Source organism: Burkholderia sp. WSM2230 (assembly GCF_000472445.1).
Lineage (GTDB): Bacteria > Pseudomonadota > Gammaproteobacteria > Burkholderiales > Burkholderiaceae > Paraburkholderia.
In genome coordinates this window covers 171,979-229,057 of sequence record NZ_AXAJ01000009.1, presented here as the reverse complement: position 1 = coordinate 229,057, position 57,079 = coordinate 171,979, and the positions used below count along the sequence as shown (strand labels likewise).

General features: G+C 63.6%; 48 protein-coding genes and 2 pseudogenes (2 of these 50 running past the window's edge). 20 read left to right on the top strand and 30 right to left on the bottom strand.

Annotated features, from left to right (window positions below; translation table 11 throughout):
• On the bottom strand, positions 1-533 hold the 5' portion of the coding sequence (locus tag A3AC_RS0119110; protein WP_025600852.1) for an alpha/beta fold hydrolase. The gene continues 2,878 nt to the left of window position 1, outside the view; 533 of the gene's 3,411 nt are visible here — the first part of the coding sequence; it begins with the start codon at positions 531-533; the stop codon falls past the left edge of the window.
• Positions 534-721: 188 nt separating this feature from the next.
• Complete coding sequence (locus A3AC_RS0119105; protein ID WP_025600851.1) at positions 722-1,513, bottom strand: hypothetical protein; 792 nt, start codon at positions 1,511-1,513, stop codon at positions 722-724.
• Between the two features lie 367 nt (positions 1,514-1,880).
• On the opposite strand from A3AC_RS0119105, the gene A3AC_RS0119100 reads away from it, so the two are divergent.
• Positions 1,881-3,671: an ATP-binding response regulator gene (locus A3AC_RS0119100; RefSeq protein ID WP_025600850.1), complete on the top strand. Its 1,791-nt coding sequence runs from the start codon at positions 1,881-1,883 to the stop codon at positions 3,669-3,671.
• A 4-nt stretch (positions 3,672-3,675) separates the two neighbouring features.
• Here the strand turns inward: A3AC_RS0119100 and A3AC_RS0119095 are convergent, their stop codons facing one another.
• The 4 genes from A3AC_RS0119095 to A3AC_RS0119080 form a co-directional block, all read right to left on the bottom strand.
• Positions 3,676-4,437, bottom strand: a complete 762-nt coding sequence (locus A3AC_RS0119095) for a response regulator transcription factor (RefSeq protein ID WP_025600849.1) — start codon at positions 4,435-4,437, stop codon at positions 3,676-3,678.
• Between the two features lie 341 nt (positions 4,438-4,778).
• On the bottom strand, positions 4,779-4,931 hold the full coding sequence (locus A3AC_RS30730; RefSeq protein WP_013343120.1) for a hypothetical protein: 153 nt from the start codon (positions 4,929-4,931) through the stop codon (positions 4,779-4,781).
• Positions 4,906-5,910, bottom strand: a complete 1,005-nt coding sequence (cydB, locus tag A3AC_RS0119085; protein WP_025600848.1) for a cytochrome d ubiquinol oxidase subunit II — start codon at positions 5,908-5,910, stop codon at positions 4,906-4,908. The genes A3AC_RS30730 and cydB overlap by 26 nt, the downstream gene beginning before the upstream one ends.
• Before the next feature lie 24 nt (positions 5,911-5,934).
• Entirely contained in the window at positions 5,935-7,347 is a 1,413-nt protein-coding gene (locus A3AC_RS0119080) for a cytochrome ubiquinol oxidase subunit I (RefSeq protein WP_025600847.1), read from the bottom strand.
• 605 nt (positions 7,348-7,952) lie between these two features.
• On the opposite strand from A3AC_RS0119080, the gene A3AC_RS0119075 reads away from it, so the two are divergent.
• The 3 genes from A3AC_RS0119075 (at position 7,953) to ilvD (ending at position 12,270) form a co-directional block, all read left to right on the top strand.
• Positions 7,953-8,765, top strand: coding sequence for an NAD-dependent epimerase/dehydratase family protein (locus A3AC_RS0119075; RefSeq protein ID WP_025600846.1), 813 nt, complete (start codon positions 7,953-7,955; stop codon positions 8,763-8,765).
• A gap of 50 nt (positions 8,766-8,815) precedes the next feature.
• The gene (locus tag A3AC_RS0119070; protein ID WP_025600845.1) at positions 8,816-10,114 is read left to right on the top strand and encodes an MFS transporter; all 1,299 of its coding nucleotides are present in this window, start codon (positions 8,816-8,818) and stop codon (positions 10,112-10,114) included.
• Between the two features lie 296 nt (positions 10,115-10,410).
• Complete coding sequence (gene ilvD, locus A3AC_RS0119060) at positions 10,411-12,270, top strand: dihydroxy-acid dehydratase (RefSeq protein ID WP_025600844.1); 1,860 nt, start codon at positions 10,411-10,413, stop codon at positions 12,268-12,270.
• Between the two features lie 105 nt (positions 12,271-12,375).
• Here ilvD and A3AC_RS0119055 read toward each other — a convergent pair whose 3' ends face one another.
• The 3 genes from A3AC_RS0119055 to garL all read right to left on the bottom strand — a co-directional run bounded on the left by A3AC_RS0119055 (position 12,376) and on the right by garL (position 16,361).
• A complete protein-coding gene (locus tag A3AC_RS0119055; protein WP_025600843.1) occupies positions 12,376-14,379 on the bottom strand; it encodes a glycoside hydrolase family 28 protein in 2,004 nt (667 codons plus the stop codon).
• Between the two features lie 227 nt (positions 14,380-14,606).
• The gene (locus tag A3AC_RS0119050; RefSeq protein WP_084515507.1) at positions 14,607-15,521 is read right to left on the bottom strand and encodes a 2-hydroxy-3-oxopropionate reductase; all 915 of its coding nucleotides are present in this window, start codon (positions 15,519-15,521) and stop codon (positions 14,607-14,609) included.
• Between the two features lie 33 nt (positions 15,522-15,554).
• Positions 15,555-16,361: a 2-dehydro-3-deoxyglucarate aldolase gene (gene garL / locus A3AC_RS0119045; protein ID WP_025600841.1), complete on the bottom strand. Its 807-nt coding sequence runs from the start codon at positions 16,359-16,361 to the stop codon at positions 15,555-15,557.
• 225 nt (positions 16,362-16,586) lie between these two features.
• On the opposite strand from garL, the gene A3AC_RS0119040 reads away from it, so the two are divergent.
• Positions 16,587-18,194 carry an aldehyde dehydrogenase (NADP(+)) gene (locus A3AC_RS0119040; RefSeq protein ID WP_025600840.1) on the top strand — a complete coding sequence of 536 codons (1,608 nt, stop codon included), beginning with the start codon at positions 16,587-16,589 and terminating at the stop codon, positions 18,192-18,194.
• Between the two features lie 141 nt (positions 18,195-18,335).
• On the opposite strand, the gene A3AC_RS0119035 is transcribed toward A3AC_RS0119040, so the two are convergent.
• The 3 genes from A3AC_RS0119035 to kdgD all read right to left on the bottom strand — a co-directional run bounded on the left by A3AC_RS0119035 (position 18,336) and on the right by kdgD (position 21,791).
• The gene (locus tag A3AC_RS0119035; RefSeq protein ID WP_025600839.1) at positions 18,336-19,079 is read right to left on the bottom strand and encodes a FadR/GntR family transcriptional regulator; all 744 of its coding nucleotides are present in this window, start codon (positions 19,077-19,079) and stop codon (positions 18,336-18,338) included.
• 244 nt (positions 19,080-19,323) lie between these two features.
• A complete protein-coding gene (locus A3AC_RS0119030; RefSeq protein ID WP_025600838.1) occupies positions 19,324-20,673 on the bottom strand; it encodes an MFS transporter in 1,350 nt (449 codons plus the stop codon).
• 200 nt (positions 20,674-20,873) lie between these two features.
• Positions 20,874-21,791 carry a 5-dehydro-4-deoxyglucarate dehydratase gene (gene kdgD / locus A3AC_RS0119025; protein ID WP_025600837.1) on the bottom strand — a complete coding sequence of 306 codons (918 nt, stop codon included), beginning with the start codon at positions 21,789-21,791 and terminating at the stop codon, positions 20,874-20,876.
• A gap of 214 nt (positions 21,792-22,005) precedes the next feature.
• Here kdgD and garD point away from each other — a divergent pair, with 214 nt between their 5' ends.
• The 7 genes from garD (at position 22,006) to A3AC_RS0118990 (ending at position 30,584) form a co-directional block, all read left to right on the top strand.
• Positions 22,006-23,595 carry a galactarate dehydratase gene (gene garD, locus A3AC_RS0119020; RefSeq protein WP_025600836.1) on the top strand — a complete coding sequence of 530 codons (1,590 nt, stop codon included), beginning with the start codon at positions 22,006-22,008 and terminating at the stop codon, positions 23,593-23,595.
• A 119-nt stretch (positions 23,596-23,714) separates the two neighbouring features.
• Positions 23,715-24,557: an NAD-dependent epimerase/dehydratase family protein gene (locus A3AC_RS0119015; protein ID WP_025600835.1), complete on the top strand. Its 843-nt coding sequence runs from the start codon at positions 23,715-23,717 to the stop codon at positions 24,555-24,557.
• Positions 24,554-25,507 carry an SMP-30/gluconolactonase/LRE family protein gene (locus tag A3AC_RS0119010; RefSeq protein WP_025600834.1) on the top strand — a complete coding sequence of 318 codons (954 nt, stop codon included), beginning with the start codon at positions 24,554-24,556 and terminating at the stop codon, positions 25,505-25,507. The genes A3AC_RS0119015 and A3AC_RS0119010 overlap by 4 nt, the downstream gene beginning before the upstream one ends.
• 786 nt (positions 25,508-26,293) lie before the next feature.
• Positions 26,294-27,286, top strand: coding sequence for a TRAP transporter substrate-binding protein (locus tag A3AC_RS0119005; protein WP_025600833.1), 993 nt, complete (start codon positions 26,294-26,296; stop codon positions 27,284-27,286).
• Between the two features lie 189 nt (positions 27,287-27,475).
• Positions 27,476-27,946, top strand: coding sequence for a TRAP transporter small permease (locus tag A3AC_RS0119000; RefSeq protein ID WP_025600832.1), 471 nt, complete (start codon positions 27,476-27,478; stop codon positions 27,944-27,946).
• A gap of 7 nt (positions 27,947-27,953) precedes the next feature.
• Positions 27,954-29,306: a TRAP transporter large permease gene (locus A3AC_RS0118995; RefSeq protein ID WP_025600831.1), complete on the top strand. Its 1,353-nt coding sequence runs from the start codon at positions 27,954-27,956 to the stop codon at positions 29,304-29,306.
• A 78-nt stretch (positions 29,307-29,384) separates the two neighbouring features.
• Positions 29,385-30,584 (top strand): porin, encoded by a 1,200-nt coding sequence (locus A3AC_RS0118990; protein ID WP_025600830.1) that lies wholly within the window; start codon positions 29,385-29,387, stop codon positions 30,582-30,584.
• Positions 30,585-30,717: 133 nt separating this feature from the next.
• On the opposite strand, the pseudogene A3AC_RS0118985 reads toward A3AC_RS0118990, so the two are convergent.
• From A3AC_RS0118985 to A3AC_RS0118975, 3 genes and pseudogenes are all read right to left on the bottom strand, one after another.
• Positions 30,718-30,918: pseudogene (locus A3AC_RS0118985) on the bottom strand (4-oxalocrotonate tautomerase); the annotation flags it as partial.
• A 45-nt stretch (positions 30,919-30,963) separates the two neighbouring features.
• Complete coding sequence (locus A3AC_RS0118980; protein ID WP_025600828.1) at positions 30,964-31,740, bottom strand: class II aldolase/adducin family protein; 777 nt, start codon at positions 31,738-31,740, stop codon at positions 30,964-30,966.
• Positions 31,741-31,774: 34 nt separating this feature from the next.
• Positions 31,775-32,647, bottom strand: a complete 873-nt coding sequence (locus A3AC_RS0118975; protein ID WP_025600827.1) for an urea transporter — start codon at positions 32,645-32,647, stop codon at positions 31,775-31,777.
• Positions 32,648-32,910: 263 nt separating this feature from the next.
• Here A3AC_RS0118975 and A3AC_RS0118970 point away from each other — a divergent pair, with 263 nt between their 5' ends.
• Positions 32,911-33,465, top strand: a complete 555-nt coding sequence (locus tag A3AC_RS0118970) for a putative glycolipid-binding domain-containing protein (RefSeq protein WP_025600826.1) — start codon at positions 32,911-32,913, stop codon at positions 33,463-33,465.
• On the opposite strand, the gene A3AC_RS0118965 is transcribed toward A3AC_RS0118970, so the two are convergent.
• From A3AC_RS0118965 to A3AC_RS0118935, 7 genes are all read right to left on the bottom strand, one after another.
• A complete protein-coding gene (locus A3AC_RS0118965) occupies positions 33,440-34,387 on the bottom strand; it encodes an alpha/beta fold hydrolase (protein WP_025600825.1) in 948 nt (315 codons plus the stop codon). The genes A3AC_RS0118970 and A3AC_RS0118965 overlap by 26 nt on opposite strands.
• Positions 34,384-35,265 (bottom strand): metal-dependent hydrolase, encoded by an 882-nt coding sequence (locus tag A3AC_RS0118960; protein WP_025600824.1) that lies wholly within the window; start codon positions 35,263-35,265, stop codon positions 34,384-34,386. Before A3AC_RS0118960 ends, A3AC_RS0118965 begins: the two co-directional genes overlap by 4 nt.
• 76 nt (positions 35,266-35,341) lie before the next feature.
• On the bottom strand, positions 35,342-36,250 hold the full coding sequence (locus tag A3AC_RS0118955; protein WP_025600823.1) for an SDR family NAD(P)-dependent oxidoreductase: 909 nt from the start codon (positions 36,248-36,250) through the stop codon (positions 35,342-35,344).
• A gap of 46 nt (positions 36,251-36,296) precedes the next feature.
• Positions 36,297-37,889 (bottom strand): flavin-containing monooxygenase, encoded by a 1,593-nt coding sequence (locus A3AC_RS0118950; RefSeq protein WP_025600822.1) that lies wholly within the window; start codon positions 37,887-37,889, stop codon positions 36,297-36,299.
• 153 nt (positions 37,890-38,042) lie between these two features.
• A complete protein-coding gene (locus A3AC_RS0118945; protein WP_025600821.1) occupies positions 38,043-38,933 on the bottom strand; it encodes a MerR family transcriptional regulator in 891 nt (296 codons plus the stop codon).
• Positions 38,934-38,994: 61 nt separating this feature from the next.
• A complete protein-coding gene (locus A3AC_RS29335) occupies positions 38,995-39,669 on the bottom strand; it encodes a GNAT family N-acetyltransferase (RefSeq protein WP_025600820.1) in 675 nt (224 codons plus the stop codon).
• A gap of 137 nt (positions 39,670-39,806) precedes the next feature.
• Complete coding sequence (locus tag A3AC_RS0118935) at positions 39,807-40,694, bottom strand: DMT family transporter (protein ID WP_025600819.1); 888 nt, start codon at positions 40,692-40,694, stop codon at positions 39,807-39,809.
• A gap of 116 nt (positions 40,695-40,810) precedes the next feature.
• Between A3AC_RS0118935 and A3AC_RS0118930 the strand changes: the two genes are divergently transcribed.
• Positions 40,811-42,247: an aminotransferase-like domain-containing protein gene (locus tag A3AC_RS0118930; RefSeq protein ID WP_025600818.1), complete on the top strand. Its 1,437-nt coding sequence runs from the start codon at positions 40,811-40,813 to the stop codon at positions 42,245-42,247.
• 93 nt (positions 42,248-42,340) lie between these two features.
• On the opposite strand, the gene A3AC_RS0118925 is transcribed toward A3AC_RS0118930, so the two are convergent.
• The 3 genes from A3AC_RS0118925 to A3AC_RS0118910 all read right to left on the bottom strand — a co-directional run bounded on the left by A3AC_RS0118925 (position 42,341) and on the right by A3AC_RS0118910 (position 46,463).
• Positions 42,341-43,411, bottom strand: coding sequence for a TAXI family TRAP transporter solute-binding subunit (locus A3AC_RS0118925; protein ID WP_025600817.1), 1,071 nt, complete (start codon positions 43,409-43,411; stop codon positions 42,341-42,343).
• A gap of 67 nt (positions 43,412-43,478) precedes the next feature.
• Positions 43,479-44,528: a hypothetical protein gene (locus tag A3AC_RS0118920; protein ID WP_025600816.1), complete on the bottom strand. Its 1,050-nt coding sequence runs from the start codon at positions 44,526-44,528 to the stop codon at positions 43,479-43,481.
• Between the two features lie 354 nt (positions 44,529-44,882).
• Positions 44,883-46,463: an MDR family MFS transporter gene (locus A3AC_RS0118910; RefSeq protein WP_025600815.1), complete on the bottom strand. Its 1,581-nt coding sequence runs from the start codon at positions 46,461-46,463 to the stop codon at positions 44,883-44,885.
• Between the two features lie 74 nt (positions 46,464-46,537).
• Here A3AC_RS0118910 and A3AC_RS0118905 point away from each other — a divergent pair, with 74 nt between their 5' ends.
• Together A3AC_RS0118905 and A3AC_RS0118900 are read left to right on the top strand one after the other, a co-directional pair.
• On the top strand, positions 46,538-47,341 hold the full coding sequence (locus A3AC_RS0118905) for a TetR/AcrR family transcriptional regulator (protein ID WP_025600814.1): 804 nt from the start codon (positions 46,538-46,540) through the stop codon (positions 47,339-47,341).
• A 358-nt stretch (positions 47,342-47,699) separates the two neighbouring features.
• Positions 47,700-48,230, top strand: coding sequence for a response regulator (locus A3AC_RS0118900; RefSeq protein ID WP_025600813.1), 531 nt, complete (start codon positions 47,700-47,702; stop codon positions 48,228-48,230).
• A gap of 206 nt (positions 48,231-48,436) precedes the next feature.
• Here the strand turns inward: A3AC_RS0118900 and A3AC_RS0118895 are convergent, their stop codons facing one another.
• Positions 48,437-49,063 carry a Fur family transcriptional regulator gene (locus A3AC_RS0118895; protein ID WP_025600811.1) on the bottom strand — a complete coding sequence of 209 codons (627 nt, stop codon included), beginning with the start codon at positions 49,061-49,063 and terminating at the stop codon, positions 48,437-48,439.
• Between the two features lie 91 nt (positions 49,064-49,154).
• Positions 49,155-49,781: a glutathione S-transferase family protein gene (locus tag A3AC_RS0118890; RefSeq protein WP_025600810.1), complete on the bottom strand. Its 627-nt coding sequence runs from the start codon at positions 49,779-49,781 to the stop codon at positions 49,155-49,157.
• Between the two features lie 143 nt (positions 49,782-49,924).
• Here A3AC_RS0118890 and A3AC_RS0118885 point away from each other — a divergent pair, with 143 nt between their 5' ends.
• Entirely contained in the window at positions 49,925-51,619 is a 1,695-nt protein-coding gene (locus A3AC_RS0118885) for an ATP-binding domain-containing protein (protein WP_025600808.1), read from the top strand.
• 89 nt (positions 51,620-51,708) lie between these two features.
• Here A3AC_RS0118885 and A3AC_RS0118880 read toward each other — a convergent pair whose 3' ends face one another.
• Complete coding sequence (locus tag A3AC_RS0118880) at positions 51,709-52,656, bottom strand: phosphoribosyltransferase (RefSeq protein WP_025600807.1); 948 nt, start codon at positions 52,654-52,656, stop codon at positions 51,709-51,711.
• Positions 52,657-52,874: 218 nt separating this feature from the next.
• On the opposite strand from A3AC_RS0118880, the gene A3AC_RS0118875 reads away from it, so the two are divergent.
• Both A3AC_RS0118875 and A3AC_RS0118870 read left to right on the top strand, forming a co-directional pair.
• Positions 52,875-53,417 carry a molybdopterin-dependent oxidoreductase gene (locus A3AC_RS0118875; protein ID WP_025600805.1) on the top strand — a complete coding sequence of 181 codons (543 nt, stop codon included), beginning with the start codon at positions 52,875-52,877 and terminating at the stop codon, positions 53,415-53,417.
• A complete protein-coding gene (locus A3AC_RS0118870) occupies positions 53,387-55,249 on the top strand; it encodes an ATP-binding protein (RefSeq protein ID WP_025600803.1) in 1,863 nt (620 codons plus the stop codon). The genes A3AC_RS0118875 and A3AC_RS0118870 overlap by 31 nt, the downstream gene beginning before the upstream one ends.
• Before the next feature lie 47 nt (positions 55,250-55,296).
• On the opposite strand, the gene A3AC_RS0118865 is transcribed toward A3AC_RS0118870, so the two are convergent.
• On the bottom strand, positions 55,297-56,151 hold the full coding sequence (locus A3AC_RS0118865) for a helix-turn-helix domain-containing protein (protein WP_025600802.1): 855 nt from the start codon (positions 56,149-56,151) through the stop codon (positions 55,297-55,299).
• Between the two features lie 365 nt (positions 56,152-56,516).
• Positions 56,517-56,921, bottom strand: a pseudogene (locus A3AC_RS0118860) (HipA domain-containing protein); the annotation flags it as partial.
• A 61-nt stretch (positions 56,922-56,982) separates the two neighbouring features.
• On the opposite strand from A3AC_RS0118860, the gene A3AC_RS0118855 reads away from it, so the two are divergent.
• Positions 56,983-57,079: the 5' portion of an NAD(P)/FAD-dependent oxidoreductase gene (locus tag A3AC_RS0118855; RefSeq protein ID WP_025600799.1), read on the top strand. The gene runs 1,244 nt beyond the window's last position; only the first 97 of its 1,341 coding nucleotides appear in the window; it begins with the start codon at positions 56,983-56,985; its stop codon lies beyond the right edge, outside the window.

Here is a 57,079-nt window from a genome sequence, read left to right as displayed (position 1 = left end):
GGCGGCGTGCTGAAGCGATCGCCCATGCCGAGTGCCTCGGCGGATTTCGCAAGCGCGAGCAGCTTCGGCAGTTCGCGGAAACGGCTCGGAACCGGCGATGGTTGCAACATGTCCCACGCGCGCTGATAGCCCTTGTCGCGGCCTGCCTGATCGCCGCGCAACGCAGCGGGCCAGCGCGTGTCGTCCCATAGGCGCGGATCGATCTTCAACGCGACGTTCGCGTTGATCAGCGAAGTGCCGCCGAGGCCGCAGCCGACCACTGCGTTCACGTCGTCGTTCACGTGCACTTCGAGCAGCGCGAGCGGCGAGCCGATCTGCGCGGCGGGCGTGTTGTACTGGATCTGGGCGGCGCCCTGAAACGGCGTGCGCGGATATTCGCCGGCCATGAATTCGCGCCCGCGTTCCAGCACGCACACGCTGCGGCCCGCGCGTGCCATGCGGCTCGCCGCAATGGCGCCGCCATAACCGGAACCGACTACCACCACTTCATAGTGCGATTTCATCGCCGTCACGGCGCTCGATAAGCGGTTCATACGCGACCACCTCGTCAGGAATCGATGCAGGGAAGGGACCGGGCGTCGGAAGGAAGACGGCGCGCTGCCGCGGCTTTTTTATCGTAGGCGGTGCGCGAGCACAAAAAAAGGCGCATCGTTGCAATGCGCCGCGCGGCGTTTATCGTGTTGTCGCGTTTATGCCTGTCCCGAGGCCTTTTTATGCAGTGTTACGCGGCCGCTTCATTCATTTCGCTATCGTTCGACTCGGCAGCGAGCAGATTCAGCGCGAGCAGAATCGCACTGCGATTGTCGATGTCGATCTCGATGCCGAGAACGTCTGTGAGCCAGCGGCCGATCTTCGTATTGGAAAAATCGTCGGCAGTGGCCGTCTTTTTCATGGTGACGCCGAGTTTGACGGCGCGATAGTGATAAGAGGGCACCCGATGCTGAGCCGCAACCGCCGACAGTCCGCCTTTGCCTTCGGAACACCAGCCGAGACTGCCGGCCAGCACGATCCGTTCGGGCTCGTCGAGACTTTCGATAAAAGCGCGCGCCGAGAGCCGCACCCGTTGTTCGTCGAGCCCGTATTGCAGCAGCACGCTTTGCACCGGGTCTTCCAATGCCTGGGCGTGCAGATCGATTTCCTGCGCCATGCCGTCGATTTCCATCGACACGTTGCGTTGATGGCCTGCGCTACGCAGGCAGTCGATCAGATAGCGGCGAAAGTACGCGCACAGTGCATAGCCGTTGGATGGCGCGCTGTCGGCGCACGCATGCGTTCCGGTGTGTCCGGGCGCAAGACGCAGCACCTTGGAATAAATGAACTGGGCGACCAGTTCTTCCTTATCTTCGCCGAGCGCCTGCAATTCCAGCGGATGGTAGGTGCGCAGTGCCCGCTTGACGAGTTCGACCATCGACACCATTTCGTCGGCGGACAACTGCGTGCGGCGGCGCCACAGATCAGGCAGGATCGCGTCGTCGAGATTGCGGACGAACTCGTGGCTCGGAACTGCGCCCATGAAGGCCTCCATTAGGGTAAGGCGACGGTAAGGCGAAAAGCGCGGCGAGCCCTGAGTGCCGGCGAAAAGTGAATGACGAAAACGTTGCGGCCGCGCTGTGTTTGTGAGGGCAGTATGGTCGTGCGCAACGGCCTCGCCTATATGGATTAAGTGTTAGCTGATGGGTAAACTGCCGGGTAAACCATTCGGCAGGACGCCCGTCATTCGTCTGATGAGAAAGCGCTCGCAGCGTGCCGCTGCATTGCCGCCGCTGCGTTGCAGTAAAGCTGTGCAAGCTCTTGCGCACTATGCCGGGCCCCGCTTCGCGCGAGCGCCAGGCTTTGGCGCCCATCACCGAATTCGCCCTGCCCGACAAGGAGACCGCGCGATGCGGGCTGTCCCGATCCAGCATGCAATCGACGAAGACCTGGTGCGCGTGCTGTACGCACAGGACCCGATCGCTTTCTTCTCGCACTGGTTTTCGATTGCGGTGCTGGTGGCTCTCTACTGGCCGGCGATACCGTCGCCGCCGCTCTTCATTGCCTGCTTCGGCTTCTATGCGGCGGCCAATTGCGCGGGGCTCGCGCTATGGATCTGCAACCGGCGCTATCCGCATCTGCTGTCGCCGCGCGGCTGGATCAACCTGCATGCAGTGCGCGGCGTGCTGCTCTACAGCGCGCCCGGCCTTGCGATCTGGTTCGCGTTCCAGAGTCCGCAAAGCGACTTGCCGCTGCTGCATACGGTGATGCTCGTCACGCTCGCAGCGGGCGTGTTCATGTCCAACGGCTTCGACCTGCTGAACTTCGCCACCGCGATTCCGTTTCTGCTGTTTCCGTCGATCGTGCTGCATTTCGGCATGCATACGTTCGACCGCACGATTCTTGCCATCGTGCTCGCGTTCTTCTTCTGCGCGATAAACGTCTATGCGCTCAGCTACCGCAAACTGTTCCAGCAGGTGGTGCAGGCGCGAGTCGATCAGCAGTACCTCGCGGAATCACTCGCGGTGCAAAAGCAAGTCGCGGAAGAAGCGAGTCTCGCGAAAACTCGCTTTTTCGCGGCGGCGAGCCACGATTTACGCCAGCCGTTGCATGCGATCGGACTGCTCGCGGCGTCGCTCAACGATCCCGCCGCGACGCCCGCGCAGCATGAGAAAACCGCCGAGCACATCGTCTACAACGTCGAGGCGCTGAACCAGCTGTTCGACCAGGTGCTCGATCTTGCGCGGCTCGAAAGCGGCGTCACGCAGGTAATCCGTTTGCATTTCCGGCTCTCCGAGCTGTTCGAGCGCGTGGGCAGTCAGTATCGTCCGCAGGCGGCGGCGAAGGGGCTCGCGCTGCGCATCGCGCCGACCTCCATGGTGGTTCACGACGATCCCGTGCTGCTTGAGCGCGTGCTGAGCAATCTGCTCTCGAACGCCGTGCGCTATACCGAGGAAGGTGCCATCTGGCTCGGCTTCCGGCGCGCGGGCCGAGCCATGGGCGGCTATATCGAAGTGCGCGATTCCGGCATCGGCATTGCGCCGGAAGAGCACGAGCGCATTTTCGAAGAGTTCTATCAGGTCGCGAACCCGCAGCGCGATGCGCGCCAGGGGCACGGTCTCGGCCTGCCGACGGTGAAGCGCCTCGTCGGCATGCTCGGCGGCGAGTTGCAGTTGCGCTCGGCACCGGGACGCGGCTCGGTGTTCCGATTTCCGGTGCAGGCGGGCGATGCGAGCGGCGTCGTCGCGAATCTGAACGAGGCGGTCGCGGGCGGTTCGGCCGCGCAAGGGCGGCGCGTGCTGTGCATCGACGACGAACCGTCGATTCTCGAAGGTCTGTCGAGCCTGCTCGGCCGCTGGGGTTGCATCGTGCACGGCGCGCGCGACGAAGCCGCCGCGTTGGCCGCGCTCGAAGACGGTTTTGTGCCCGACGCGGTGCTTTGCGATTACCAGTTGGCGAATCACCGGACCGGCGCACAGGCGCTTACGGCCGTGCGCAATGCGCTGGCGCGTGCCGGGCACGAGAACGTCGTGACGCTGCTGATTACGGGCGATATGGCGTCGGCGGAACTGACGGCTCTTGCGTTGCAAGGCATTCCCGTGTTGCACAAGCCAGTCACGGCGGCGCGCTTGCGGCGCACGCTCGACATGCTCTGGCAGCAGGCGGAACTGGACAAGGGGCGGGCGGCTTCGACGGTGTGAACCGTTACAGTGTTTTCCCCGCTTCGAGCCAACCATTGACCACCGCGATGGCCGTCGACCGGTTGTGCACGCCGAGCGCCCGAAAGATCACCGACAGATGCACCTTGACCGTGCCCTCGGCGACGCCCAGCTCGCGCGCGATCATCTTGTTGGTCCAGCCGCGATGCACGAGCCTCATGATGTCCTGCTGACGCGGCGACAGGTTCTCCAGCAGATGCTGCTGATGCGGCTGCAACGCCTGACCGTGCGCGACAGGTTCTGCGAGGGTGGCCGTGCTCTGTCCGGCCGAGGTCGCCGCTGCCTGCTGGGGCGCTGGAACGGCCGCGCGCTGCGCGCTTGCATCGGCGGATTGAACCTCGCGCGAGCCGAGCAGGCTCAGTGCTTCCATTGGGACATAGGCGCCGCCCGACAGCACGAGCTCGATTGCTTTCAGCATCACGCTTGCGGGCTGCCGCTTCGGCACGAAACCGAGCGCGCCCGCGGCCAGCACGGCGCGCATCTCGTCGGGCGACTCCTCCGCGGAGAGCACGACCACCGGCAGCGCGGGATTCGCCTTCAGGAGCATTTCCAGCGACGACGCGCCGCTCATGCCCGGCATATGCAGATCGACGATTGCGAGATCGTGATCGGCGTCGGGCCGCGCGGCCGCTGCCAGGGTTTCCCAGCTGTCGGCTTCGTCGAACTGGGCGTCGGGATCGAGCCCGCGCAGCATGCCCTTGACGCCTTGCCGGATCAGTTCATGGTCGTCCGCCACAAGAAACTTCATGATGTCTCCACGAGTCGAGCTTGCGTGTTGTGGACTACCGCCGTTGCCAGGTCCCGTTTTACTTCTATTGTCGTGAATCGCATCATTGCCGGCTACCCCGTGATCGTAAGCCGATCGGTTGGCGCCGCGGGCCTTGCGGCTCGTCGCGCCTTCATTCTCTGCTTGTGGCATCGCCGGCGCCACGTTTTTTCTCTGTGCTCTGCTGGCTGGTCTCTCTCGCGCATCGGCCCCGGCTTGCTACGTAGACGAGCCGCGCGCGCCGTTTTTTAAGCGGCGCGCACCGGATGCAAAAGGTTATGCTGGCCGGATCGGATTGCCCGCGACGGGCGTGCGCCGGCCCGTTATTTCACCGCAAAAAGCGTCGCATTCATCAGAAGCTTGAAGGCGTAACCGAGCGACATCGCCGAGCCCACGCCGAAGCACCACAGCGCGATGAACCAGAGCCAGCCCGGCAGCTTGCGCGCAGACTTAGTGATAGTGATGTTGGTCGCCATGACGCACCTTCCCGCGGAATACCCAGTAACCCATCGTCGTGTAGGCGATGATGATCGGCAGAATCACCACCGCGCCTACCAGCGTGAACGTCTGGCTCGAGCGCGGCGCAGCCGCTTCCCACAACGTTACGCTCGACGGAATCGCATACGGCCACAGGCTCACCAGCAAGCCCGCATAACCGAGCAGCACGAGCAGCAGCGCGAGCGCGAACGGCGTGTTGTGATGCCGCTCGCGCACCGCGCGGCGCATGAAAAACGCGCACGCTGCGACCATGAACGGCACCGGCAGCAGCCGGTAGAAGAGGCCGTCGTCGAACCAGCGTTGAGCGATGTTTGGGTCCTGTAGCGGCGTCCAGAGGCTCACGGTCGCAATGAAGCCGAGCAGCACGACAGTCAGCGGCCAGACCACGCGATGCAGGCGGCGCTGCAGATCGCCTTCGGTCTTTGCGATCAGCCAGCAGCAGCCCAGCAGCGCATAGGTGACGACGAGCCCCAAGCCCGTCAGCAGGCTGAACGGCGTGAGCCAGCCGAAGGCGTCGCCGGCGTAGGCGCCGTCGATCACCGGAATGCCTTGCAAAAACGCGCCCAGCGCCACGCCCTGGAAAAACGCGGCGCCCGCCGAGCCGCCGATAAAGGCGAGATCCCACATGTGCCTGGTGCGGTTCGCCTTCGCGCGAATCTCGAACGACACGCCGCGAAAGATCAGGAAGACGAGCATGAAGATCAGCGGCAGATAAAGCGCTGAGAGCACCGTCGAATACACCATCGGGAACACGGCGAAGAGCGCGGCGCCGCCGAGCACGAGCCAGGTTTCGTTGCCGTCCCAGACGGGGGCGACGGTGTTCATCATCAGATCGCGCTCCTTCTCGTCCGGGAAAAACGGAAAGACGATGCCTATGCCGAGGTCGAAGCCGTCCAGCACGACATACATGAACAGGCCCAGTGCGATGATCGCGGCCCACACTACAGTGACGTCCATTTTGTTTCTCGCAAGCAGCTTGGGTTAGGCGGCGTCGATCATCTGATCGGCGGCGGAGAAGGGCCGGCGCGCGGTCTGATCCGGCGTGTGGGCGGGCGCACCGTGCGGCGTCTGACCGGGCAGCGCCGGGCCCGAGCGCATCAGCTTGAGCATGTAGTAAATGCCCGTGCCGAACACGAGGAAGTAGACGACCACGAACGCCATCAGCGAAATGCCGACCTGTTGCGCGGTGAGCGGCGACACAGCCTGCGACGTGCGCATCACGCCGTACACGACCCACGGCTGACGGCCGGCCTCCGTGGTGACCCAGCCGGCGAGCAGCGAGAGGAAACCGCTCGGGCCCATGGCCACGGCAAAGCGTTGGAACCACTTCGATTCGAACAGGCGCCCGCGGCGGCGCAGCAACCAGGCGGCGACCGACATGGCGATCATCAGCATGCCGAGGCCCGCCATGATGCGAAAGCTCCAGAACACCACCGTCGAATTCGGCCGGTCCTGCGGCGGGAATTCCTTGAGGCCGCGAATTTCGCCGTCCCAACTATGTGTGAGGATCAGGCTGCCCAGGTGCGGAATCGACACCGCGTAGCGCGTGGTTTCCGCCTGCATGTCCGGGATGCCGAACAGGTTCAGCGCGGTGCCGCCTTTTTCGGTGTCCCAAAGGCCTTCAATGGCCGCGATCTTGGCTGGCTGATATTCGCGCGTGTTCAGGCCATGCTGATCGCCGACGAACGCCTGGATCGGCGTGAGGATGAGGAGCAGCCAGAGCGCCATCGAGAACATTTTCTTGACGGCCGGGTCGCGCCGCCCGCGCAGCAGATGCCATGCGCCCACCGCCGCGACGACCAGCCCGGCGACGATGAACGCCGCAAGCGCCATATGCGCGAGCCGGTACGGGAACGACGGATTGAAGATGATCTTGAACCAGTCGAGCGGCACGACCTGGCCGTTCACGACCTCGAAGCCTTGCGGCGTTTGCATCCAGCTATTCGACGCGAGAATCCAGAAGGTGGAGATCAGCGTGCCGATGGCCACCATCAACGTGGCGCCGAAGTGCGCGCGCGGGCTCACGCGCTGCCAGCCGAACAGCATGATGCCGAGAAAGCCGGCTTCGAGAAAGAACGCGGTCATGACCTCGTACATCAGAAGAGGTCCGGTGACGGGACCGGCGAAACTGGAGAATCCCGACCAGTTGGTGCCGAACTGGTAGCTCATCACGACGCCGGAGACCACACCCATGCCGAACGCGACGGCGAAGATCTTTGACCAGAACAGGCAAAGATCTTTGTAGTAGGCCTTGCCGGTTTTCAGCCAGCGCCATTCGAGCACGGCGATGAAGCTCGCGAGGCCGATGCTCAGCGCCGGAAAAACGATGTGGAAAGAGACGGTGAACGCGAACTGGATGCGGGCTAGGTCGAATGCCGAAATTGCGGAGTTCATGATGGTGAAGGCGTGATGCCGCTCGTTGCGGACTACGCGCGTCGACCGATGTCGGTGCGCACTGCGTTTCGCAGATGGCCGAAGATTAGGGCAACACGAAGATTTATGCTGCGGCGCGACGTGCGTCAACAAACCGCGTTGTTTTGTTCGGCTTTCGCTTTTTTGCGATGCAAATGGCTGATCTGTATCAGCTTTTTCTTATTGCTTGCGATGGCGTGTTCTGCGCTCGGTGGTGGGTGAGTGCGGCAATCGACCGCGTCGCAGCATAGGGTGGACGCGCGAAGTCGTGCGCTGCTCGTGGGGTGGCCGTGGAAACTCGGCGGCTGCTCGCAGAAGCGCAGGCGGTTGCACGGTTCTGTTCGGTTAGCTGCGCCTGTGGTTATATGACATCATATAAATGTGCAACCAAGCTCGCGCCTTTCGGGGCACAGTCAGCCGCGGGTGGCATCCAAGTACTCCGGGTAAATGCCTAGTTGAAATCCGATCCAGCATGGTTGATAGTACGTTATCGTACAACTACACCTCAACCTGCCGGCAATCCACCAAGGCCCCCGGCGACGAGCGCTTTAACGTCGCCGGCAAGCCGGTGCAGCAAAGGAACCCCTATGAAAAAGATCGCCCTCAGTGGCGCCGGAGGCCAGCTTGGCTCGGTCGTGCGCGCCGCATTCATTGCGCGCGGCACGCCGCTGCGCTCGGCGGCCGGCTCGAAACCGCTCACGCCGCTCATCGACGGCGAAGATGTGATGCATGGCGACCTGCGCGATCCGGCGGTCGTCGATCGTCTGCTCGATGGCGTGGACGTACTGATCCACTTCGCCGGCACGAGCGTGGAGCGTCCGCTGCCCGAGATCATAGAAAACAATCTGCGCGGTCTTGTCGAGGTGTATGAGGGCGCGCGGCGGCATGGAGTGAAGCGCATCGTGTTCGCGAGTTCCAATCACGCGATCGGCATGTATCCGGTGACCGAGCGTCTCTCGCTCGACTGCGAACTGCGCCCGGACGGCTTCTATGGCCTCAGCAAGGTGTGGGGCGAAGCGCTCGCCCGGATGTACTGGGACAAGCATGGCATCGAGAGCGTATGCGTGCGCATCGGCAGTTGTCTCGAGCGCCCGACCGAACCGCGCCATCTGAGCACCTGGTTCGGACATGCCGATCTGATGCAGTTCCTCGACCGCTGCATTGAAGCAGAAGAAATCGGCTTCATCACCGTGTGGGGCGTGTCGGCCAATACGCGCAGCTGGTGGGACAACAGCGGCGCCGCGCGTCTCGGCTACACGCCCACGCAGAATGCCGAGGACTACGCCGAAGAAATTCTTGCCCGCCCCAATCCGCTCGATGCATTGGGCCAGCGCTTCCAGGGCGGCGGCTTTGTCGGCATCGACTATTCGCGTGAGGACGCGGGCGCCGGCACCGCTTAGGCGCCGCCGCGGGCCTGAAGAAAGTTCAAGCATTACCAGGAGACGCAGCAATGAAGATCAAGGGTATCCGCTGGTGGATGGTCAGTCTGGTCGCGGCCGGGCTCATCATCAATTATCTGGCGCGCAATACGCTGTCGGTGGCCGCACCGACGCTGATGAAAGACCTGCACATCACCACCGGGCAGTACGCTCACGTGGTGGTCGCGTGGCAGCTTTGCTATGCATTCATGCAGCCGGTTGCGGGCTTTCTGCTCGATACGGTCGGCACCAAGATCGGCTTTGCCGCATTCGCGCTGGCGTGGTCGCTCGCCTGCGCGGCGGCGGCCTGGTCGACAGGCTGGCGCAGTCTCGCGTTTTTCCGCGGCCTGCTCGGCATCGCGGAGGCGGCCGGCATTCCGGCCGGCGTGAAGGCGACGAGCGAATGGTTTCCGGCGAGGGAACGGTCGGTCGCGATCGGCTGGTTCAATATCGGTTCGTCGATCGGCGCCTTGCTTGCGCCGCCGCTCGTGGTGTGGGCGCTGTTGCATGGGCAGTGGCAACTGGCATTCGTGATTGTCGGCGTGGCGGGGATCGTATGGAGCGCCGTGTGGATGCTGCTGTACAAGCATCCGCGCAATCAGAAAATGCTGGGCGATGCCGAGCGCGACTACATCCTGAGCGGTCAGGAAGCGAAGCACAGCGACACCGGCGCGCCCAGGCGCGGCTGGTTCGCGATGCTGAAGAGCCGCGATTTCTGGGCAATCGGCATTCCGCGCATTCTGTCTGAGCCCGCATGGCAGACCTTCAACGCGTGGATTCCGCTCTACATGATGACCGAGCGCCACATGAACCTGAAGGAGATCGCGCTGTATGCGTGGATGCCGTTTCTCGCTGCGGATATTGGCTGCGTACTCGGCGGCTATCTGAGCCCGCTGTTTCACAAGTACGCGAAGGTGTCGCTCTTCACGTCGCGCAAGATGGTGTTCGTGGTCGGCGCGCTGTGCATGATCGGACCTGCGTGCGTGGGCCTTGTCGCGAGTCCTTATGTGGCGGTGGCGTTGCTGTGCGTGGGCGGCTTTGCGCACCAGACGCTGTCGGGCGCGTTGTACGCGATCACGTCCGACATGTTCGGCAAGAACGAAGTCGCGACCGCAACGGGCATGGGCGGCATGGCCGGCTACCTGGGCGCGGCGGCTTTCACGGCACTGTTCGGCGTGCTCGTCACGCAGGTCGGCTATAGCCCGCTCTTCGTGCTGCTTGCGGTGTTCGACATTATCGCCGCTGGCGTGGTCTGCCTGCTCGCGAAGAGTGCCGACAAGACGGCGGAGCCGCGCTGGTCGCAGGTCAATGGGACGGCCGCGGCTAAGTAACGGACTGCGGTGGTCAACGATGTTTTGCGCCGGTATGGTCCGGCGCGATGTTGGACGGGAACGGCGCCTGCGGGCGCCGTTCGTCTTTCATGCATGCCTTTGACATCGGCATGGCAAACCTCAGCGCCTACGCGGCCCAGTCGCCCGCGCTCGCACAGGCCACATACCGTCAAACGCTGTGGGATAATCCCCAGCTTTGCCCGCGGCGCGGCTCAAAAGGTTGTTCGCACGGGCGTTCGAGGGGCCGTCACTCCCTTGGCCCGCTTCTTTCAAGCGATATTCATTCAACAACCACGATGCCCGCATACCGTTCCAGAACCTCCACCGCCGGCCGCAACATGGCAGGGGCGCGCTCGCTGTGGCGCGCCACCGGCATGAAAGACGAAGACTTTTCGAAGCCGATCATCGCGGTGGTCAATTCGTTCACCCAGTTCGTGCCCGGCCACGTCCACCTGAAAGACCTCGGCCAGCTCGTCGCGCGCGAAATCGAGGCTGCCGGCGGCGTCGCCAAGGAATTCAACACCATTGCCGTCGACGACGGCATCGCCATGGGCCACGACGGCATGCTGTATTCGCTGCCGAGCCGCGACATCATTGCGGATTCGGTCGAGTACATGGTCAACGCGCACTGCGCCGACGCGATGGTGTGCATCTCGAACTGCGACAAGATCACCCCCGGCATGTTGATGGCCGCGATGCGCCTGAACATCCCCGTGATCTTCGTTTCCGGCGGCCCGATGGAAGCCGGCAAGACGCGCCTCGCAAACCCGAAAACCGGCACGATCGAGTTCAAGAAGCTCGACCTGGTGGACGCCATGGTGATCGCTGCCGACAAGGCCTATTCCGACGCCGACGTCGCCGAGGTGGAGCGCTCTGCCTGCCCGACCTGCGGCTCGTGCTCGGGCATGTTCACGGCCAATTCGATGAACTGCCTTACCGAGGCGCTGGGTCTTTCTTTGCCCGGTAACGGCACGGTGGTCGCCACGCACGCGGACCGCGAGCAACTCTTCAGGCGCGCCGGCCGCCGCATCGTCGAACTGGCGCGTGAATACTACGAGCAGGAAAAGGCGAGCGTGCTGCCGCGCGCAGTCGGGTTCAAGGCCTTCGAAAATGCGATGACGCTCGACATCGCAATGGGCGGTTCCACCAACACGATTCTGCATTTGCTGGCCATCGCGCGCGAAGCCGGGATCGACTTCACGATGACCGACATCGACCGTTTGTCGCGCGTCGTCCCGCAACTGTGTAAGGTCGCGCCCAACACCAACAAGTACCACATCGAAGACGTGCATCGCGCGGGCGGCATCATGGCGATTCTCGGCGAGCTGGACCGCGCGGGCAAGCTGCACACGGACGTGCCCACGGTCCACACGCCGACTTTGAAAGAAGCGCTCGATCAGTGGGACATCGTCCGTACCGGGGACGAAGCCGTCCGCACTTTCTACATGGCGGGTCCGGCGGGCATTCCGACGCAGGTGGCGTTCAGCCAGAACACGCGCTGGCCAGGTCTCGACCTCGACCGCGCGGAAGGCTGCATTCGCTCGTACGAGCACGCGTTTTCGAAGGAAGGCGGCCTGGCTGTGCTGACAGGCAATATCGCGCTCGACGGCTGCGTAGTGAAAACCGCCGGCGTCGACGAAAGCATTCTGGTGTTCGAAGGCACGGCGCACGTGACTGAATCGCAGGACGAAGCGGTCGAGAACATTCTCGCGGGCAAGGTCAAGGCGGGCGATGTCGTGATCGTGCGTTACGAAGGTCCGAAGGGCGGACCGGGCATGCAGGAAATGCTTTACCCGACGAGCTACATCAAGTCACAGGGGCTCGGCAAAGCATGCGCGCTGCTGACGGACGGCCGCTTCTCGGGCGGCACTTCGGGCCTGTCGATCGGCCACTGCTCGCCCGAAGCTGCGGCGGGCGGCGCGATCGGCCTCGTGCGCGACGGCGACAAGATCCGCATCGACATTCCGAACCGCACGATCAATGTGCTGCTGTCGGACGCCGAACTCGCAAGCCGCCGCGAAGAGCAGAACGCGAAGGGCTGGAAGCCGGCCAAGCCGCGGCCGCGCCAGGTTTCGGCGGCGCTCAAGGCCTATGCGAAGCTGGTGATGTCGGCCGACAAAGGCGCGGTGCGCGATCTATCGCTACTGGACGATTGAGCTTGATTTTGCCCGGCGCCTCGCGCCGTGGTCCGCAGAAAACCGCTCCGCTGGAGCGGTTTTTTTTGCCGTACGCGCGGCGCCTGAATTCGCCGCGGTTTGTACTTACCGCTGATCGACTATGTTCGTGTTGTAGGTGGTCGAGCCGATCACTACGTTCTTCAGCGTAATGCCGTTGACGTTGTACGCATAGATCGGCCCAGGCGTGGCAGAGCTGGCCGGTCCCGCGCAAACTGCCGTGCCCAGATTGCAGTTCGAAATGGTGACGCCGGTAATGGGCGGAATCGTCGGCGCCGGGGCGGGGCCGTTGTAATCGAACGCGACGGGGCCTTGCGCGACGATTGCCTGGAAGCACGAGCCGGTGACGCCGTTGACCGTGACGTTGCTCGCCTGCACGTTCGAAATGTTGACGTTCTGCACGACAGCGGGCCGCGTTCGGATCGCGTCGTTGGCCGGCTGGTAATCGCAATCGAACGTGATCAGGCCGCCCTGAGCCGCGGACGGATTGGCCGCCGCCGCCGTCACAACGCCAAGCGGCACCGTGCCGTTGATCGGGCTGCCGGCGAGCAGCGCACTGCCGTAGCCGCCGCCCTTCAGCGCGACGCCATTCGGCAATGTGACCTTGTCGACGTAGAAGTTCTTCACGAAGCCGCCGCGATTCATATTCGTTTTGATGCGGATCGCGATGTTCAGCGGATTGGTCGCCCAGTTCGGATTCAGCATCTGCAGGTTGCGCGCGTAGATGTTCTGCACGCCGCCGCCCATTTCGCTGCCGAGCGTAATGCCGCCGTGGCCGCTATTCATCGTGCAGTTCTGGATCACGTGATTTTGCGCGGGACCGTATTGCGTATCGAGGTCCTTGCCGGATTTGATCGCGATGCAGTCGTCGCCGGTATTGAAGGTCACGCCGTCGCACAGCACGTTGTCGCACGCGTCGGGATCGAAGCCGTCGTTATTCGGACCGATGCTGTTGGTGGTCACGCCGCGAATCACGACATTCTTGCAATCGGTCGGATGGTGCTGCCAGAAAGGCGTGTTATTCGTGCAGTAGTTTTCCATCAATACGTTCGTGCAGCCGATGAACTCGACCATGCAAGGGCGCAGGTAGTGACCCAGACCGAAGACGCGCTTCGCGACCGGAACGCCTGCCTCGGAAAGCGCGGGCAAGTAGTTCTGATCCTCTTGCCAGGGCGTCGTCGGACTCGTCAATTGCGTATACAGCGCGTCGGAAATGCCGGGCGCAGCCGTCCTGAGATCGATATTGTTCGGATTCTTGAATACTTGCGAGGGCGTGGACGAACTTACGCAACCGTATGCGCTGTTCGATCCCTTGAAGGTCCACCAGCACGTGGCGGTGTTGCCTGAACCGGAGAAGGGCGTCATGGCCTGGCCGTTCAACACGGAGCTCGCGTCTTCCCCTGTCAGGGCGATGTTGTTCTGATTGCGGGCGTAGACGGGCGAGCCGAAGTTCAGGCAATCGTTTGCCTGCCAGCGGCTATAAAACAGGTTGCCGTTCGCGCCGCAGTTGACGGGACCGTCCTTCGCGTAGTCGGCGGGATTCGGGCTGAAATAGATCGTGCAATTGGCGCTCAGGTGAAAGTTCACGTTGCTGAGCAACACGATCGGTCCGGCGCAATACCAGTTGCCCGCGGGCACCACGACGCGTCCGCCGCCGGCTGCGTTGCATGCCTGAATGGCGGCGAGAAACGCCGGCCGCGAGTCGAACGAAGACGCTGCGTTGGTCTGATTCGAGCCCGGGCTCGCGGGCGACGAAGCGCCGGTGTAGGGGTTCGTCGCCGCGATCACGGCGCACGGTTGCGCGCCGTATTGCGTCACGACGAAGTCGCGCGACGGGAACATGGACTGCTTGATGCCGGCGAGCGAAGCGATGATCTGCGTTGCGACGCCGTAGCTGCCCCAGACCGGATCTTCGGGTGTCAGGCCCGAACTGCCCGAGCCTCCACAAGCAGATAAGCCGCCGAGCAGCGTCGCACCGGCTGACGTCCCGGCCAACACCATGAAGGCCCGGCGCCCAGATGAATGAGGCTTGGTATGAACCGGCTTTGTCGATGCTGCCCGTTTGCTGCTGTTCTTATATTGAGTCGCCACGAATGTCTCCTTGCCCTTCAGGGCGTTGTAAATGGTCGTCGATGCTTGACGCCGCATGGTTCATTGCTACCGCTTCCGTTCAGTCAGTCATCCTTAATAAGTAAAAGTAGCTAGGAGAGCTTGTCGGCTTGCGTGGTTTAACGTGTTCCTTAACGTATGACGCGCCGCTTTACCCGTTCAGCCACGTCGAACAGGCAAAGCGGCGCGGCTTGAGCGCGCGCGGAGAATCAGGCGCTTTGCTGACCGATCTCGTGATTGGCGAGCACCTCGAGCGCGCGCACCATCGCAGAGTGGTCCCATGCCTTGCCGCCGTGCGCGACGCAGGCATTGAAAAGCGCCTGGCAGGTGGCCGTATTCGGCAGCGACACCCCCAACGCCTGCGCCGTGGAGAGCGCGAGGTTCAAATCCTTCTGATGCAGCTCGATGCGAAAGCCCGGGTCGAACGTGCGCTTGGTCATCCGCTCGCCATGCACTTCGAGAATGCGCGAGGATGCAAAGCCGCCCATCAACGCTTCGCGCACGCGCGCCGGGTCCACGCCGGCTTTGGACGCGAGCAGCAGCGCCTCGCCGACCGCCTCGATGGTGGCCGCCACGATCACCTGATTGGCGACCTTGCACACCTGTCCCGCACCCACCGCGCCGATCAGCGTGACGTTCTTGCCCATCATGTCGAATAGCGGCTTCACGCTGTCGAAGGTAGCCTGCTCGCCGCCCACCATGATCGTCAGCGAACCCGCCTTCGCGCCGACTTCGCCGCCCGACACCGGCGCGTCCAGATAATCGGCGCTCGTCTCGCGCACGCGTGCAGCGAACTCGCGCGTGGCCATCGGCGAAATCGAGCTCATGTCCACCACGGTTTGCCCCGCGCGTAGCGCGCTGGCGAGGCCGTTCTCGCCGAACAGCACGCGCTCGACGTCCGGCGTGTCCGGCACCATGATGAAGATGACGTCGGCCTGCGCGGCGACCGCTGCCGGGCTGTCGCAGGCCTGGGCGCCAGCCTTGGTGAGATCGTCAGGCACGCCGCTGCGCGTGAACGCGGCGAGCGTGACCCCGTTCTTCAGAAGGTTCGCGGCCATGGGTTTGCCCATGATGCCGAGTCCGATAAAGCCTGCTTTTTGCATGGAATGCTCCGGAGAGGTCATGGCGGCCTCGCTCGAGCCCGCGCGATGCGCGGGTCAGCTCGGATCCGCCGGTTTCTTTATGAAGTGTCTGTGAACGTCCTGCGCGGCGTTCCTCAAGAGCCCGAGGTCGGCGCACACGGCGATGACACGGCAGCCCATCGCGAGATAACGTTCGGCGTCGGCTTGCACCGGTGCAAGAATGCCGCTCGGCTTGCCGGCGGCCTGCGCGCGCTCGAATACGTGCGCAATGGCTTGCTGCACGTCGGGATGTGCGGCGTTACCGAGATGCCCGTAGGACGCCGCGAGGTCGGACGGACCGACGAACACGCCGTCGACGCCGTCGACGGCAAGAATGGCGTCGATGGAGTCCACTGCTCGCCGGCTTTCTATCTGCACGATGACGCAGATATTGTCGTTGGCAATGTCAAAATAGTCGGGTACCGTCGCGTAGCGGTTGCCGCGGTGGCCCACCGAGACGCCGCGAACACCTTGCGGCGGATAGCGCGTCGCGGCGACCGCGCGCGCCGCGTCGTCGGCGTTATCGACGAAGGGCACGAGGAAATTCGAAAAGCCGCTGTCCAGCAGCCGTTTGATCACCACACTGTCATTGGCCGGCGGGCGCACCACCGGCGCGCTGCGGCTGTCCTTCAGCGCCATCAATTGCGGGATCAGCGTGAGCACGTCGTTCGGCGCATGTTCGGCGTCGAGCAGCATCCAGTCGAATCCGATCACGCCGAGTAGTTCGGTGACAATCGGGCTCGCCAGCGACGCCCAGCAGCCGATCAGCGTTTTGCCGCCGCGCACCGCGTGGCGGAAGCTGTTGGGAAGAGACTGGTAAGGCGGGCAGGGCGCGGCTGGCATGAACGTATTCCTCGAACGGCTATGGATCGTGTCAAGTTCCGACGATGAGTGAACCGCCTGTTATAGGTCGTCGTATATCTCAATGCAGATTAGCACCCGATCCGCGAGTTGTAACGGTCAGGTTAACCCGAACGTCTATGTGGGCAAGGCGGTTTAGGTTGCGCCCGGCCGCCCGTATGTTGTAGGATGACCTATATCTAGCGGTTTCAATACAAGGAAAGAGACATGTCCCATCCGAGCGAAGTCACCGGCCAGATCACCGGCGAAATGCTGATCGGCCGCAAGGCCGTGCGCGGCGCCGACGAGGCGCTGCACGCGTTTAATCCCACCACGGGCACAGATATCGCCGAGCCGGTGTTCGGCAGCGGCACGGCGAGCGACGTCGACCTGGCCTGCCAACTGGCGCAAAAGGCGTTCGATCCGTACCGGCATCTGCCGCTCGCGCTGCGCGCCGAATTCCTCGAGCGTATCGCCGACGGCATCACGGCGTTGGGCGACGCGCTGATCGAGCGCGCGCAGCAGGAGTCCGGCTTGCCGAGGGCGCGCCTGGAAGGCGAGCGCGGCCGCACGACCGGCCAGCTCAAGCTGTTCGCACAAGTGGTGCGTTCGGGCCAGTGGCTCGCCGCGACGCTGGATTCGCCGCTGCCTGATCGCAAGCCGCTGCCGCGTTCCGACCTGCGCATGCAGAAAATTCCGCTGGGCCCGGTCGCGGTGTTCGGCGCGAGCAATTTCCCGCTGGCGTTCTCGGTGGCGGGCGGCGACACGGCTGCGGCGCTCGCGGCCGGTTGCCCGGTCGTGGTGAAGGCGCACCGCGCGCACCTCGGCACCTCGGAGATGGTCGGCCGCGTGATTCAACGCGTCGCCGAAGACATGGATTTGCCGGAAGGCGTGTTCTCGCTGGTCGTCGGCGCGGGCAATTCGGTCGGCGAGGCGCTCGTCGCGCATCCGGCGATCAAGGCGGTCGGCTTCACCGGCTCGCGCGCGGGCGGTTTGTCGCTGATGCGCGTGGCGGCGGCGCGCCCCGAGCCTATTCCGGTCTACGCGGAAATGAGCAGCATCAACCCGGTGTTCCTGCTGTCGAACGCGCTCGCGCAGCGCACGGAAAGCATCGCGCGCGGTTTCGTGGATTCGCTGGTGCTCGGCGCCGGCCAGTTCTGTACGAACCCGGGCCTCGCGATTGCCGTCGACAGCGATGCGCTGAAAAGCTTTGTCGCGGCAGCGTCCGAAGCGCTGGCGGCGAAGCCCGCGCAGACCATGCTGACCTCGGGCATCCACTCGGCCTATACGGAAGGCGAGGGCAAGCTCGCCGCGACTGGGGGCGTCGAAACGGTGGCGCGCGGCGTCGACGTGACGGGCCCGAACCAGGCGCGCGCGGCCCTGTTCGTCACCGACGCGCAGACCTTCCTCGCCACGCCGGCGCTGGAGGACGAGGTGTTCGGACCCGCATCGACAATCGTGCGTTGCAAGGACGAAGCCGAGCTGCTCCAGGTCGCCGAGCACTTCGCCGGCCAGTTGACCGCGACGATCCAGATGGATGCCGCAGACGTGCCCGCGGCCCAGAAGCTCGTGCCGATTCTCGAGCGCAAAGCCGGGCGGCTGCTGGTTAACGGCTTTCCGACCGGCGTGGAAGTCTGTCACGCCATGGTTCACGGCGGCCCGTTTCCCGCGACGTCCGACAGCCGCGCGACCTCGGTCGGCACGACGGCGATGGAGCGCTTCCTGCGCCCGGTGTGCTATCAGGATTTCCCGGCAGAGCTGCTGCCGCAGGCGCTCGCCGACGCCAATCCGCTCAATCTGTGGCGTCGTCGCGATGGTGAGATCACGCGCAGCTAAGCGCTGTTGAGCGGGTGCATCGAATGAAAAATGGCCGGGGAGGTTGAACTCCCCGGCCATTTTCTTTTGCCGGTCGGCGTGGGCATCATCGGCATCCGTGTCGGCGCCGGCGCGCGTTGGGCCGTAAAAACCGCTCGTTGCTCAGCTATTCGCCTCGGAGGTTTCGTTCGCGCGGCGCAGCCGTTCGCGGCTGTTCGACAGATGCATGCGCATGGCTGCGCGCGCGCCCTCGGCGTCGTGCCGGCTGATTGCTTCGAGAATGCTCTCGTGCTCGAGGTTGACGAGCGACAGATACGCGTCCGGCTCGGCGCGCGCAATGCCGGCTGAATCGAGGCGGTTGCGCGGAATCAGCGCGCTGCCCATTTGTGTGAGGATGTCGACGAAATAGCGGTTGCCCGTGGCGCGCGCCACCGAAATATGGAACTGGAGATCGGCATCGACACTGTCGAGCCCGTTGTGGCGCGTCGCTTCGATTGCGTCGAGCGCGGCGCGCATGCGCGCGAGGTCTTCGGGCTTGGCGCGCTGGGCCGCGAGGCCCGCGCATTCGGTTTCGAGGCTGATGCGCAGTTCGAGAATGGATAGCACGTCGCGCAGCGTGGTGGCGGGCACCATGTCGATGCCGAGCTTTTCGCGCTGCGGCTCGAGCACGAAACTGCCGATGCCGTGCCGCGTCTCGATTATCTTGCCCGCCTGCAGGCGCGAAATGGCCTCGCGAATGACGGTGCGGCTCACGCTCAGCGTGACCATGAGTTGTGATTCGGTGGGCAGCTTGTCACCCGGCTTCAGCGCGTTGGACGCGATCTGCTCGGTGACGTAGTTCACGACGAGCTCGGCAAGATTACGAGCGCGTCGTGGCGGTGCCGCGGATGCCAGTGGTGTAGCCATCGAAAACGCCCCTTGAATCAGATAGTTGCAGATACTTCCTGCGGTCCATTATACCGTCGTCTGACGACTGATTATAGGAAGGCCGGATCATTTTCAGCGCCGGGCGGGCAGGACTGTGCCGTCGGCGAGCCCGGCTCCGCGACGACAGCGCCGGCCGCCCGGCGTGCGAACCCGCGGTGCGCCAGGGAAAGCACGGCACGAGAGGGCGCGACAGCACGCGCCGCAGCGCCGCGCGCGCCGGTAGTCACCGCGGGCGCAGCTCCACCCGCTTGATGTCCTTCACGATCACGAGATAGCTGAACACCGTCAGCAGCGCATTCGCGCCGACGAACACCAGCGCGCCGTTGAACGAGCCGCTCTGCGCGACCAGATAGCCGATCACAATCGGCGTGACAATGCCGGCCACGTTGCCAAACATATTGAAGATGCCGCCCGACAAACCGAGCGCTTCCTTCGGCGACGTATCTGCGACTACCGCCCAGCCGAGCGCGCCGATGCCCTTGCCGAAGAACGCGAGCGACATGAGTGCGACGACGATCCAGTCGGTGGAAACATAATTGCAGCCGATGATCGACACCGACAGCAGCATGCCGCCGACAATTGGCACCTTGCGCGCGACGGTCAGCGAATGGCCGCGCCGGATCAGCGAGTCCGACAGAATGCCGCCGAGCACGCCGCCCGAGAATCCGCAGATCGCGGGCAGGGAAGCGACGAGGCCCGCCTGCAGAATCGTCATGTGACGTGCCTGCACGAGGTAGATTGGAAACCAGGTCAGGAAAAAGTACGTCAGCACGTTGATGCAGTACTGCGCGAGATAGACGCCGACCAGCATCCGGTTGCCCAGCAACTGACGCACGAGCGACCAGCCGCCGGCCTTCTCGATGTCGGCGGGGCTCGCTTTCTGGTGGCCGTTCACTACGCCGCCGCCCTGTTCGATGTACTCCAGTTCGGCAGCCGACACGCCCGGATGGTCGGCGGGATGCTTCATCACCCTGAGCCAGGTGAGAGCGAGCAGCAAGCCGGCCACGCCCATCACCACGTACACCATGTGCCAGCCGAACGCGTGCGTGAGCCAGGCCATCAGCGGCGTGAAGACGACCGCCGCGAAGTATTGCGCCGAGTTGAAGATCGCGGATGCGGTGCCGCGTTCCTTGGTGGGGAACCAGCTCGCCACGACTTTGGCGTTCGCCGGAAAGGCTGGCGATTCCGCCGCGCCCATCGCGAAACGCAGCACGAAGAGACCGGTCACGGCCGCAGCGGCGCTGCCGAGCAAACCAATCGAGCTTTGCAGCAGCGTGAAAAGCGACCAGAAGAAAATGCTTGCGGCGTACACGCGCCGCGCGCCGAAGCGGTCCAGCAACCAGCCGGCCGGCAACTGCGAGAGCACGTAAGCCCAGCTGAACGCGGAGAAGATGTAGCCCATGCGGATCGCGTCGAAGCCGAATTCGGCACGCATCGCCGAGCCGGTGACCGACAGCGTCGCGCGGTCTGCGTAGTTGAAGGTGGTGATCACGAAGATCAGTAGCAGGATCGCGTAGCGGACCTTGGTGCGCTTTGCGACGTTCGCGGAACTCGCCGTGCGGCTCATTTCCATGGTCATCTCCTTAATTCTTATGCAAGGGAGCGGGCGGGCTCCCGGCCTTTGCGTCGCGGCTTTTAATGTCATGTGCAAAAAACGCCCGGCGACGCTGTGGTCCCCGGGCGCTGCTTGCGCTGCCGTCTATACGGTTCTCGTATGCAGCGGTTGTTCGCGTGGCCGGCCAGGCGTCGAAGCGCCGGCCGCGCCGCGCTGCATTACTGCGGGCCGAGCGTCTTGATGAGCGCGTCCAACTGCGCCATTTCTTCTTCGGTCAGATCGGTCAGCGGAGCGCGCACCGGGCCGGCGCTGTGGCCGACCAGCTTCGCACCCGCCTTGACGATGCTGACCGCGTAGCCGGCGCGGCGGTTGCGGATTTTCAGGTACGGCAGAAAGAACTCGTCGATGAGTTTGCCGACGCTCGCGTGGTCGTCCGCTGCGATCGCGCGGTAGAAGTCCATTGCGGTCTTCGGAATGAAGTTGAATACCGCCGACGAGTACACCGGCACGCCCAGCGCCTTGTAGGCTGCGGCATAGACTTCGGCGGTCGGCAAGCCGCCGAGGTAAGAGAAGCGGTCGCCGAGACGCCGGCGGATCGTCACCATGTTTTCGATTTCGCCCACGCCGTCCTTGAAGCCGATGAGGTTCGGGCAACGCTCGGCGAGACCTTCCAGCATGTCGGCGTTAAGCTTGGAATTCGCGCGGTTATAGATGATCACGCCCATGTTCGGCACTGCCTTGCAGACCTCTTCGGCGTGCGCGGCGATGCCTTCCTGGCAGGCTTCGGTCAGATAGTGCGGCATCAGCAGGATGCCGTTCGCGCCGTGGCGTTCGGCTTCTTTCGCGTACTCGATGGCCACGCGCGTCGGGCCGCCCGCGCCGGCCAGGATGGGCACCTTGCCCTTGCAGACTTCGGTTGCGGTGCGCACCACGTTTGAATAGTCGTTATGCGTCAGCGAGAAGAACTCACCCGTGCCGCCGGCGACAAACAGTGCCGAAGCGCCGTACGGCGCGAGCCATTCGAGGCGCTCGGCGTAAGTGTCGGCGCGGAAGTCGCCTTGTTCGTCGAAGTCGGTAACGGGAAAGGAGAGAAGGCCTTCCGAAACGATCTGCTTGAGTTCCTGCGGTGTGGTCATGATGTGTATCCGGGCTTCGATTTGGGTTCGATCAATAGAAATGAAGATTTCTTATACGTCATCGTACAACAACAATTCGGCCGACTCAATCAGGATTTCACGGCATAATGCTGCAGTTAGGGTAAATACGGAACGTCCGACCCGAGCCGCATGTTGTAGGATGACGTATGAATAGCTGGCGCAGCAGGCGTTAAACGCCATAAGGATCGATGCAATGGAACTTTCACCGCTCTACATTCGCGTTCACCCCAACGACAATGTCGCGATCGTCGTGAACGACGGCGGCTTGGGCGAGGGCGCGGTTTTCGCCGACGGTCTCGTGCTGCGCGAACGCGTGCCGCAAGGTCACAAGGTTGCGCTTGCCGACCTGGCCGAGGGTGACGAGGTCGTCCGCTATAACGTCGTGATCGGCTATGCGCTCAAGGCGCTGCCCAAGGGAAGCTGGATCAACGAACACGTGATCCGCATGCCGAGCCCGCCGGGACTGGAGGATCTGCCGATTGCCACCATCAGGGCGCCGGAGATGCCGCCGCTCGAGGGCTACACCTTCGAGGGCTATCGCAACGCGGACGGCTCCGTCGGCTCGCGGAACATTCTTGCGATCACCACGACCGTGCAATGCGTCGCGGACGTGGTTCAACACGCGGTCGCGCGCATCAAGTCGGAACTGCTGCCGAAGTATCCGAATGTCGACGACGTGGTGAGCCTCGGCCATACCTACGGCTGCGGCGTGGCAATCGACGCGCCCGACGCGATGGTGCCGATCCGCACCGTGCGCAACATCGCGCTGAATCCCAACTTCGGCGGCGAGGTGATGATGGTGAGCCTCGGTTGCGAGAAGCTGCAACCGGAGCGTCTGATGCCGCCCGGCACGATTCCAATCGCAGCGGCGCAAAACCCGAGCGAGATCGCGGACATCGGCGATCTCGGCGCCGACGAGAACGGCGACGTGGTCGTATTGCAGGACGAGGCGCACGTCGGCTTCCAGTCGATGATCGAGTCGATCATGAAGACGGCCGAAGGTCATCTGAAGCGGCTGAACAATCGGCGCCGCGAGACCTGTTCCGCGGCGGACCTCGTGGTCGGGGTGCAATGCGGCGGCAGCGATGCGTTTTCCGGACTCACGGCGAATCCGGCAGTGGGCTTCGCGACCGATTTGCTGGTGCGCGCGGGCGCCACGGTCATGTTCTCCGAAGTCACCGAAGTACGCGACGGCGTCGATCAACTGACCGCGCGCGCGGCGAACGCGGACGTCGCGCAGGCGATCATCCGCGAGATGCAGTGGTACGACGATTATCTGAAGCGCGGCGGCGCGGACCGCAGTGCGAACACCACGCCGGGCAACAAGAAGGGCGGCTTGTCGAACATCGTCGAAAAGGCGATGGGCTCGATCATCAAGTCCGGCAATTCGCCGATTTCCGGCGTCCTGTCGCCCGGCGAGAAAGTCCAGCAAAAAGGGCTTATCTACGCGGCAACCCCAGCGAGCGACTTTATCTGCGGCACGCTTCAGCTTGCGGCCGGGATCAACCTGCACGTGTTCACGACCGGCCGCGGCACGCCGTACAGCCTCGCGGAAGTGCCCGTCATCAAGATGGCGACGCGCTCCGATCTGGCGCGCCGCTGGCATGACCTGATGGACATCAACGCCGGCACCATTGCAACCGGCGAGGCGACGATCGAAGACGTGGGCTGGGAACTGTTCCGCTACATGCTGGACGTCGCGAGCGGTCGCAAGAAGACCTGCGCCGAGAAGCTCAAGCTGCATAATGCGCTGGCGCTTTTCAATCCGGCGCCGGTGACCTGATTGGCGCATCAGGCGAGCCGCGCATGTCGCGGCTCGTTTCACATGATGGCTTCAGCGCTTCATTGCCTCATTGGTGTCATTCGTCTCATTGACAGCTGGTAATCCATAAACAGAAAGACATGACTGACTCGCATCTGGACCATACACCCGCGCAAAAACCCTTCCGGCGACTGCTGCTCACCGGCGCGGCGGGCAATCTCGGCACGCAACTGCGCGGCGCGCTCGCCGCGTGGGCGGACATCGTGCGCGTGACCGACATTGCGCCGCTTGGCGAAGTGGCCGCGCATGAAGAAGCGTCGATCGTCGACCTCGCGGACGAAGCCGCGGTTCTGGCGCTGCTCCAGGACGTGGACGCGGTCATTCACCTCGGCGGCATCTCAGTGGAAGCGCCTTTCGCAGATCTGCTCGAAGCGAACATTCGTGGCCTGTACAACCTGTATTCAGCCGCGCAGAAGCAGGGCGTGAGGCGCATCGTGTACGCGAGCTCGAACCATGCAGTCGGTTTTCATCCAGTGACGGAAGTGCTCGATACCGACGCGCCTTTGCGCCCCGACAGCCTGTATGGCGTGACCAAGTGTTTCGGTGAATCGCTGTCGCGCTACTACTTTGACCGCTTCGGGCTAGAGACGGTGTGTCTGCGGATCGGCTCGTCGTTCGAGCAGCCAAAGAATCCGCGCATGCTGGTCACGTATCTTAGCTATCGCGACTTCATCGAACTCGTGCGTTGTTCGCTGTTCACGAATCGCGTCGGCCATGCAATCGTGTATGGCGTGTCGGATAACCGCACCAAGTGGGTCGACAACACCAAAGCGGCGTTTCTCGGGTTTCGCCCGCAGGACAGCTCGGTGCAGTTCGAACATCTCTTTCCGATGAGCGCGCCGACCGCCGATCTCGACGATCCCACCCAGCGCTTCCAGGGCGGCCCGTTTGTGCTCGCCGGGCCGATGGAGCCGAAGCGTTGAGCGCGGCGGCGAACCCGCGCGTTGAACGCGTCGAGGCAGCGGGAGACGCGCCGGCTGGCGTCGGCGAAAGTCCGGTGTGGCGAGTCGCGGAGCAGGCGCTTTACTGGGTCGATATCCCGGCGCAAAAAATCTTGCGCTTGCGGCTGCCGAGCGGCGAGCGGTCCGAGTGGCTGTTGCCGGAGAAGGTCGCCTGCATCGCGTTCGATCGTCGCGGCACCGTGCTTGCCGGCTGCGAAAGCGGCCTCTTCGCCGTGACGCTGAATGAAGCTTCCGCAGATCTGGCGACACAAGCCGTGCGCACCGACGAGCCCGTTGAAGTTGCCGGGCGCAAGCTCGCGGCGCCTGTGTTTCCGTTCGACGACATGCGTTTCAACGACGGCCGCTGCGACCGGCAAGGCCGCTTCTGGGCCGGCACGATGGTGCAGGACATGGCCGCCGCCAACCCAGCCGGCGCGCTTTACAGGTTCGACGCGCGCGGCGTGCTGTCGGCGCCGGTTGTCGACGGACTAATCACGCAAAACGGCCTCGGCTGGTCGCCGGATGGCAGGACCATGTACCTGTCCGACTCGCATCCGCTGCGTAGACAGATCTGGGCTTTCGACTACGACGTCGAGACCGGCGAGCCGCGCAACCGGCGCATGTTCGCGGACCTGAACCACTATGTGGGCCGGCCCGATGGCGCGGCAGTGGATGCCGACGGCTGTTACTGGATCTGCGCGAACGACGCCGGCGCGCTGCTGCGCTTCACGCCGCAAGGCAAGCTGGACAGGCAGATCGCGGTGCCGGCGATTAAACCGGCGATGTGCGCATTCGGCGGGCCGGATCTCGACACGCTGTTTGTCACGTCGATTCGCCCGGCAACCGGCGCGAGCGAACACGATGGACATCTTTTCGCGGTGCGCCCCGGTGTGAATGGCTTGCCGGAGCCCGAATTCGCGGGCGAACTATAGTCGCTTTCGTGGTCGGGATCAGGGCGCCGACGCGTGCAAACGCGGCGGCGTTTTTGTTTTTAAGCGCATCTATTCATCACTCGTCATACAACATTGTGGCGCCGATGCCACAGGTTGCCCCTAGCTTACGAAAATTCGGCGCTTGGCCCACGGGGGCTTCATGTCTCTGCGCGAGGCGGGCGCCAGCCCCTGCGCGTAGGTGCTGACAGCAAACTTCGGTCATCCGTACCGGCTGCGTCTTTCCTCGGGTAAATACCGTCTGTACAACTCAAACTGCGTTTTATAGACTTCATATGTCGTCGTACAACGTATAAGCGCAAACAGATTGCTTTCTTTAGTTTTCGAGATCGCAGTGTGTTGCGCGGTAAGCGACCGCTTTGGCGCGCGCAGTAGTTCGCGCGAAAGCGTGCCGACGCAGTAGAAGTAAAAGAAGTCGAGTTGTCTGACAGGAGTGCTGATCTTTGTGCCGGGGACGTTGCACGGGCAGCACGGCAAGTTCGCCAACCGCAGCAGACCCGCGAGCGCCGCGCCGAAGACGCAGCAAAACCATGTCACATCCGCGACTGGCGGTCCGAGACCGGCCGTTCCAGACGGACCGTCCGCGACCGGCCGTCCGAGACCGGCCGTCCGCGACCGGCCGTCATAAACCGGCAGTTGGTCACGGCCGTCTGCAACCGGTCGCCCGTTACGGCAGTTCACCACCGGCGATCCGTAAGCGGCTATTGCCAGCGGCTTCCCGCCAGCGGTGTCGCATCGATTGGATGTCTATTTCTAAGGAATGTCACGATGAACAAGAAGTTTGCCTCTTCCCGTGTTTCGTTGCTTGTCGCCGCCTCCGTGCTGGCATTCAGCGCCATGTCGGCGCAAGCGCGCGTGTTCCGCGTTTCTGACGTGCATGGCGACACGTACCCGACCAATATGGCCGTCAAGTACATGGGCGAGCAGATCAAGACGGCAACCGGCGGCAAGGACTCGGTGAAGGTATTCGGCAACAGCGCACTTGGTTCGGAGAACGATACGATCGATCAGGTTCGCATCGGCGCACTCGACATGGCGCGCGCAAATGGCGCCGCATTCAACGAGATCGTTCCCGAATCGATGATCCCGTCGCTGCCGTTCCTCTTCCGTGACATCGACCATTTCCGCAAGGTCATGTACGGCCCGGAAGGCCAGAAGATTCTGGACACCTTCAAGGCGAAGGGCATGATCGCGCTGACTTTCTATGAAAGCGGTGCGCGCTCCATCTACACGAAGAAGCCGATCCGCACGCCGGCCGACATGAAGGGCCTCAAAGTGCGCGTGCAGCCGTCGGACCTGATGGTCGACGAAATCAAGGCAATGGGCGGCACGCCCACGCCGATGCCGTTCGCCGAAGTCTATACGGGTCTGAAGACCGGCCTTGTCGACGCGGCCGAAAACAACCTGCCGTCGTACGAAGAAACCAAGCACTTCGAAGTCGCGCCGGTTTATTCGGAGACCCAACATTCGATGACGCCGGAAGTGCTCGTCTTCTCGAAGAAGATCTGGGACACGCTCTCGCCGCAGGAGCAGGAAATCATCAAGAAGGCCGCAGCGGACTCCGTGCCTTACTACCAGAAGCTGTGGACCGCGCGCGAAAACGACGCCAGCAAGACCGTGACGAAGGGCGGCGCGCAGATCGTCACGCCGTCGCAGATCGACCGCGCGGCATTCGTCAAGGTGATGCAGCCGGTGTGGGCGAAGTATGAAAAGACCCCGCAAATGAAGCAGCTCGTCGACGAAATCCAGGCAATCAAGTAAGGCTCGCATGGCGTCTTGCGCAGCGGGAAAGTCTGGCGGGAGACCCGCGGACTTTTCTCTGCACACCGACGCCGCTTAATGCCAGCGCTTATCCAGCGCTCATGTCACATCAGTCACTAGTGACGGAAAGTAGCATTGCTAACTAAGTAACGGCTGTCCGTCGTAGGCAAGAATGGGGTCAAGAGATTCATGAAACGCCCAAACGATTTTCTCTTTCGCGCACTGGCTGTCATTGCTTCAATCAGCCTTGCAGCGCTGAGTGCACTGGTGATTTACGGCGTCGTGATGCGCTATGTGTTTAGCGACGCACCCGATTTCGTCGAACCGATCGCGCTGCTGCTCGTGATCGTGATCGCAATGTTCGGCGCCGCGCTCAAGGTTCGCGAGGGCGGCCATATCGGGCTGGATTCGCTTGTGAAGACCCTGCCGGCAAAGGGGCAACTGATCGCGCACACGTTCCAGCATCTGTGCCTGATCGCGCTTGCCGTGGCGATTTTCTTCGGCTCCCTGCAGATGGCGGAGACCACCCAGCATGACCGGATTCCGATTCTCGGCTTGCCCGAGGCGCTTCGCTATGTGATCCCGGTCATCGCCAGCGTCTGCATTGCATTGTTCTCAATCGAGAACCTGCTGGCGCTTTTCGCAAAGAAACACAAATAGAACAATCATGGAACTTGCCCTCCTATCTATCAGTTTCCTCGTTTTTCTGGTGCTCGGCGTTCCTGTTTCGTTCGCGCTGGGGCTCTCGTGCGTGCTGACGTATCTGTACGAAGGGCTGCCCGCTGCCACGGCGATGCAGTCGATGGTCTCGGGAATGAACGCGTTTTCGTTCCTCGCCGTGCCGTTCTTCATCTTCTCCGGCGAACTGATGCTCCACGGCGGCATTGCCGACCGCATTCTGCGTTTCGCGCAAGCCACGGTCGGTCATTTCCGCGGCGGGCTCGGCATGGCCAATGTGGTCGCGTGCACGTTGTTCGGCGGCGTCTCGGGCTCGCCCACCGCGGACACGTCGGCCATGGGCGGCGTCGTCATTCCGTTGATGAAGCGTGAGGGCTACAGCGCCGCGTACGCGGTCAACGTGACGACGCATTCGTCGCTGGCGGGCGCGCTGATGCCCACGTCGACGAACATGATCATCTACGCATTCGCGGCGCAGGGCATTACCGGCACGCTGAACGGTGTGCCGATGAGCGGCGTGTCGATTGGCGATCTGCTGTTCTCGGGCCTGTTGCCGGTGCTGTGGGTGATGGGCTTCGTGCTGATCGCCGCGTACTGGCAAGCAGTGCGCTATGGCTATCCGCGCCGTCCGGACGGTTCGACCGGCTTGCAGCGTTTTCCGGGCTGGCTCGCGGTCGCGCGCACGTTCCTCGGCGCTTTGCCGGGCCTGATGGTGATCGCGATCATTCTGGTCTGCGTGGCAAAGGGCATTGCGACGGCGACGGAAGCCGCCGCTATCGCAGTGGCTTATTCGCTCGTGCTGACGGTCGTCGTGTATCGCTCGATGACGCTGAAGAAGCTCTCTTTCGCACTGTCGAAAGCCGCTAAAACCACGGGCGTCGTGCTGTTGCTGATCGGCGTGTCGAACATGCTGCGCTTCCAGATGGCTTATCTGGAGATTCCGGATGCGATCGAGCACATGCTCGACGGCGCGACCAGCATCCCCTGGCTGATGCTGCTGTACATCAACCTGATCCAGATCTTCCTCGGCACCTTCGTCGACATGGCGGCGCACATTCTGATCACCACGCCGCTGTTCCTGCCGATGGCCATGCATAGCGGCGTCGGCCCCGTGCAGTTCGGCATCATGATCCTGCTGAATTGCGCATTGGGTCTCGTGCATCCGCCGATCGGCTCGGTGCAGTTCATCGGCTGTGCGATTGGCAATGTGTCGATTGGGGAAACTACCAAGGTGGCGTGGCCGTATTACCTCGCTATCTTCAGCGCCATCAACATTGTGACGTACGTCCCAATGTTCTCCACGTGGTTGCCGAGCCTGATTAACGGGCACCCGGTCTTCTGACCTCGATCCCCGCGATTCACCGGCTGCGCAGTTGAAACAAAGCCGGTAGTCAAGAACAATTTTTTAAGAGGAGTTTTAATGAAAAAGGCACTAGCAACCTCGGCTCTCGGTCTCGTCGCGCTGAGCGCGCACGCTCAGAGCAACGTCACGCTGTACGGTATCGTCGATACGGGTATCGGCTACCAAAGCAGCTCGGCCGCGCTCGGTTCGAATTCGGGCGGGCGCTCGGTAGTCAAGATGAACAACGGCATCTGGGCGGGTAGCCGCTTCGGCCTGAAGGGCGGCGAGGACCTCGGCGGCGGTACGAAGGCCATTTTCCAGTTGGAGCAGGGCTTTAACAGCGCGACCGGCGCTCAGGGCGTGAGCGGTCTCGCGTTCAATCGCCAGGCGTGGGTCGGCGTGACGAACCCCACGTACGGTACGCTGACGGCTGGCCGCCAGTACACGTCGTACTACACGCTGTTGTCGCCGTACAGCCCGACCACGTGGCTGACGGGCGCGTACGGCGCGCATCCGGGCGATATCGACTCGCTGGACACGCTGTATCGCGTCAACAACTCGCTGGTGTACACGTCGCCGAACATGCACGGCCTGACGGTGAGCGGTTCGTACGCGCTGGGCGGTGTGGCCGGCCGGCTCAACGCTGGTTCGACCTGGAGCGCGGCAGTGCAGTACCTGAACGGCCCGTTCGGTATCGCGGCGGGCTTCCAGCGCATCAACAACTCGACGCTGGGCGGCGGCGCCTGGGGTGCTGATTCGACCGCATCCAACAACGGCGCGGAACCGGGCGTGTCCGGTATCAACAACGGCTACCGTACGGCGCAGGCGCAGCAGCGCGTCGCGGTCACCGGCGGCTATGCGTTCAGCTCGCAGCTGGATGTGTCGTTCTCGTACTCGAATGTGCAATACATTCCGGGCGTTGGTTCGGCGTTCCGTCACGAAGCCATCTTCAACACGGCTGGCGCAGTGGTGCACTTCAAGCCGATCAGCGCACTCGATCTGGCGGCTGGCTATAGCTACACGCGTGCAACGGAGGCGAACGGCATTTCGAGCGCGGCTCGTTATCACCAGTTCAACCTGTCGCAGTACTACAGCCTGTCCAAGCGCACCGGTCTGTACGCGCTGGAAGCGTATCAGCGTGCGAGCGGCCAGACGATCGGCAACAACGGCATCAGCATCATCAATGCAACGGCCGATATCGGCGACGGTCAGAACAGCGCACCGTCCTCGTCGCGTAGCCAGTTTGCTGCAGGCGTGGGCATCATCCACCGCTTCTGATCGGTTGGCGTAGCAGCGGCGTGTTGTTACGCCGCCACAGTGACGCGTTTTAGCGATGCGTTTCTGAGCCAGACCCGACGCTGCGCGCGCAACGCGCGCAGCGTTTAATTCACTTCGCGATTCACGAATCGATTCACGTCTGGCTGTCGGACCACAAGCGTCCTCCCGTTGCCCAATTTTCGCGCTTCACGTCGGTGAGAATGATGTCCACCGAATTCGGCTCGACGCCGAGCGACTCGCAGGTCGCTTTCGTGATCGCTTCGACGAATTGCCGTTTCTGCTCCAGCGAGCGGCCTTCGAACAGTTCGATATGAAACGTGGGCATGGTTTGCTCCGTTGAAAAGTTGAGCGGCGCGCGCCGCGGTGGACTGGTTGGCCCTCAGTTGCGATAGCTCGGGTCGAGCCGGTCCAGCTTGCGCAACAGCGCGGGCCACTCAAGGGTTCCTTCAATTGCGCCGCCGTCGTAGAGCTGCTCGGCCGTGCGCGCGGCGACTGCGTCGTCGGGCACGACGAGCGGCGCGCCGCATGCCTGCGCCTGCAACTGGATCTCGCATGCCTTCAACAAAGTCGCCATCAGCACATAGGCTTCCGCAACTGTGCGGCCGACCGTCAGCGTGCCGTGATTGCGCAGCAGCATGGCCGGCTTGTCTGCAAGATGCTCGACGAGGCGCGCGCTCTCGGCCGGCGTAAAAGCGAGGCCTTCATAGTCGTGGTAAGCGAGCTGGCGATAAAAGCGCAGCGCGTGTTGCGACGCGGGCAGCAAGCCCGCAGGCTGCGCGGACACGGCCACGCCCGCCGTATTGTGCAGATGCATCACGCAGAACGCATCCGCGCGTGCTGCGTGCACGGCCGCGTGAATCGCGAAGCCGGTCACGTTCACCGCGTGTTCGCTCGCGCCGACAAGATTGCCGTCGATGTCGATCTTCACGAGATTCGACGCGCTCACTTCATCGAACGCGAGGCCAAACGGATTGATGAGAAAGTGGCCCGGCTCATTGGGCACGCTCGCGGAGATATGCGTGTAGATGAGATCGTCCCAGCCATTGAGCGCGACCAGGCGGTAGGCGGCGGCAAGGTCGACGCGAGTTTGCTGCTCTGCTTCCGAGCGCGGCCCAGCTTGCGCCACACGGCCCTTGGGTAGATGAATGAACGACATACGGGTCCTCTCTTGCTGGGTGATGAGCATAGGGTCAGCGGCTGATACGCGGCCTCAGCCATTGCACGGTCCACGTCGCGGCGACGAACGGTGCGGTCAGCGCGGGCAGGCCGGCGCAGGTGGTCCCTGCTTGCAGTATCGCCGCCAGCGTAACGCCGCCGAGCATCCACGCGAGGCCGCATTCGCTCAGCGCCAGCGCGGTCAGCGCGCCGTTGAATCCTAGCAGGCCCGCGTTGAACGAGCTTGCGGTGGCGCCCATCAGCATATGTTCGACGCTCGCGAGGGCTGCGCCCGTCAGCGCACACAGCGCGTGGCGTGGGGACGCCGCCGCGATGCCGAGCAGCACCAGCGCGCCGGCCCCTGCGCTGGAGGCGAAGCCGGTTTGCGCGAGACCGGCGAGCACGCCGCTGCCGAACCCGGCAGTGCCGAGCGTGTGTGCCGTTGCGGCCGCTGCGGCTGTTGTTGGCGCGGGCGCGCTTGCCGCCATCGGCAGCCATAGCCAGGTGACGATCAGACAGGGGCTCGAAAAATAGCCCAAGCCGCGCGAGCGCAGCCGTCGCGACCACGGTTCCAGAAGCCAGGCCGTCGCAGTTGCGGCAAGAATCGCGATGGCGGCGGCGCTTGCATCGTCGGCGATATAGCTGAACGCGGCGAGTCCGGCCAATGCGCCGTTGAAGCCGTGCAGGCCCGCGCGCAGATCGTCGTCAGGATAACCGGCGAGCACTGCGCTCACGTTAGCCGAAACGGCGCCGATCAGCGCCGCGCACGCAAGACGCGGGTCCCACAACAGCCAGCCGGCGAAAAGACACGCGCCCGTGAACGCGTTCGCTTGCAGCACGATCTGGCCGACGCTGCGCAGCAATGTGCGCAAGGCGGCGGAGTGTGCTTCGGTCGCGGGGGCGTGCATGGTTTATAAATCGGTGAGGATTCGATGGCGCGCTGCGATGTGAGCGGAATCGCGGCGCAGCGGCCAACAGATGCGAAACGCGAGCATAGGGCAGGGCGCGGCTGCGTGCATGCACGGGCGTTGATAGTCGCTATTTGCAACGGCTGCGCGTGATGGACCGCATATCGTGCTGATACGAAACGAAGCAGCGGCGATCAACGCATGTTCGCGCTACGATGTGAGCGCGGCGCGTGCCGCATGTTTCATCATGAGGAGACGATCCGATGCGGGAACTACGGTGGGCATCGCAGGAAGGCGACGGTATCGAGCATCTGACATTCGACGCGCGCGAGGACGGATTCCACGTCGAGAGCGTTGTCGTCGGGCAGCGCTACGGCAAGGCCTACGGGCTGCACTACGAAGTGCGCTGCGACGCGCAATGGCGTACGCTCTACGCGTGGCTGAAGATTGTCGGCGCAGGCGAGCTGGAGTTGCACGGCGACGGAGAGGGCCATTGGCGCGATGGCCACGGCCTCGTGTTGAGTGCGATTGAAGGATGCATCGACATTGATATTGCAGCCACGCCGTTCACCAACACGCTGCCGATTCGCCGCTTGCAGCTCGCGCAAGGAGAGCGCAGGCCATTGCAGGTGGCCTATATTTCGACGCCCGATCTTCAGGTCACGCGCGTCGAGCAGGCATATTCGTGCGTGGAGCTGAACCGCGAATATCGCTATGAAGGCATTTTTCGCGACTTCACAGCGAATATGAAGGTGGACGAGGACGGGCTCGTGATCGATTATCCGACGCTGTTTACCCGCCTGCCTCGCGAGCGTTGAGCGGGGATGCGGCCGAGCCGCGCGATCCGTGAAGATGCCGGGCCACAAAGCGTTCGATATGCGCTGCGATAACTTGTGGCTCGCGCAGCACGACCCAATGACCTGCGTCTATTTCAACGCGCTCATATGCGCCGAGCCACGCTTCATGTGCGAGCGACAGTTCGGGGCCGACATAGCGGTCTCGCAGCGGCACGATAAATTGCACCGGCGCGTGCGCGTGGCGAGCGCGTGGATGCAAGAGCCTGTCGATGAAATTGGCGCGGTAAAGATTGAGACCGTTGATCGCGTTGCGCAGTTGCGCGGGGTCGCGCGATGCGCGCACGCGCTCGGTTAGGTGCAGCCACAGCGGCCACAGGCGTGCACCGCCAAGACGCCACGCGAGTTCGGGCAGCCACGGCAGGTGGAAAAAGACAATGTACCAGGATCTGAGCATTTGCCGAAAGCCGCCGCCGACGGATGATTGATTCGGTATCCTTTGTTTGTCGCCGACGGTAAGGGGGCAGTCCGAGCGCGACGACGCATGATCGAGACACGGCCCCGAAATCGATGTGTACGACGCAATCCGGCCTTTGAATTGCGGGTCGGTGACCGCTTCCCAGCTTTGAATAGAGCCCCAGTCGTGACCGACCAGATGAAAGGGCTGCACGCCGCAGGTGGAATCGGCGACTACTGCGAGATCTGCCGCGAGCCGTTGCAGACGGTACCCGCTGCGCGTGGCTGGCGCTTCCGAAGCACCGGCGCCGCGTACGTCGTATGTGATGACGCGAAAGCGCCCGTCGAGCTGCGCGCGTATGGGTTCCCATACCGTGGCCGAGTCGGGATAGCCGTGCACCAGCACGAGAGGCGGCGCGTCACGCGGTCCACTGAGATAGACCGCGAGCCGCACGTCGCCGGCATCGACCGACAAGGTCTCGGGTATCACACGGCCGCCTGCACGCCGCGCCGCGCGGCTCGACGCATGCCGGGCGTGGCGGCGTTCGCTGCGTCGACCGCCGCCACGAGGCCGTCGATTCGCGCCAGTTGCGCGCGATTGTCGTGATCCCACGGGTGAAAGCCCGGCCGGAAAAAACTCAGCCACTCGCCGGCAATGCGAGGAAACACGCCATGACGCGGTCCATAAAGATACTTGACGACGCGCCACACACCGCGCAGATGAGTGCCGCGTTTGCGATCCGCGATCATCAGACGCACGTGGTAGTCGAACACGATCAACCAGAACGTGAGGGTGGTGGCAAGCATGACGCCGGTACGTAACAGATATCGCCCGAGGCCAGGTTTAAGCACCGCGTTCCATACGTCGTACGAGACCGACTTGTGCTCGGTCTCTTCGAGCGCATGCCACGTCCACATTTGCGCATAACCTTCAACAGACCCTTCGATACGCGTGGCGTCCTCCAGCAGCAGGCCCGCAAGCATCGCCGTGTAGTGTTCGAGGCATACGGTGACAGCCAACTGATACGAATGCGGCAACACCTTGCGGCCGAAATTGAGGATCGCCCACAGCCGTTTGTCGAGCTTGTGCGCGGGCAAGCCGGCCTGTTGCAGCAGGTCGTTGTACTCCACATGCTCGCGCGTATGCATGGCTTCCTGGCCGATAAAGCCGAGCACCTGCTTTTTCAGCACCGGGTCGTCGATCTGGTCGCGATAGTTGCGCACGCTGTCCATGAAGAAACGCTCGCCGGCCGGAAACAGCAGCGAAAGCGCGTTAAAGAAGTGGGTCACGTGCGAGCCTTGCGCGTGCCAGTCGCAAGCGCGCTCTTGCGGAAGATTGAAGCGTAGGTCGCGGCGAACGGGCATCATGGCCTTTCTCCTTTCGAGTCCTCTGAATTGCTGAAAACTTTGTGACTCCCTGCGATTGTTCGAGCGGCGCGTTGCATCATGCACGCTTGCCGGCCAGTTGCGCCGCACGCCGCGCGCGCTTTTCCGCCATGTGCTTCATGCGCCGCGTTTGCAGCACGACCAGTGCCTGATAGGCGGCGGGCAGCGTGCGTGCGAGCCAGTCGGCGGCGCGGGCATCGCGGCCGATCAACACGCGCCGTCTGTTTCTGCGCACGCCGTCCAGAATCACGCGGGCAGCTTCGTCGGCGGTGGTGATAAAGAACTTCTCGAAGTCGTCCTTGCCCTGCTGTTCGTTTTCGAGCATGAAGCCGACCATGTTTGGCGCAATGCGGCTCGACTGTGCGATGCTGGTGCGGATGCCGCCAGGATGCACGCACGTTGCCGACACGCCGCATTTCATCAGGTCGAGCTCCTGGCGCAACGCTTCGGTGAAGCCGCGCACCGCGAACTTGGTCGCGTTGTAGCCGCTCATCCCTGGCTGCGCGAAGAGACCGAACACGCTCGACGTATTGACGATGTGGCCTTCGCCAGATGCTTTCAGATGAGGCAGGAACGCCTTCGTGCCATGCACGACGCCCCAGAAGTTGATACCGACGATCCACTCGAGATCCGCGTAATCCATCCCTTCAATGGTGCTCGACAGCGCAACACCGGCGTTGTTGAAGACGAGATTCACGCGCCCGTGTTGGCTGGCTGTTTCGGCCGCCCACGCGAACATTGCGCTGCGGTCCGAGACGTCGAACACGGCGGTGGTGATGAGAAGCGGCGCGCCCACGATATGTGGCGCGGCGGCGTCTGCGAGGCGGGCGGTCTCCTCGAGGCTCGTCGCGTTACGGTCCGCGAGCGCAAGGTGGCAACCTTCGCGCGCCAGCCGGATCGCGAGCGAGCGCCCCATGCCCGAGCCCGCACCGGTAATCGCGGCTACCTTGTCGGTGAAATGCTTCATTGGTTTTATCTCCTCCTCTCTGAACTGCCTTGTCGTTATGCGTATCTCAGTTCGCTTCCGCCGACGCCGCTGCGTTGCCGTGCACGCGCGCGCCGTGTGGCGCGGCGGCATGCGCGTTCGCTGTCTGGGGCGCCGGGGAATAAGCGAAGTAATCGTCCATGCTGAACGTGCTTGTGGCCTGGCGGAATTTGTAGGCGAAGCCGGGCCACAGCGTAGTGTTCCTGCCGGTTCGCGGATCGAGATACCAGCTCTTGCAGCCGCCTGTCGACCAGATTGCGCGGCCAAGTCTTTGCTGGATCTGTTCGTTGTATGCGTGCTCCACGTGCGGGCGAACTTCGATTGCCTCGGCACGTTCGCTTTGCATCGTCTTCAGCGCGCGCAGAATGTATTCGACCTGTGACTCGATCATGAACACCATCGAGTTGTGTCCCAGGCCGGTATTCGGACCGACGATCATGAAAAAGTTCGGATACCCAGGCAATGTGGTGCCGAGGTACGCATGCGCGCCGTCGCGCCATGTATCGACAATATCGACGCCGCCGCGCCCACGAACCACGCCTCGCGGAAACGGATCCGCGACCTGGAACCCCGTGCCGAAGATCAGGCAGTCGACCGGATGACGCACACCATCGCTCGTGATGACCGCGTCTTCCTCGATGCGCTCGATTGCGCTCGTGGTCACATTCACATTCGCACGCGAGAGAGCGGGAAAGTAGTCGTTCGAGATCAGGATGCGCTTGCAGCCCATCGTGTAGTTCGGCGTAAGCGTTGCGCGCAGTTGCGGGTCGCGCACCTGGCGCCGCAGATGCCGCTCAGCCACTTTCTGCGCGGTCTTCATCAGCGAGGGATGAACGGCGAACCCTAGCGCACGCGATTCGAGCATGCAGTACAGCGCCGAACGCATGATCTTTTGTGTGAACGGCAGGTGTCGGAATAGCCACTGTTCGAAGGGGCGCACCGCGCGGTCGGCCTTCGGCATGATCCATGGCGGCGTGCGCTGGAATAGAGTCAGGTGCGCCACGCGCGGCGCGATTTGCGGCACGAACTGGATCGCACTTGCACCCGTGCCGATCACGGCCACGCGTTTCCCGTCGAGCGGATAAGCGTGGTCCCAGTGCTGCGAATGAAATGCCCGGCCCTTGAATGTGTCGATGCCGGGAATATCGGGCAGCGCCGCGCGCGAGAGGCCGCCCATCGCCGAGATCAGCACGCGCGCCGACCACTGCTGCCCGTTGGCGAAGCTCAGATGCCAGCGCTGGCGCACGTCGTCGTAGAAGGCGCTCGTCAGCTCGTGGCCGAAACGCAGATGACGCTCGACGCCAAAGCGCCGCGTGCAGTCCTCGAGGTACGCGCGAATTTCCGGTTGGCGCGCGAACATGCGCGTCCAGCGCGGATTCGGCGCGAAGGAAAACGAATAAACGTGCGATTGCACATCGCATGCACAACCGGGGTAGTGGTTGTCGCGCCATGTGCCGCCGACAGCATCGGCTTTTTCGGCAATGACGAAATCGGTCAAGCCGGCTTGCCGCAAGCGAATCGCCATGCCGAGACCCGCAAAGCCGGTTCCGATAATGGCGATATCAGTCTCGATAAGAGACGCGCGGTTCACCGCGGCGTCGTTGGGCATGCGTGCGTTCATCCGGCCGTCTCCGTTTTTACGCTCTTAACTGTTACATTGGTTGATGTAACGATAGGGGCTCAAAACGGGCCACGCAAGCGGCTGTCTAGACGCCTGACTCTAGGACAGAGCCGCGCTGGGTTTTTTCGTTAAATGGTCTGGAGCCGCGCGAACTTACTGCTTCGAGGGCTTTTTCCTGCCGGCGGCGCGCGGCGATGCTGGATTCCCGGCGGATTCGCCGAGCTTTTTGGCCATGATTGCAGCGACGCGATCGCCCAGGTAATCGCCGGACGCTTCCTCCAGCGCGCGATTCATTTCGCTTTCCACCAGCACCATCGCGAGCGGGCGAACGCGCCAGATGGCGTCGACGAGGGCGGGCACGTCGGCGGGCGGCGGGAGCGCGTCGGGATCGTAGCGGTCCAGCTGACGAACCACCAGATCCACGAGCGCCTTCGCGACCGCGCTGAAATGCGGCCGCGCGGCGCCCACGGCATCGAGCAGATCGGCAAGTGGAATGCCTTCCTTCGCAAGCGTCGCGCCCGCGGCGAGAGCCGTGGGGCTGCCCGATACGAACGACAGGCCGTCGCGCTCGAGCAGGCCGAGATCGACGGCTTTGGCGAGTGCGGCCGGCGAGGCCTTGTCGCCGAACATCTGCAGCAGCTCGATCAGCGAATATTTCCTGGGATGCTCGCGCGACCAGCGTCCGCCGATCGCCGTTTCGAGGCCGAGAATCGAGCGAAGATCGTGCCCTTCGTCGACAGCCTTGATCAGATCCTGAATGTTCGCGAGCGTGTAGCCGCGGGCCAGCAGATGATTGATCAGCTTCAGACGCGACACGTGCGTGTCGTCGTACACGCCGACACGGCCGCGCTTTTCAGGTGGCGCGAGAAGGCCGCGGTCCTGATACGCGCGCACGTTGCGCACGGTGGTGTCGCTCACGCGCGCGAGTTCGTCGACGGTGTATTCGTTGCGCGGCGCGGCGTCCGCGGGTATGCCGGCGGCTAGATCGGTTGGCATGCTCGAGGTGTCGGGCGCAGGCGGGGTGCGGGGCGGCGTGTTGGGCATGTCGGCGATTTTACCGCGCTGCCTCCACGGCGGACCAGCACGGCGCCGTTCATGCGCGACGCTATGAGTCCTGCGACGGCGGTGTCGAAGAACCCGTACCCAAGGTTCTTTGCATGAGTGTGGTGTCGAGCCAGCGGCCATGTTTGAAACCGACTGCCTTCAAGGTGCCGGTCAGTTCGAAGCCTGACTGTTTATGCAGCGACAGCGACCCGCCGCTGCCGCCGTCCGCGATGACGGCGACCATCTGGCGCCAGGGCCCGGCTTCGCATCGTTCGATCAGCGCTTGCAGCAGCACGCGGCCCAAGCCTCGTCCGCGATAGGCGTCGCTTACGTAGATCGAGTCTTCAACGGTGTGGCGATACGCGGCGCGTGGGCGATAAGGCGTCGCGTAGCAATAGCCGGCGACCTCGCCGTCGATCTCGGCGACCATGTACGGCAGGCCATGACTGCGCACCGACGCGAGCCGGGCGCGCAGATCGTCGACGGAAGGCGGGACTTCCTCGAACGACGCGACGCCGGTCAGCACGTGGTGCGCGTAAATGGCCTGGATGGCGGGCAGGTCGGCTTCGGTGGCGTCGCGGATCAGGGCGGGGGCGGGCGAGGCGGCTTGCTCGACGGCTGACGGTGCGGTTTCCGGAGCAGCTAGCGGGGCGGCTTGCGCGGCGGCTGCCGGCGAAGCGCCGCTGGCATGCATGTCGATGTCCGGGCCGGCGGACGCAGGGCGGGTTGTGCTCATAACGTAGTCCAAAAGCGGCCTCTCAGCCGTGGTATCGGTTCTTCCGACGATACCTTTTGACTATGCCCGCAGCGCGCGCGAATTTGAAGCCGGTCAATAATGGTTGTCGCGCAATAGTCGCGCAATCGTCGCGCGGGTCAGCCAGCAGGCCGTGCGGGCGCCGCCTTTGAGAAGCGCCGCGCGCCGGCCACGCAGGCCACTACCGCGACAGTGACCGCGATCATCGAAGGCGGCACCTGTTCATGCAGCAGCAGGCCCGCGAGCAGCAGTCCAAAAAACGGCTGCAGCAATTGCAACTGGCCGACGCCAGCGATCCCGCCGAGCGCGAGCCCGCGATACCAGAACACGAAGCCGATCAGCATGCTGAACAGCGACACGTAAGCGAGCCCCCACAGCGCCGCATGGCTGATGCCCTCGAACGACGCAGGCCGGGTCCACCACGCCAGCGGAAGCATGAGGGGAAGCGACAGCACCAGCGCCCACGAAATGACCTGCCAGCCGCCGAGATGCCGCGAAAGCCGTGCGCCTTCCGCATAACCGAGTCCGCACGCGACGATCGCGGCAAGCATCAGCGCGTCGCCTACCGGGGACGCGGCGATGCCGTGCCGCATCGCGAAGGCGACCACTGCGCCGCTGCCGAGCGCCGAGAACAACCAGAACGCCGCTTGCGGGCGCTCGCCGCCGCGCAGCACGCCGAAGATAGCGGTGGCAAGCGGCAGCAGGCCGACGAAGACAATCGCGTGCGCCGAGCTGACGTGGCGCAGCGCAAGCGCGGTCAGCAGCGGGAAGCCCACCACCACGCCGAGCGCGACCACCACGAGGGGAACGACGTCGCGACGCGCGGGACGCGCCTCGCGGAACACGAGCAGCAGCGCAAGCCCCAGCGTGCCCGCGATGGTCGCGCGCGCGACCGTGAGGAACACTGGATCCAGCCCTTGCACTGCAATGCGGGTAGCCGGCAGCGAGCCGCTGAAAATGAACACCCCTATGAGGCCGCTCAGCCAGCCGTTTGTCGTCTTGTCCATCGGGAAACGTCCGTGCGCATTGAAATGAAGCCTATAGCATCCGCTTGCCGCGCGGAAAGGTTAAGCTACGCATCAGTACAATTCATGCAAACTGTACCGACGAAGGAGCAGTACAGATGGGCGAAAGTGGTCAAGACCAGCCGGTTGACAAGTCACAGGGCACGCGAGTCGGCATCGTCATGGACAATCTGCGCGAACGCATTGCCAGCCGCTCGCTGATGCCCGGTGCGCGCGTGCCGTCCATCCGCGTGATGACGGAGGCGCTCCGCGTGTCGAAGTCGACGGTGGTCGAGGCCTACGACCGGCTCGTTGCCGAAGGGGTGATTGTCGCGCGGCGCGGCTCGGGATTTTTCGTGTCGGGTCATGCACCGCCGCTCGCGCTTGCCGATCTCGGGCCGCGTCTCGATCGCGAGGTCGATCCGCTGTGGCTCACGCGCCAGTCGTTGCAGTCGAGCCTGAAGGTGCTCAAGCCGGGTTGCGGCTGGATGCCGGCGTCATGGCTGCCAGAGGACGGCGTGCGCCGCGCGCTGCGAGCGGTAGCGCGCGATCCGCAGTCGCCACTTGCCGATTACGCGAATCCGTACGGCTTGCCCGCGCTGCGCCAGCAGCTCGCGTGGCGGCTCGCGCAACACGGCGTGGAGGCGCCGCCCGAGCAGATCGTGCTGACCGACGGCGGAACTCACGCGCTCGACCTCGTGTGCCGTTTCCTGCTCGAACCGGGCGACACGGTGTTGATCGACGACCCATGCTATTTCAACTTTCAGGCGCTGCTGCGGGCGCATCGGGCGCGCATCGTCGGGGTGCCTTACACGCCGTCCGGTCCGGATCTCGCAGCCTTCGAGCGGGCGCTGATCGCGCACCGTCCACGGCTTTATGTGACCAATTCCGCGATTCATAACCCGACCGGCGCGACGCTCGCGCCGGCTGTCGCGCATCGGCTGCTGAAGCTTGCAGGCGAACACAATCTGATTGTGGTGGAGGACGATATCTTCGCCGACTTCGAAGACGAAGCCGCCCCGCGTCTCGCGGCGTTCGACGGGCTTACGCGCGTGGTGTCGATCGGCAGCTTTTCGAAAACGCTTTCCGCGGCGGCGCGTTGCGGCTATATCGCCGCGCGCGCCGAGTGGATCGAGCCGCTGACCGACCTGAAACTCGCGACGTCGTTCGGCAACGGACAGCTGACGGCCAGTGTCGTGCATCGCTTGCTGGTGGACGGCACTTACCGGCGCCATCTGGAGTCGATGCGCGCGAAGCTCGCGGATGCAATGGGCGAGACCATGCGGCGCCTCGCCTACGCCGGCCTTGACGTATGGACCCGGCCGCGCGCCGGCATGTTCGTGTGGGCGCGTCTACCGGATTCGCTGGATGCCGCCGACATCGCGCGCCACGCGTTGGCCGCAAATGTCGTGTTCGCGCCGGGCAACGTGTTCAGCGTGTCGCAGTCGGCAACGGGTTACTTGCGCTTTAACGTGTCGCAATGCAATCGGCCGAAAGTGTATGAGACCTTGCAGCGGGCGATGGAAAGCGCTGCCGTACGCAGCGAGCGCGTGTAACAGCGCCTGTCTTGCCCTGGTCCGCGATCGCCCGCGCGTGATGCGTGCTCTCTGCGCCTCCGCGCACGCGTTCACCAGTCCACCTGCCCAACCTCATTTGCACAGCAAAAGCAGCCGTTCCTGATTAGAGCAGCTGCTGCGTGCCTTTTGCGCGACCTGCGCCGCCGCGTTGACGTTCGCGCTCCTGTTCGCGAGACACGCGCGTAAATGCTTCTCCACCGGCGGATAATATTTCCAGCCGCGCACCAGCGTAGGCAGTTCGAGCTTCACCTGTTTCCACTTCGGGTGCCCATGTTCCTGCAGATTGTCGAAGTTCGCGCAAAGGGAGTCGGCGAAGTGATTCAGATTGCCGACGGTATCGCGCAGACCGTAGTCGTAAGTGACGAGGAAGGCTTTGACCGTCAGGGTGGGGACATCTTCTTTCAGCCAGTTTGGATAGCTGGTCGCGCGGATCGTGGCCGGGAAATAGGTCTGTTTTGCGCGGGCCGTTTCGGGCGCGGCGGAATCGGCTCTTAGCAGACGGATCTGTTGCAACAGCTCCGGGTTCATGTCGTTGAACAGTTTTGCCGGCTGTCCTACGACGATGATCGCGACATCCACTTTCTTGACGATCAGCGCGGCGAGCGCGTCCTCGTTGCTTAGATGCTGGACGTTCTGCTCCGGAATCGGCTGGCCGAACATCAGGCGATAAAGCGTGGTCGCCGACTGCGCGGTACCGCTGCCGAGCAGGCCGACGCTGATCGTTTTGTCCTTGATGTCGCCCAAAGTCTTTAGCGGCGAGTCTGCGCGCACCACGACGTTTATCTCCTCGTCATAGAGCGGCATGATGAGGCGCAGTGGACGAATCGCCGTACCGGCGTCGGGATTGCCGGAGTTGGCCATGTCGATATACGCCTGATAGACGTCCGACTGCACGAGAGCGAGCTTTACGCCGGGCTCATATCTCATGCGCTGCACATTCTCGGCCGAGCCCTTGGATGCGACCACGGACAGATCGATGCCCGCTGGCTGCGCCACCCATTTGGACAGGTCCTGGCCGATCTGGATGTAGGTGCCTCGTTCCGGGCCGGTTACTATCTTGTAGTGCGCGGGTTCGGCGCTGCTCAGCGAAGACGCGAGGAGCAGCATCGCTCCAAGCCATCCCATCAGAAGTTTGTTCAGCATGGTTCGCACCTGTTTGGTCAGGGTAGAACAACAACCCGGTCCGTTTCAATTTAATTCGGTATCCAGATCATTGTTTGGCGACTTGGCCGGCGATCTTTGCGCTGGTCGTTGTTTGAGCGCTAAGCGGCGCCCAGCCGGTCTCGCGAATCACGCGCTCAAGAATCGTTTTCGCCGGATCACTGCCGGTGTCGAGCGCGAGCGCCTCATTCGCATGCTCGCGAGCGCACGGCCACGATTGCTGATCGGTGCACAGTTGCGCAGCGAGCAACGCGGCGTCGCGGCGCGCGGTCAAGGGCTTGAGCCTGGCGGCGAGGGCCTGGGCCTCGTCGTTGTCCGGCTGCAGCACTTGCACGGCGGACAGAGCGGCTTGCGCCGCGCTGAGATCGTTGACGGCGAATGCCGTCCGGGCCGCCTGCACGGCTTGCGCGGCATCGTGGAATTGCGGCGCGGCGGGTTGGGCTGCGGCTACCACTATCGGCACAGTCGCCGGTACTGCCTGCGGGGTGTTTCGCACGCTGCCGGCGCCGATGGACTTGCCAGGGACAACTGCGAGACGCGACTCGGCCGCCTGCTCGGGCGAGTATCGTGCGATGGCGCCCGTCGCCGTTCTCGCATTCTGCGCTGTTTCGGCGGCTTGCTCACCGCTGCTGTAATGCAGATCGCGGCTCTCGCTCAATAGCGCATAGCCGACATAGGCCAGGCCCGCGGCGACAACCGCGGCGCTCGCAAGCAGCACGTGACGCAGGTGCAGACTCGTGCGATGCGCGAGTTCGCCTCTGTCTGTGTCGATGACAGGCATCAACGAGGTGTCGGGCGCGACTAGTGGCGAAGGCGACGTGTGAAGCGCTGCGGCGGGAGCGAGATTCAACCCCGCATGCAGCGCGCCGCCAGGGAAGTCCGGCTCGGCGAACGCCGACGCCGTGAAGCTGTCGTGCAACGTCGACATCTTGAGCGTGCTTGTCCGGCTCTCGTGCAACGCACTGCGCGCGGGCGCCTCGTCGTCGAGTGGATGAACAGCGCCGCAATACGGGCAATGTTCGAGCTGCCGGTACAGCGCGCCGCCACATCGTTTGCAGGGTGTCGGAAACTGATGGCCAGCTAAGGTCTGAGTGGACATGCTGTGGCTCCACCTGTGGAAAACAATGCCGTTACGGCATGCTCCCGATCGCGTTTGAGGCGGTGTGGTCGTCCGCGGAAACTGCGATCTACATGCGCCAGAGAGTCCGGGCAGGCAAGCGACGCTTGCGTGCCGTCGTTTTCAATATGTGGCGTTTCGAGACGCGCGTCAATGGACGATCGACCCTATGTTATGTGCGCTACCGCACATTACCAGGTAGGACGAATGATCGTGCATGTCAGGAAGACGAACGCGCGCCGCTTTTTTTATGCTATGGCGCGCCGCTCGAGGATGAATGCCGGGCGCATGCAGTCGATGTCTGCGTAGGCGCCCGAGCAACGAAGTGCAACGCGATCAGTGTTTACGTAGAGGATGATCCTTGAGGAACCACGCGAGGGCGAACGCGATCAGCACGACGCAAGCCGCAGACAGATACACCGTATGCAGCGCACCCGCGAAAGCCTCCAGATAGTCGGCCCGCAGCGCGTCGGGCAACTCGCGGATCGCCGCAGGCCCGAGCGCGTGCGGCAATTCGGTGCCGGCTGGAATCAGCTTCTCGAGCCGCGCGGCGAGGCCATTCGAGAACACGGCGCCGAACGCGGCCACGCCAACCGAACCGCCGATCGAGCGGAACAGCGTGGCGCCCGAGGTGGCCACACCGACATGCCTGAAATCCACGGTGTTTTGCACGGCGAGTATCAGCACCTGCATTACCATGCCGAGGCCGCAACCGAGAATGCCCATGTAGAGATACATCACATGAGTCGGCGTATCGAGCTGCAAGCGCGCCAGCAGCAACATCGCAACCGCCACGAGCAGAGTGCCGGCAATCGGGAACATGCGATAACGGCCAAGCTTGCCGATTGCGCGGCCAGTCACCATCGACATGACGAAGAGGCCGCCCATCATCGGGAGCATCTGCATGCCGGCTTGTGTCGGCGTCGCGCCCTTTACCACCTGAAGATAAAGCGGCAGAAAGGTGACGGCGCCGAACATCGACACGCCGACGATAAAGCCGATCAGACTACTCAACACAAACGTGCGTTGCCTGAAGAGTTCGAGCGGCATGAGCGGCTCAACGGCGCTGCGCTCTTCATGGATAAAACCCCAGATCGCAACGAGCCCCATGCCCAGCGTGAGCCACAGTTGCGGCGACGCCCACGGCAGGATCGTGCCGCCCTCGCTCGTGAACAGGATGATGCAGGTGAGCGCGCCCGCCAGAAACGCGGCGCCCATATAGTCGATGGTGTGCTTCACGTGACGCACATGCGGCTTGAACACCGCGCCGATCACGGCGAGCGCAACGATTCCAAGCGGCAGGTTGATGTAGAAGATCCAGCGCCACGTGAGGTGCTCGACGAGAAAACCGCCGAGCAGCGGGCCGATCACCGTGGCCAGACCGAACACGCCGCCGAACACGCCCTGATAGCGGCCACGCTCGGCAGGCGGAATAACATCTGCGATTGCGGCCATTGTCACAACAAGCAGGCCGCCGCCGCCGAGTCCTTGCAAGGCACGCAACACGATCAGCTGCGTCATGTCCTGCGCGATGCCGCATAACGCGGAGCCTACGAGAAAGAGTCCGATCGCCGCTTGCAGCACGATCTTGCGTCCGAACAGATCGCCGAGCTTGCCGTAGAGCGGCACGACAATGGTCGAGCTGAGCAGGTAAGCGGTCACGACCCAGGACAGATTGTTGAGGCCGCCCAGTTCGCCGACGATGGTCGGCAACGCCGTCGACACAATGGTCTGGTCGAGCGCGGCAAGCAGCATGACGAGCAGCAGCGCGGGAAACAACAGGCGAATCGGCGGATGGCCGGCGGGCGCCTCCGGCTGATGGTGCACATGCGCGCTTTGCTCCGCGCCTTGCTCCGCGGTGGCGGGAGGATCGCCGTTGAGCAGGCGCTGAGGTTGCGTGAGGGTCGACTGTTGCATGGCGGCCGTGTGTTGAAATTAATTAACTCGGAGATTAATATATGCGACATCTGGTCGCACGTCAAATGAGAGCAATGGCAAAGATCCCGTCGGTGGGTAAGAAGCAGAGCGGTGTGAAAGCGTCGGCCGGCAAGGCGGCTGCGGCCAAAGCACGCAAGAGCGTGAAGCGCGGCGCGAGTCTCGCGGCTGAAGTCGCAGCGCCCGCAGCCACAGGCGCCGAGCCACACGAGGGCACGGTAAGGCGGCCAGGCCGCCCTTCGGGTGCGGCGCGGGGAGCGGAGCAGCGCAGCCGTCTGCTTGACGCGGCGCTCGAACTGTTCGCCCGTCAGGGAATCGTCGATACGACGCTCGGCGAGATTGCCCGCGAGGCCGGTTTCACGCCGGCCATGATGCATTACTACTTCAAGACGCGCGATCAGTTGCTCGACGTGCTGATCGACGAACGCATCGGCCCGTTGCGCGCCAGTCTCGGCGTGCCCTTGCACGAGCATGCGGACGATCCGGTCGCGGCCATCACGCAACTGGCGCAGCGGATGGTGCGGGCCGCGGTGGCGCATCCATGGTTTCCGTCGTTATGGGTGCGCGAAGTCATCAGCGACAGCGGGCTCCTGCGTCAGCGCATGCACGAACGTTTCGGCGACTCGAATCAGAAGATGTCGCTTGCCGCCATCGAACGGTGGCAGAAAGAAGGCTATCTGAATGCGGCGCTCGAGCCGTCGCTGATGTTCGTCACGCTGCTTGGCCTGACGGTCTTGCCTCTCGCTACGTCGAAGCTATGGCGCGGCGATCCCAAACGCCGTCAGCCAGGCGAGGAAGAAATCGCCCGTCACGCGGTTGCGCTGCTCACGCAAGGAATTGGTCCGAAGAAAGCTCCATAAAACCGGTCAAAGCCGTTAGCGGTCAATCGGCTCTCATCTTCATGGCATCCCGATGCGCGGCACATAACGTGCTACCCATGGCATGAATGCGAACGCCGCGCGACGGGGCTGCGCGGTGTCCCAGAAAAATCTGTGCAGGAAAGACGCAAAGAAGCTGCGGCGGCGCGCGATGTGCAATGCATCGCACGAGTGGCCGCGGCGAACCGGGTGCCGGCGCCGGTTGCCGTGAACAGGGCCACCGTGAGCCGTTTTTTCATTGGCGTGCAATTTTGGCGCGTTATGGTGCGCGCGTGGCAGGGGGCTTTGTTTACAATCGTCCGCTCTCCTGCAACTCGGCACATGAAATCGAGTCGGAACCATGAACAGCAACATCGCGGCCGCGCAAACCGGCGGCAAACAGAATCAACAGCATAAGCAGCAGAGTGACACCCTGGCCAAGCCTGACGGCCTAACCGGATTTTTAGAGCAACAACAGAAGATGAACGGAGCATTGAGACTCGATCAGGCCACGATCGTGCTCGTAGAAGACGACCCGGACAGCCGGGAATCGCTGACCTTGTTGCTCGAAGCGGAAGGCGCAAACGTCGTTGCGGTGGCGGATGCGGAGGAGGGTGTCGAAGCGGCGGTCCGGCTGCTGCCCGATGCGGTGGTATGCGACCTCGAACTGCCCGCCATGGACGGCTTCTACCTGATCCAGCGTCTGCGTGATCACGAGATTCGCGGCGATCACACGCCTTCGGTGGCCGTAGCGCTGACGGGCCATACCGACGACGCTTACCGTCTGCGAAGTATCGGCGAGGGGTTCCAGCATTTCATGACGAAACCGGCCTTGCCCGAGGATCTGGTGACCTTGTTGCACGACGCCATTGGCGCACGCGCGGCGCGTTGAGTGTAGCCCGAGGGCCTTGCGCACGTTTGCGGCGCGTTCTGTACGGCCCGCAGCGCAGTGAACGCAGTACCGAGGCGCCTTGAGCCCAGCCCGCGGCACAGTGAACGCAGCAACCGGCGCCTTGAGCCCAGCCCATCACCTGGCGCCGCTGCGCTATGCCGCGTGACCCAGGCAAAGCTTTGCGCCGCGGCGACAGTCGGCCACGCTTATTTCACGGCGCCGGGCGCCGTCGCTCCCGCCTTTGCTGCGGCCAACGCGGCGGCTTCTGCCGCCTGACACGCGGAACACAATCCCTTCAATTCGATTTCGTCGCTGGCGACGCGGTAGCCGGCGTCTTCGATCTGGGCGATAAGCGCCTGGCGCAGTTTCGGCTGATGCAGTTCAGTCACGTTGCCGCACTGCTGGCAGACCACGAGGATGCCGTGCTGGCATTGCGTGAGGTCGTGGCAGACCGTGAACGCGTTGATCGACTCTATCCGATGCACCAGTCCCGCGGACAGCAAAAAGTCCAGCGCGCGATACACCGTGGGCGGCGCGGAGCCGGGGTGAATCTGGCGCATTTCGTCGAGCAGCGAATACGCTTTGGTTGCGCGCCCCGAGTTCAGCAGCAGCTCCAGGACTTTGCGGCGGATCGGCGTGAGTTTTTCGCCGCGTTCGCGGCAGTATTCTTCCGCGAGAGCGAGCGCGGCTTCGGCCGACTCGCCATGCCTGTGCCCCGGCGCGTGTGCTTGGGCATGCGCGTGCGCATGCGCCTGGGCGACAGCGGCGGCCTGATCCGTTTTCGCGGGAATGGTCGAGCGTGTGGCGTTCGCGGTGGGCTTGGCGTTCTTCATGGAGCGATTATAAAGGCCAATGCCCTGTTGCTGCCCGCGGCTCGCTGCGCAGTGTGCAGCGGCGTTGTCGCTGACACAGGACCGCTCAAAATCACGTCAACGGAAAGTCGACGTATTTCTTGAACCCCGAACGCGTGGCGATGCGCGAATACCAACGCTCGAGACTCGGCAGCGGCGGACGCTCGATGCCGTCCAGACCGAACCAGCGTTTCGCATACGCGCCGATTACGATATCGGCCAGCGTGAACTTGTCGCTTTCCAGAAAGAAGCGGCCTTGCAAATGCGTGTCGAGCAGGCGCCACAGCGCAGTCACGTTGTGGACGTCTTCGGCCAGCTTCGCCGCGTCGCGCTGTTCAGGCGGCGTGCGCACGAGCGTCCAGAATACGGGCCGTTCCGCCGGCTGCAGCGTGGAGAGTGACCAGTCCAGCCAACGGTCGATGCTCGCGCGCAGTCTCGGTTCGGCGGGATACAGCGGGCTCGCCGCGCCATATTGCAGCGCCAGATACCGCAAGATCGAATTCGATTCCCACAGCACGAAGCCGTCGTCGACCAGCGTGGGAATCTTGCCGGTCGGGTTCATCGAAAGATAGGCGGGTTCGTTGTTGCGCCCGAATTGCAGGCCCGCGTCGATGCGCTCATACGGCAGCACCAGTTCATCGCAGCACCACAAAACTTTTTGCACGTTGACTGAGTTCGTGCGTCCCCAGATCGTAATCATCCAGTCAATCCCTTTTATCGACAATTGGCAAGCCGCGCCTCGCGCGGCGTTCAACCAGTAACGATACACGATCCCGTGCGTTTGCATCCCCGCACGCCATGCGTTGCGTACAATGAGCGCACCGAATCACGACGAGGCACCGCATGGCCCGCATTGTCCCCGACGACTGGAAGAGCCTCGCAGCCACCGGCGCGGCGGCGCGCGAACGCGAGACCCTGGCGCTGCTCGAAAAGGCGCTGCCCGAGAACTACACCGTCTATCACGGTGTGCACTGGACGCGGCTGAACCAGAACTTCTCCGTGTTCGGCGAGGCCGACTTCGTGATCGTCAGTCCAGCCGGACGCGTGATGATCGTCGAACAGAAAACGGGTTTTCTGCGCGAAACGCCGAAGGGGCTCGTGAAGGTCTATCTGCAAACCGAACGCAACGTGGCGATTGCGCTCGCGCACACCATTGAAGGTTTGCACCGGCGCTTTACCGCGGCGTTCGGCGCGGGCACGTATTTCATCGAAGAGCTTCTGTACTGCCCCGACCACATCGTGAAAGACGCCGCGATTGCCGGCGTGAACCCCGCGCGCATCGTCGACGCGACCCGGCGTGACCGGCTGGCCGCCGTGATTCGCGAAGCGTTGCGGGCCGACGAGCCGCGCCTGCCGTGCGCGTCGAAAATCCATCACTTTCTTGCCGATGAACTCGCGCTCACGCCCGATGCCAGCGCGCTCGTCGGCCAGGCGGGCACGCTCGTCACGCGGCTCGCGGGCGGCCTTGCAACGTGGGCGCGGCGGCTCGAGTTTTCGCCGTTCCGCCTGCGTGTGATCGGCACGGCCGGTTCCGGTAAGACGCAACTCGCCGTGCAGGTGATGAAAGACGCGGCCGCGCGCGGCCAGCGTCCGTTGTATGTGTGTTTCAACCGGCCGCTGGCCGATCACATCGCGCGCGTCGCGCCGCCCGAGGCGAAGGTCGCGAACTACCATCAACTGTGCGACTGGATTGCGCGCGACGCGGGCCGTCAGCCCGATTTCGAATCGGGCCAGGTGTTCGATCAGCTCGAGGCGATGTTCGCCGAAGCGCCCATCGACGCGCGCTGGCAATTCGACGTGCTGATCGTCGACGAAGGGCAGGACTTTCAGGAACCGTGGGTCGCCGCGCTCGAGCGCCTGCTGCGCCCCGGCGCCGCGTGGTGGTGGCTCGAAGATCCGCTGCAGAATCTGTATATGCGCGAGCCGGTCGCGCTGCCCGGCTGGACCACGCTCAAGGAAACCACCAACTACCGCAGCCCGCGCGACATTCTCGATTACGTGCGGGAGGTGGTCGGCACTTCGGTGCCGAGCGCGGCAGCGCTGGCCTCGGGCAGTCCGTTCGACGGCTCGGACATTTCCGTTTCCGTCTACGACGAAGCGAACGCCGCCGAGGCCGCCACAGAAGCCACCAAGCGCGCCATCACGCAGGCGCTGTCGCTCGGATTTCGGAAGCAGGACATCGCGGTGCTGTCGTTTCGCGGACGCGAGGGCTCCGTGATGACCGCGCAGGATCATCTCGGCCCGCACCGGCTGCGTAGCTTCACCGGCAAATACGATTTGTTTGGCAATCCGGAATATCGTGAGGGCGACGTACTGTTCGAGTCCATCTACCGTTTCAAGGGGCAGGCGGCACCGTGCGTGATTCTCACCGAAGTTGATTTCGATGCATTCGACGAACGTATCGCGCGCAAGCTGTTTGTCGGCGCGACGCGCGCGACGATGAAGCTGATCATCGTGGCCTCGCAGCGTGCTGCGCGTCATCTGCATCTGCGCGACGCGAAGGAGCGCAAGGAAACCGCGGAGGCGCGCGAAGCCTGATGCGCGTGCATGACCACGCGCTCCTGCCCAGCCGCTCAGACTCACGCGCTCCTGCCCAGCCGCTTGGACCCACGCGCTCAGACCCGGGCTCAAACCCACGCGCGCGCGCCGACCAGCATGCCGGTGCGCGTGCGCGCATCCCACCAGATCACGCGCAGAAGCGGCGCTTGTTGCGCGATCAGCAAGGCCTGCACCGGATCGCTTTCGACGAAATGCGTAACGCCGCCCGCGAGCGCCGCGGCTGCCTTGTGCGCAGCAGCGCCCGCTGGACTTTCGTCGTGCGTGCCCGGCACGCGCATCACCAGTTGCATGTGGCCGAAGCCATGCCGCCCGAGCCAGGCCTCGGTGCGCGCTCGGTCCATTTCTGGCCGCCCTGTGATGATCGTGCGCACGCGTTGCAGGTCGATGCCCGGCAGCACCTCGAAGGGCAGCAGCGCGTCGCGTTCGGCGAGCGCGGCGGCGAGATCTTCGTCATAGCGCGCGAGCGGCACGTCGGGAAGCAGAATGCCGTCGAGATCGATCGCGTAGGTCGCGTAGTGGTGGTCGTCCGCCATCGCGGCCGCTTCGCCGGCTTCCACGCGCGCCCAGTCGTCGCGATAACGCTGCGTGTAGGCCTGGCGCTCCCACGGAAATAGCGCGAAGTAGCCGCGCGCGTCGATCGCGTAATCGGGCTGCGTGCGGCTAAGATCGTCGACCGCGCCGGTCAGCGTCTTCACCACGAGCCCATGCTGCTGAAGGAACGCGATGCAATCGACCAGCGTGAAGCCGCGGCCCGCAATGTCCTCGCAGAGCAGCACTTTCGAACCGGCCGGCGGGACAGGCAGCGTCGAGTCCCACGCAACCTTGCGCGCCGCGCGATCGTAGCGCAGGAACGCAACCGGCGCGCCAGCCGAATGCGAAACCATCAGCGCGAGCGGCGCGCCGCCGCGCAGAATGCCGATTGCCATCGCAAAACCTTCGGCGAGCAACGTGGGCTGCAGCGATTCGATCCAGTGATCGAGTTGCTCATACGTGAGGGGCAAAACCGGCTTGTTCATAATGCTCGTGAGTCGCATAACGCATGCGGGAGGGCCGCCGTTCAGCGGCAAGACGGGCTGGCGGCAGACCTTCGTTTTATTCTGCAAAGAATTTTGACGATATTATGCATGCCGTTCGGCAATCGCGCGTCGGGGTGATGCGCGTATCGGCAAGCCGGGGGGCTGCGTCCGCAAGGGCAGCGGCGCCGCAAGAAAACAGACCACGGATAAAAAAGCAAATGACCAAAGTGACGGCAACAGTGCAATGCAGATCCGGCGCGCCTGCGAGCGTGCGCTGGGCAATGGGGCTCATCTTCGCGCTGGCCGCATGCAGCGTACCGGCGCAGACGGACCCGACGGCGCTCTCGCTCGACGTGACGGGCAAGATCGGCAGGACTAACGACGCGGCGCACAGTTCCTATCACTTCGACGAGGCGCAACTGCTGGCGCTGCCGGCTCATTCGATCACCACCGCGACCACGTGGACGCCGCGCTCCACCTTCACAGGACCGCTGCTCGCGGATATTCTGAAGACGGTCGGCGCGCGCGGCACGCAGGTCGAGATCCATACGCTCGACGACTACACGTACACCATCCCCGTAACGGATTGCGACCGCTATGGCGTGGTGATGGCATACAGCGTGAACGGCCGGCGCCTGAAGATTACCGACTTCGGCCCTCTGTTCCTCATTTACCCGCGCGATGCGTTTCCCGATGAACTCGCGGGCGCCTCGGGCGATTCGAAATTCGTATGGCAGATCAAGGCACTCATCCTCAAATAACGCGCCGTCCGTGGCGCCGGTTTTTTTATGTGCTGATCTGGCTCACCGCGCTTGCGGCGCCCGCCGGTGCGATCGGCTATCTGCTCTATTCGAACCTGCTCAATCCGGATACGACGGAGTCGCTGACGGGCTCGTACGACGGCTTCTACTGGGACGCGGCGCAACTGCAAATCGCCTACGCGCGCTTCGAGAACCAGTTGCTGCTGTATCAGGCCGGCGTGGACGACGATTACCAGCGGCTCACGTTGCGCTACCAGTTGCTGCAATCGAAGCTGCACGTCATGGAGGGCTCCACGCGCAGGCTCACCACGCAAGTCGCGCTGGTGCAACGGCAACTGGATGAAATCCACGCGCTCGACCGGATGCTGCGAGGCCTCGCTCCCGACGTCGCGACGTTGCCGAAAGACCCTGGCGGCGTCAACCGGATCGTCGCGCAATTGCGCCAGCATTGGAACGAAGTCAACGATCTGGCGCTGAGCCGCCGTTTCGCCGACGTCGCCGACCGCGAGGCGATGAACCGCGATTTTATCGACAAGCGCCGCATGCTGTTTGCCGGCGGCATGATCCTGCTGCTGCTGTCCGCGGCGGCAACGCTGTTGCTCGTGGTCAATGGCCGGCGCCGCACGCGTCTCATGCATCAGCAGCACGCGGCGCTCGAAGCCGAGCACCAGGCAAGCCGCGCGGCGCGTGAGGCGAGTCTGGCGAAGGACGCGTTCCTCGGCATGATCAGTCACGAGCTGCGCACGCCTTTGCATGCGATCGTTTCGTCGATCGAACTGCTGGGCTTTAACTATCACTCCGAAGCCGACCGCAAGGTGATCCAGCGGCTCGAAACCGCCGCGCGGCATCTGGAAGCGCAGATGAAGGACCTGACCGATTACGCGCGGCTCGGCGCCGGCAAACTCGAGTTGCGTCACGAGCACTTCGAGCCGCGCGAGCTGCTTGCGTCGATCGTCGACGAACACGCGATGTCCGCCGCCGCGCGCGGCCTGAAGCTCGAGAGCGAGGCGAGCGGCGCAACCGGGCTCGTCGATTCCGACCCGCACCGCATTCGCCAGATCGTGAACAACCTGGTGACTAACGCCATCCGCTACACCGAGACCGGCACGATCCGCGTGAAGCTGATGCAGCGGCCGGCGCTCCTGAGCTTCGTGGTCAGCGACACCGGGCCGGGCGTCCCGCAGGCGCAGATTCCACTGATTTTCCAGGAGTTCACGCAGCTCGACGGCTCGCGTACGCGGCGCTTCGAAGGCGCGGGCATGGGGCTCACGATCGTGCAGGGACTGGTGCGGCTCTTTGGCGGCACCGTGGAAGTCGCGAGCGTGGTGGGCGAGGGCACCACCTTCACGGTGACGATTCCCGTCTCGCCGGTCGCCCCCGCGCCTTCGCGCGACACGCAAGCGCTGGCTGAGCCGGGTGGCGCGCGGCCGAGCGTGCTGATCGTCGACGACAACCGGCTGATTCGCGAGTCGCTCAGCGAAATGGTCGCGCACATGGACTACGACGCGCACGCGGTCGCCAACGCCGACGATGCTCTTGCATGGCTCGACACAGGCCGCTGCGACGTCGTGCTGCTGGACCTGCACATGCCAGGGCGCGACGGCTATTCGTTTCTCGCGGATCTGGCGGCGCGCGGCGGGCCGGCGTCGGGCGTACCGGTGATCGTGGTCAGCGCGTATGCGCCGGAGGCTGAGGCAAAAGGGGGAACAGAGGGCGAGAGCAACAACGCGGCTGGCGCGCAGCTGTTTTTTGAAGCGTTATTAAAGCCAGTACATTACGGTGATCTGCGCAACGCATTGCAGCGTGCGCTGGCTTCGCGGCATACCGTCTGAGACGACGGCGCGCGCAACCTTCAGCGGGGTGCTGAGTCAGTGCTGGTTCAGGGCCGATTCAGCCGCTTCGACAGGTCGGCCACCAGAATCGCCATCCGCGCGGGTTTTTCGTAACAGGCGACGTCGTAATTGCGGATCACCTGGCTGATCTCCGACTCGCTCGCCTTGCCGGTGAGCAATTCGCCGGTCAGCACGAAGATCGGCGCATCGGGATTTTCCGAGGCCCGCACCGCGCGAATCGCCGCGGCCGAAGTCTGCGAGCCGAACAGCCAGTCGATCACGACACCGTCGAACACCTGGGTTTGCAGCTGCTCGGCAAAGGCCGTGAGTCCGTAGATCGCGACTGCCGCAAAGCCGCTGCGTTCCAGATAGTCGCGCAGATTGTCGGCGCTGGCCTGATCGTCGTCGACCACGGCGATGGTGGGCTTGTCCGTCTCGGCGCGGCGCGGATAGATCTCGATCTTATGGACTTCGTAGGCGCTGTGGTAAAGCGCGCCGTCGTGCCGCGCGACGCGCCACTGGCCGAGCTTCGAGTAGGCGACGAATTCAGGACGGCTGCCCGCTTCGAGCGCCGCGCCGACCCATGCGGTGCACGGCAGCTCGATCGCGCCGATACAGAAGACGGCCTCCTGCGCGATCGCGCCCACCATGCCGGGATCGAGCGACTGCGCGCCGAAGAGCTGCGCGGCGGGCTCGCCGTACACCTCCGCGACCTTCTTGATCTGCGACAAAGTCCACGGGCTGTTGCCTCGCAGTTTGCGGTGCCCTTGCGAGAAGCTGAGATCGAGAATGCGGCAAAGTTCCGTGGTTTGCTGTCGCTTGCCGATTCCATGCCGGCTCATCAACTCGCGCACGCGCTCGGCGACTGCGATTGAGTCAGGTGAGTGTGTTTCGTTGGTCATACTGCGTGAGAATCCGCCGTTCTTAAAGGGCTGTGGGGAGGGCGATACGGCAGGCGTAACGCGACCATGCATCATGCACGCAGCGCAACGCAGCGACGCGGGGGACAGCAAATGTACCGCAAAAAACATGACGCCCGCTTTTTGTATCAGCGCCGTTGCGTCTCGCCGTTGCGTTTATTCATGCAGCCGGAAATCTGACAGATCCGGCAATCCGCCTCAGATGCTCCATGCGTTCATGCACGCGCTTTTCGATGCGTTTTGAATAAACACATTTTACCGGCGAAAACGGGCCATATCCATCGGCGCCCTTGCCCTTGCTCAAGTCCGAGCCGACGCCATCAGCTCGCCGGCATGCTCGCGAGCTTCGCGACCGGCAGGCCATGGGCGCGCAGGATGCGCAGGCATGGCCATTCGTTTTCGACCGAGGTGCTGAGATCGGCCAGCTTGTTGCCGACGAGTCCGAGCGGCAGCTTGAAGATGTGCGTGGTGGGCGTGGCGCCGTGCGGCCGCCTCCATTGCCCGTCGTGCCACAGCAGCGCGGTTTTTTCCTGCGCGCCGGCAAGCGAGATGCGAAAGTCGTCTTCGCTTTGCTCTGCTGAGCCGAGCGCCGGCGCGCTTACCGTGCGTGTCAGCATGACCTCGATTTCCGCGTCAGAAAGCGGCGTACCGTCGATCCGGTCGACACCCACCGGCGCGTCGTCTTCGGACAGCAACTGCACGGCGCCCACGCAATCGCGGCCGATGGCTTGCAGCAGGTCGAAGGCGTCGAGCATTGCGGATTACGGGGCCGCCTGCGAAGATTATGCTCGTGCTTAAAAACCTTCCCGCCCGATGACGACGACTTATCCGCTGCACGCCGGCTTCACCTCCGCCGACCACGCGTTTCCGCAACGTGCCGACGTCGTTATCGCCGGGGCCGGCATTATGG

Excerpts from the sequence above, each read along its gene's own strand:
- A3AC_RS0118865 (WP_025600802.1), bottom strand. The coding sequence starts at position 56,151 with ATGACCAACGAAACACACTCACCTGACTCAATCGCAGTCGCCGAGCGC.
- A3AC_RS0118975 (WP_025600827.1), bottom strand. The coding sequence starts at position 32,647 with ATGCACGCCCCCGCGACCGAAGCACACTCCGCCGCCTTGCGCACATTG.
- kdgD (WP_025600837.1), bottom strand. The coding sequence starts at position 21,791 with ATGACCACACCGCAGGAACTCAAGCAGATCGTTTCGGAAGGCCTTCTC.
- A3AC_RS0118980 (WP_025600828.1), bottom strand. The coding sequence starts at position 31,740 with ATGTCGTTCATTCATCTACCCAAGGGCCGTGTGGCGCAAGCTGGGCCG.
- A3AC_RS0119030 (WP_025600838.1), bottom strand. The coding sequence starts at position 20,673 with ATGGAAATGAGCCGCACGGCGAGTTCCGCGAACGTCGCAAAGCGCACC.
- A3AC_RS0118900 (WP_025600813.1), top strand. The coding sequence starts at position 47,700 with ATGAACAGCAACATCGCGGCCGCGCAAACCGGCGGCAAACAGAATCAA.
- A3AC_RS0119105 (WP_025600851.1), bottom strand. The coding sequence starts at position 1,513 with ATGGGCGCAGTTCCGAGCCACGAGTTCGTCCGCAATCTCGACGACGCG.
- A3AC_RS0119035 (WP_025600839.1), bottom strand. The coding sequence starts at position 19,079 with ATGGCTACACCACTGGCATCCGCGGCACCGCCACGACGCGCTCGTAAT.
- A3AC_RS0118890 (WP_025600810.1), bottom strand. The coding sequence starts at position 49,781 with ATGATTACGATCTGGGGACGCACGAACTCAGTCAACGTGCAAAAAGTT.
- A3AC_RS0118905 (WP_025600814.1), top strand. The coding sequence starts at position 46,538 with ATGGCAAAGATCCCGTCGGTGGGTAAGAAGCAGAGCGGTGTGAAAGCG.
- A3AC_RS0118945 (WP_025600821.1), bottom strand. The coding sequence starts at position 38,933 with ATGCCCAACACGCCGCCCCGCACCCCGCCTGCGCCCGACACCTCGAGC.
- A3AC_RS0119075 (WP_025600846.1), top strand. The coding sequence starts at position 7,953 with ATGAAAAAGATCGCCCTCAGTGGCGCCGGAGGCCAGCTTGGCTCGGTC.
- A3AC_RS0118895 (WP_025600811.1), bottom strand. The coding sequence starts at position 49,063 with ATGAAGAACGCCAAGCCCACCGCGAACGCCACACGCTCGACCATTCCC.
- A3AC_RS0118870 (WP_025600803.1), top strand. The coding sequence starts at position 53,387 with ATGGCAGATCAAGGCACTCATCCTCAAATAACGCGCCGTCCGTGGCGC.
- A3AC_RS0119080 (WP_025600847.1), bottom strand. The coding sequence starts at position 7,347 with ATGAACTCCGCAATTTCGGCATTCGACCTAGCCCGCATCCAGTTCGCG.
- A3AC_RS0119100 (WP_025600850.1), top strand. The coding sequence starts at position 1,881 with ATGCGGGCTGTCCCGATCCAGCATGCAATCGACGAAGACCTGGTGCGC.
- A3AC_RS0119015 (WP_025600835.1), top strand. The coding sequence starts at position 23,715 with ATGACTGACTCGCATCTGGACCATACACCCGCGCAAAAACCCTTCCGG.
- A3AC_RS0119000 (WP_025600832.1), top strand. The coding sequence starts at position 27,476 with ATGAAACGCCCAAACGATTTTCTCTTTCGCGCACTGGCTGTCATTGCT.
- A3AC_RS0118990 (WP_025600830.1), top strand. The coding sequence starts at position 29,385 with ATGAAAAAGGCACTAGCAACCTCGGCTCTCGGTCTCGTCGCGCTGAGC.
- A3AC_RS0118950 (WP_025600822.1), bottom strand. The coding sequence starts at position 37,889 with ATGAACGCACGCATGCCCAACGACGCCGCGGTGAACCGCGCGTCTCTT.
- A3AC_RS0118970 (WP_025600826.1), top strand. The coding sequence starts at position 32,911 with ATGCGGGAACTACGGTGGGCATCGCAGGAAGGCGACGGTATCGAGCAT.
- A3AC_RS0119070 (WP_025600845.1), top strand. The coding sequence starts at position 8,816 with ATGAAGATCAAGGGTATCCGCTGGTGGATGGTCAGTCTGGTCGCGGCC.
- cydB (WP_025600848.1), bottom strand. The coding sequence starts at position 5,910 with ATGGACGTCACTGTAGTGTGGGCCGCGATCATCGCACTGGGCCTGTTC.
- A3AC_RS0118920 (WP_025600816.1), bottom strand. The coding sequence starts at position 44,528 with ATGTCCACTCAGACCTTAGCTGGCCATCAGTTTCCGACACCCTGCAAA.
- A3AC_RS0119050 (WP_084515507.1), bottom strand. The coding sequence starts at position 15,521 with ATGACCTCTCCGGAGCATTCCATGCAAAAAGCAGGCTTTATCGGACTC.
- A3AC_RS0118995 (WP_025600831.1), top strand. The coding sequence starts at position 27,954 with ATGGAACTTGCCCTCCTATCTATCAGTTTCCTCGTTTTTCTGGTGCTC.
- garD (WP_025600836.1), top strand. The coding sequence starts at position 22,006 with ATGGAACTTTCACCGCTCTACATTCGCGTTCACCCCAACGACAATGTC.
- A3AC_RS0118910 (WP_025600815.1), bottom strand. The coding sequence starts at position 46,463 with ATGCAACAGTCGACCCTCACGCAACCTCAGCGCCTGCTCAACGGCGAT.
- ilvD (WP_025600844.1), top strand. The coding sequence starts at position 10,411 with ATGCCCGCATACCGTTCCAGAACCTCCACCGCCGGCCGCAACATGGCA.
- A3AC_RS0118935 (WP_025600819.1), bottom strand. The coding sequence starts at position 40,694 with ATGGACAAGACGACAAACGGCTGGCTGAGCGGCCTCATAGGGGTGTTC.
- A3AC_RS0118885 (WP_025600808.1), top strand. The coding sequence starts at position 49,925 with ATGGCCCGCATTGTCCCCGACGACTGGAAGAGCCTCGCAGCCACCGGC.
- A3AC_RS0119005 (WP_025600833.1), top strand. The coding sequence starts at position 26,294 with ATGAACAAGAAGTTTGCCTCTTCCCGTGTTTCGTTGCTTGTCGCCGCC.
- A3AC_RS0119095 (WP_025600849.1), bottom strand. The coding sequence starts at position 4,437 with ATGAAGTTTCTTGTGGCGGACGACCATGAACTGATCCGGCAAGGCGTC.
- garL (WP_025600841.1), bottom strand. The coding sequence starts at position 16,361 with ATGCCAGCCGCGCCCTGCCCGCCTTACCAGTCTCTTCCCAACAGCTTC.
- A3AC_RS0119040 (WP_025600840.1), top strand. The coding sequence starts at position 16,587 with ATGTCCCATCCGAGCGAAGTCACCGGCCAGATCACCGGCGAAATGCTG.
- A3AC_RS0118960 (WP_025600824.1), bottom strand. The coding sequence starts at position 35,265 with ATGATGCCCGTTCGCCGCGACCTACGCTTCAATCTTCCGCAAGAGCGC.
- A3AC_RS0118880 (WP_025600807.1), bottom strand. The coding sequence starts at position 52,656 with ATGAACAAGCCGGTTTTGCCCCTCACGTATGAGCAACTCGATCACTGG.
- A3AC_RS30730 (WP_013343120.1), bottom strand. The coding sequence starts at position 4,931 with ATGGCGACCAACATCACTATCACTAAGTCTGCGCGCAAGCTGCCGGGC.
- A3AC_RS0118955 (WP_025600823.1), bottom strand. The coding sequence starts at position 36,250 with ATGAAGCATTTCACCGACAAGGTAGCCGCGATTACCGGTGCGGGCTCG.
- A3AC_RS0118875 (WP_025600805.1), top strand. The coding sequence starts at position 52,875 with ATGACCAAAGTGACGGCAACAGTGCAATGCAGATCCGGCGCGCCTGCG.
- A3AC_RS0118925 (WP_025600817.1), bottom strand. The coding sequence starts at position 43,411 with ATGCTGAACAAACTTCTGATGGGATGGCTTGGAGCGATGCTGCTCCTC.
- A3AC_RS29335 (WP_025600820.1), bottom strand. The coding sequence starts at position 39,669 with ATGAGCACAACCCGCCCTGCGTCCGCCGGCCCGGACATCGACATGCAT.
- A3AC_RS0118930 (WP_025600818.1), top strand. The coding sequence starts at position 40,811 with ATGGGCGAAAGTGGTCAAGACCAGCCGGTTGACAAGTCACAGGGCACG.